At 68.3% G+C, this 54295-nt stretch carries 61 protein-coding genes (1 of these 61 cut by a window edge); 37 read left to right on the top strand and 24 right to left on the bottom strand.

Annotation, left to right across the window (positions count from 1 at the left end):
- The 8 genes from OXR08_RS03620 to OXR08_RS03585 form a co-directional block, all read left to right on the top strand.
- On the top strand, positions 1-1589 hold the 3' portion of the coding sequence (locus tag OXR08_RS03620) for a flagellar hook-length control protein FliK (RefSeq protein WP_267347716.1). It extends 196 nt beyond the left edge of the window; only the last 1589 of its 1785 coding nucleotides appear in the window; its start codon lies off the left edge, out of view; the stop codon is at positions 1587-1589.
- 12 nt (positions 1590-1601) lie between these two features.
- Positions 1602-2273, top strand: a complete 672-nt coding sequence (locus OXR08_RS03615) for a flagellar basal body-associated FliL family protein (RefSeq protein ID WP_267347714.1) — start codon at positions 1602-1604, stop codon at positions 2271-2273.
- Between the two features lie 3 nt (positions 2274-2276).
- Positions 2277-3215, top strand: a complete 939-nt coding sequence (locus tag OXR08_RS03610; RefSeq protein WP_112381672.1) for a flagellar motor switch protein FliM — start codon at positions 2277-2279, stop codon at positions 3213-3215.
- Positions 3212-3502 carry a flagellar motor switch protein FliN gene (fliN, locus tag OXR08_RS03605; RefSeq protein WP_112381671.1) on the top strand — a complete coding sequence of 97 codons (291 nt, stop codon included), beginning with the start codon at positions 3212-3214 and terminating at the stop codon, positions 3500-3502. The genes OXR08_RS03610 and fliN overlap by 4 nt, the downstream gene beginning before the upstream one ends.
- Positions 3503-3515: 13 nt before the next feature.
- A complete protein-coding gene (locus OXR08_RS03600) occupies positions 3516-3824 on the top strand; it encodes a flagellar biosynthetic protein FliO (protein ID WP_112381670.1) in 309 nt (102 codons plus the stop codon).
- Entirely contained in the window at positions 3821-4693 is an 873-nt protein-coding gene (gene fliP / locus OXR08_RS03595; RefSeq protein ID WP_267347710.1) for a flagellar type III secretion system pore protein FliP, read from the top strand. Before OXR08_RS03600 ends, fliP begins: the two co-directional genes overlap by 4 nt.
- Before the next feature lie 71 nt (positions 4694-4764).
- Entirely contained in the window at positions 4765-6192 is a 1428-nt protein-coding gene (locus tag OXR08_RS03590) for a M48 family metalloprotease (protein WP_149681324.1), read from the top strand.
- A gap of 34 nt (positions 6193-6226) precedes the next feature.
- Positions 6227-7249 (top strand): glycosyltransferase family 2 protein, encoded by a 1023-nt coding sequence (locus OXR08_RS03585; protein ID WP_267347706.1) that lies wholly within the window; start codon positions 6227-6229, stop codon positions 7247-7249.
- A gap of 144 nt (positions 7250-7393) precedes the next feature.
- Here OXR08_RS03585 and OXR08_RS03580 read toward each other — a convergent pair whose 3' ends face one another.
- The gene (locus OXR08_RS03580) at positions 7394-8122 is read right to left on the bottom strand and encodes a class I SAM-dependent methyltransferase (protein ID WP_267347704.1); all 729 of its coding nucleotides are present in this window, start codon (positions 8120-8122) and stop codon (positions 7394-7396) included.
- A 3-nt stretch (positions 8123-8125) separates the two neighbouring features.
- Positions 8126-8533 (bottom strand): GtrA family protein, encoded by a 408-nt coding sequence (locus OXR08_RS03575; protein WP_267347702.1) that lies wholly within the window; start codon positions 8531-8533, stop codon positions 8126-8128.
- A gap of 128 nt (positions 8534-8661) precedes the next feature.
- Between OXR08_RS03575 and OXR08_RS03570 the strand changes: the two genes are divergently transcribed.
- Entirely contained in the window at positions 8662-10428 is a 1767-nt protein-coding gene (locus tag OXR08_RS03570) for an AcrB/AcrD/AcrF family protein (protein ID WP_267347700.1), read from the top strand.
- 72 nt (positions 10429-10500) lie between these two features.
- Here OXR08_RS03570 and OXR08_RS03565 read toward each other — a convergent pair whose 3' ends face one another.
- From OXR08_RS03565 to OXR08_RS03530, 8 genes are all read right to left on the bottom strand, one after another.
- Complete coding sequence (locus OXR08_RS03565) at positions 10501-11265, bottom strand: FliA/WhiG family RNA polymerase sigma factor (RefSeq protein ID WP_267347698.1); 765 nt, start codon at positions 11263-11265, stop codon at positions 10501-10503.
- Positions 11262-13298 carry a flagellar biosynthesis protein FlhA gene (gene flhA, locus OXR08_RS03560; RefSeq protein ID WP_267347852.1) on the bottom strand — a complete coding sequence of 679 codons (2037 nt, stop codon included), beginning with the start codon at positions 13296-13298 and terminating at the stop codon, positions 11262-11264. Before flhA ends, OXR08_RS03565 begins: the two co-directional genes overlap by 4 nt.
- A gap of 34 nt (positions 13299-13332) precedes the next feature.
- Positions 13333-14172, bottom strand: coding sequence for a lytic transglycosylase domain-containing protein (locus tag OXR08_RS03555; protein ID WP_149681319.1), 840 nt, complete (start codon positions 14170-14172; stop codon positions 13333-13335).
- A 153-nt stretch (positions 14173-14325) separates the two neighbouring features.
- Positions 14326-14640, bottom strand: coding sequence for a flagellar protein FlgN (locus tag OXR08_RS03550; RefSeq protein ID WP_112381662.1), 315 nt, complete (start codon positions 14638-14640; stop codon positions 14326-14328).
- Positions 14637-14933: a flagellar biosynthesis anti-sigma factor FlgM gene (gene flgM, locus OXR08_RS03545; RefSeq protein ID WP_267347694.1), complete on the bottom strand. Its 297-nt coding sequence runs from the start codon at positions 14931-14933 to the stop codon at positions 14637-14639. The genes OXR08_RS03550 and flgM overlap by 4 nt, the downstream gene beginning before the upstream one ends.
- Positions 14934-14997: 64 nt before the next feature.
- Entirely contained in the window at positions 14998-15501 is a 504-nt protein-coding gene (locus OXR08_RS03540; RefSeq protein ID WP_112381660.1) for a flagella basal body P-ring formation protein FlgA, read from the bottom strand.
- On the bottom strand, positions 15501-16025 hold the full coding sequence (locus tag OXR08_RS03535) for a hypothetical protein (protein WP_267347690.1): 525 nt from the start codon (positions 16023-16025) through the stop codon (positions 15501-15503). The genes OXR08_RS03540 and OXR08_RS03535 overlap by 1 nt, the downstream gene beginning before the upstream one ends.
- The gene (locus tag OXR08_RS03530) at positions 16022-16687 is read right to left on the bottom strand and encodes a MotA/TolQ/ExbB proton channel family protein (protein WP_267347688.1); all 666 of its coding nucleotides are present in this window, start codon (positions 16685-16687) and stop codon (positions 16022-16024) included. Before OXR08_RS03530 ends, OXR08_RS03535 begins: the two co-directional genes overlap by 4 nt.
- A gap of 309 nt (positions 16688-16996) precedes the next feature.
- On the opposite strand from OXR08_RS03530, the gene flgB reads away from it, so the two are divergent.
- From flgB to OXR08_RS03465, 13 genes are all read left to right on the top strand, one after another.
- Positions 16997-17383, top strand: coding sequence for a flagellar basal body rod protein FlgB (gene flgB, locus OXR08_RS03525; protein ID WP_267347686.1), 387 nt, complete (start codon positions 16997-16999; stop codon positions 17381-17383).
- Positions 17384-17386: 3 nt separating this feature from the next.
- The gene (gene flgC / locus OXR08_RS03520) at positions 17387-17797 is read left to right on the top strand and encodes a flagellar basal body rod protein FlgC (RefSeq protein ID WP_267347684.1); all 411 of its coding nucleotides are present in this window, start codon (positions 17387-17389) and stop codon (positions 17795-17797) included.
- A gap of 2 nt (positions 17798-17799) precedes the next feature.
- Positions 17800-18498, top strand: coding sequence for a flagellar hook assembly protein FlgD (locus OXR08_RS03515; protein WP_267347682.1), 699 nt, complete (start codon positions 17800-17802; stop codon positions 18496-18498).
- A gap of 34 nt (positions 18499-18532) precedes the next feature.
- Complete coding sequence (locus OXR08_RS03510; RefSeq protein WP_267347680.1) at positions 18533-19783, top strand: flagellar hook protein FlgE; 1251 nt, start codon at positions 18533-18535, stop codon at positions 19781-19783.
- Between the two features lie 23 nt (positions 19784-19806).
- Positions 19807-20559: a flagellar basal body rod protein FlgF gene (gene flgF, locus OXR08_RS03505; protein WP_267347678.1), complete on the top strand. Its 753-nt coding sequence runs from the start codon at positions 19807-19809 to the stop codon at positions 20557-20559.
- A 13-nt stretch (positions 20560-20572) separates the two neighbouring features.
- Positions 20573-21361 (top strand): flagellar basal-body rod protein FlgG, encoded by a 789-nt coding sequence (gene flgG / locus OXR08_RS03500; protein WP_112381653.1) that lies wholly within the window; start codon positions 20573-20575, stop codon positions 21359-21361.
- A gap of 2 nt (positions 21362-21363) precedes the next feature.
- Positions 21364-22095: a flagellar basal body L-ring protein FlgH gene (locus OXR08_RS03495; RefSeq protein WP_267347675.1), complete on the top strand. Its 732-nt coding sequence runs from the start codon at positions 21364-21366 to the stop codon at positions 22093-22095.
- A gap of 14 nt (positions 22096-22109) precedes the next feature.
- The gene (locus OXR08_RS03490) at positions 22110-23204 is read left to right on the top strand and encodes a flagellar basal body P-ring protein FlgI (protein ID WP_112381651.1); all 1095 of its coding nucleotides are present in this window, start codon (positions 22110-22112) and stop codon (positions 23202-23204) included.
- 5 nt (positions 23205-23209) lie between these two features.
- Positions 23210-23533, top strand: a complete 324-nt coding sequence (locus OXR08_RS03485) for a rod-binding protein (protein ID WP_112381822.1) — start codon at positions 23210-23212, stop codon at positions 23531-23533.
- On the top strand, positions 23530-24873 hold the full coding sequence (gene flgK, locus OXR08_RS03480; protein WP_267347673.1) for a flagellar hook-associated protein FlgK: 1344 nt from the start codon (positions 23530-23532) through the stop codon (positions 24871-24873). Before OXR08_RS03485 ends, flgK begins: the two co-directional genes overlap by 4 nt.
- An 11-nt stretch (positions 24874-24884) precedes the next feature.
- Complete coding sequence (locus tag OXR08_RS03475) at positions 24885-25787, top strand: flagellin (RefSeq protein WP_267347671.1); 903 nt, start codon at positions 24885-24887, stop codon at positions 25785-25787.
- Between the two features lie 154 nt (positions 25788-25941).
- Complete coding sequence (motA, locus tag OXR08_RS03470) at positions 25942-26805, top strand: flagellar motor stator protein MotA (protein ID WP_112381648.1); 864 nt, start codon at positions 25942-25944, stop codon at positions 26803-26805.
- Positions 26806-26809: 4 nt separating this feature from the next.
- Positions 26810-27709, top strand: a complete 900-nt coding sequence (locus OXR08_RS03465; protein WP_112381647.1) for a flagellar motor protein MotB — start codon at positions 26810-26812, stop codon at positions 27707-27709.
- Positions 27710-27818: 109 nt separating this feature from the next.
- On the opposite strand, the gene OXR08_RS03460 is transcribed toward OXR08_RS03465, so the two are convergent.
- Complete coding sequence (locus OXR08_RS03460; protein WP_112381646.1) at positions 27819-28301, bottom strand: MucR family transcriptional regulator; 483 nt, start codon at positions 28299-28301, stop codon at positions 27819-27821.
- Positions 28302-28669: 368 nt separating this feature from the next.
- Positions 28670-29023: a hypothetical protein gene (locus tag OXR08_RS03455; protein WP_267347666.1), complete on the bottom strand. Its 354-nt coding sequence runs from the start codon at positions 29021-29023 to the stop codon at positions 28670-28672.
- Positions 29024-29154: 131 nt separating this feature from the next.
- Between OXR08_RS03455 and OXR08_RS03450 the strand changes: the two genes are divergently transcribed.
- The gene (locus tag OXR08_RS03450) at positions 29155-29331 is read left to right on the top strand and encodes a hypothetical protein (RefSeq protein WP_160146734.1); all 177 of its coding nucleotides are present in this window, start codon (positions 29155-29157) and stop codon (positions 29329-29331) included.
- Between the two features lie 178 nt (positions 29332-29509).
- Here the strand turns inward: OXR08_RS03450 and OXR08_RS18605 are convergent, their stop codons facing one another.
- On the bottom strand, positions 29510-30181 hold the full coding sequence (locus tag OXR08_RS18605) for a cold-shock protein (protein WP_276589316.1): 672 nt from the start codon (positions 30179-30181) through the stop codon (positions 29510-29512).
- Positions 30182-30492: 311 nt separating this feature from the next.
- Here OXR08_RS18605 and OXR08_RS03435 point away from each other — a divergent pair, with 311 nt between their 5' ends.
- The 5 genes from OXR08_RS03435 to rpoN are packed head-to-tail and all read left to right on the top strand — an operon-like array spanning position 30493 to position 34706.
- A complete protein-coding gene (locus OXR08_RS03435) occupies positions 30493-31113 on the top strand; it encodes a ribonuclease D (RefSeq protein ID WP_112381643.1) in 621 nt (206 codons plus the stop codon).
- 14 nt (positions 31114-31127) lie between these two features.
- Positions 31128-31754: an LPS export ABC transporter periplasmic protein LptC gene (lptC, locus tag OXR08_RS03430; protein WP_267347663.1), complete on the top strand. Its 627-nt coding sequence runs from the start codon at positions 31128-31130 to the stop codon at positions 31752-31754.
- 18 nt (positions 31755-31772) lie between these two features.
- Positions 31773-32336 (top strand): LptA/OstA family protein, encoded by a 564-nt coding sequence (locus tag OXR08_RS03425; protein WP_267347661.1) that lies wholly within the window; start codon positions 31773-31775, stop codon positions 32334-32336.
- Between the two features lie 48 nt (positions 32337-32384).
- Entirely contained in the window at positions 32385-33182 is a 798-nt protein-coding gene (gene lptB, locus OXR08_RS03420) for an LPS export ABC transporter ATP-binding protein (protein ID WP_211368563.1), read from the top strand.
- A gap of 45 nt (positions 33183-33227) precedes the next feature.
- Positions 33228-34706, top strand: coding sequence for an RNA polymerase factor sigma-54 (gene rpoN / locus OXR08_RS03415; protein ID WP_267347659.1), 1479 nt, complete (start codon positions 33228-33230; stop codon positions 34704-34706).
- Positions 34707-34806: 100 nt separating this feature from the next.
- Here rpoN and OXR08_RS03410 read toward each other — a convergent pair whose 3' ends face one another.
- The 5 genes from OXR08_RS03410 to lgt all read right to left on the bottom strand — a co-directional run bounded on the left by OXR08_RS03410 (position 34807) and on the right by lgt (position 39786).
- Complete coding sequence (locus OXR08_RS03410) at positions 34807-36108, bottom strand: cystathionine gamma-synthase family protein (RefSeq protein WP_267347657.1); 1302 nt, start codon at positions 36106-36108, stop codon at positions 34807-34809.
- A 304-nt stretch (positions 36109-36412) separates the two neighbouring features.
- On the bottom strand, positions 36413-37177 hold the full coding sequence (gene pgeF, locus OXR08_RS03405; RefSeq protein WP_267347655.1) for a peptidoglycan editing factor PgeF: 765 nt from the start codon (positions 37175-37177) through the stop codon (positions 36413-36415).
- 135 nt (positions 37178-37312) lie between these two features.
- Positions 37313-37822 carry a GNAT family N-acetyltransferase gene (locus OXR08_RS03400; RefSeq protein WP_267347653.1) on the bottom strand — a complete coding sequence of 170 codons (510 nt, stop codon included), beginning with the start codon at positions 37820-37822 and terminating at the stop codon, positions 37313-37315.
- A complete protein-coding gene (locus tag OXR08_RS03395; RefSeq protein WP_267347651.1) occupies positions 37819-38907 on the bottom strand; it encodes an SAM-dependent methyltransferase in 1089 nt (362 codons plus the stop codon). Before OXR08_RS03395 ends, OXR08_RS03400 begins: the two co-directional genes overlap by 4 nt.
- Positions 38908-39786 carry a prolipoprotein diacylglyceryl transferase gene (gene lgt, locus OXR08_RS03390; protein ID WP_112381636.1) on the bottom strand — a complete coding sequence of 293 codons (879 nt, stop codon included), beginning with the start codon at positions 39784-39786 and terminating at the stop codon, positions 38908-38910.
- 75 nt (positions 39787-39861) lie between these two features.
- On the opposite strand from lgt, the gene OXR08_RS03385 reads away from it, so the two are divergent.
- From OXR08_RS03385 to phbB, 4 genes are all read left to right on the top strand, one after another.
- Positions 39862-41556 carry a class I adenylate-forming enzyme family protein gene (locus OXR08_RS03385; protein ID WP_267347648.1) on the top strand — a complete coding sequence of 565 codons (1695 nt, stop codon included), beginning with the start codon at positions 39862-39864 and terminating at the stop codon, positions 41554-41556.
- Positions 41557-41578: 22 nt separating this feature from the next.
- Entirely contained in the window at positions 41579-43774 is a 2196-nt protein-coding gene (locus tag OXR08_RS03380; protein ID WP_267347646.1) for a molybdopterin cofactor-binding domain-containing protein, read from the top strand.
- Positions 43771-44787, top strand: a complete 1017-nt coding sequence (hemH, locus tag OXR08_RS03375) for a ferrochelatase (protein WP_267347644.1) — start codon at positions 43771-43773, stop codon at positions 44785-44787. The genes OXR08_RS03380 and hemH overlap by 4 nt, the downstream gene beginning before the upstream one ends.
- A 77-nt stretch (positions 44788-44864) precedes the next feature.
- Positions 44865-45587 carry an acetoacetyl-CoA reductase gene (gene phbB, locus OXR08_RS03370; RefSeq protein ID WP_112381633.1) on the top strand — a complete coding sequence of 241 codons (723 nt, stop codon included), beginning with the start codon at positions 44865-44867 and terminating at the stop codon, positions 45585-45587.
- Positions 45588-45702: 115 nt separating this feature from the next.
- Here the strand turns inward: phbB and OXR08_RS03365 are convergent, their stop codons facing one another.
- On the bottom strand, positions 45703-46113 hold the full coding sequence (locus tag OXR08_RS03365; RefSeq protein ID WP_112381818.1) for a glycine zipper 2TM domain-containing protein: 411 nt from the start codon (positions 46111-46113) through the stop codon (positions 45703-45705).
- A gap of 163 nt (positions 46114-46276) precedes the next feature.
- On the opposite strand from OXR08_RS03365, the gene OXR08_RS03360 reads away from it, so the two are divergent.
- Complete coding sequence (locus OXR08_RS03360; RefSeq protein WP_267347849.1) at positions 46277-47275, top strand: esterase-like activity of phytase family protein; 999 nt, start codon at positions 46277-46279, stop codon at positions 47273-47275.
- A gap of 102 nt (positions 47276-47377) precedes the next feature.
- Here the strand turns inward: OXR08_RS03360 and rpmB are convergent, their stop codons facing one another.
- On the bottom strand, positions 47378-47683 hold the full coding sequence (gene rpmB, locus OXR08_RS03355) for a 50S ribosomal protein L28 (RefSeq protein WP_112381632.1): 306 nt from the start codon (positions 47681-47683) through the stop codon (positions 47378-47380).
- Positions 47684-47835: 152 nt separating this feature from the next.
- Between rpmB and OXR08_RS03350 the strand changes: the two genes are divergently transcribed.
- Positions 47836-48057, top strand: coding sequence for a hypothetical protein (locus tag OXR08_RS03350; RefSeq protein WP_112381631.1), 222 nt, complete (start codon positions 47836-47838; stop codon positions 48055-48057).
- 57 nt (positions 48058-48114) lie between these two features.
- Positions 48115-48546: a nucleoside deaminase gene (locus tag OXR08_RS03345; RefSeq protein ID WP_267347846.1), complete on the top strand. Its 432-nt coding sequence runs from the start codon at positions 48115-48117 to the stop codon at positions 48544-48546.
- 81 nt (positions 48547-48627) lie between these two features.
- Here the strand turns inward: OXR08_RS03345 and OXR08_RS03340 are convergent, their stop codons facing one another.
- Entirely contained in the window at positions 48628-49305 is a 678-nt protein-coding gene (locus tag OXR08_RS03340; protein WP_112381630.1) for an OmpA family protein, read from the bottom strand.
- A 175-nt stretch (positions 49306-49480) separates the two neighbouring features.
- Here OXR08_RS03340 and OXR08_RS03335 point away from each other — a divergent pair, with 175 nt between their 5' ends.
- The gene (locus tag OXR08_RS03335; protein WP_149681292.1) at positions 49481-50785 is read left to right on the top strand and encodes a hemolysin family protein; all 1305 of its coding nucleotides are present in this window, start codon (positions 49481-49483) and stop codon (positions 50783-50785) included.
- 10 nt (positions 50786-50795) lie between these two features.
- Here OXR08_RS03335 and OXR08_RS03330 read toward each other — a convergent pair whose 3' ends face one another.
- Positions 50796-51392 (bottom strand): peptidylprolyl isomerase, encoded by a 597-nt coding sequence (locus tag OXR08_RS03330; RefSeq protein WP_267347636.1) that lies wholly within the window; start codon positions 51390-51392, stop codon positions 50796-50798.
- A 266-nt stretch (positions 51393-51658) separates the two neighbouring features.
- On the opposite strand from OXR08_RS03330, the gene OXR08_RS03325 reads away from it, so the two are divergent.
- Positions 51659-52006 (top strand): hypothetical protein, encoded by a 348-nt coding sequence (locus OXR08_RS03325; protein WP_267347634.1) that lies wholly within the window; start codon positions 51659-51661, stop codon positions 52004-52006.
- Here the strand turns inward: OXR08_RS03325 and OXR08_RS03320 are convergent.
- Both OXR08_RS03320 and OXR08_RS03315 read right to left on the bottom strand, forming a co-directional pair.
- Positions 52001-52789 carry a hypothetical protein gene (locus tag OXR08_RS03320; RefSeq protein WP_267347632.1) on the bottom strand — a complete coding sequence of 263 codons (789 nt, stop codon included), beginning with the start codon at positions 52787-52789 and terminating at the stop codon, positions 52001-52003. The two genes, OXR08_RS03325 and OXR08_RS03320, sit on opposite strands and share 6 nt — an antisense overlap.
- 39 nt (positions 52790-52828) lie before the next feature.
- On the bottom strand, positions 52829-54289 hold the full coding sequence (locus OXR08_RS03315; protein WP_267347844.1) for a VWA domain-containing protein: 1461 nt from the start codon (positions 54287-54289) through the stop codon (positions 52829-52831).
- Between the last annotated feature and the right edge of the window lie 6 nt (positions 54290-54295).

Below are 54295 nucleotides of genomic sequence, written 5' to 3'. Positions count from 1 at the left end.
TGCCGGAGGGGACGGGGGCGTTGCCGGAAGAGGCGGGGGTCCTGCCGGCGATGGGCATGGTGCCGTTCATGGTGGCGATGCCGGTGGTGCCGGTGGTGCCGGTGGCGATCGATCCGGTTGCGCCGACCTCCACCGGGTCGCCGACGCCGGTGGCCGCCGAGCCGATGATGCCCGGCGTGGCGCAGGGCGGCGGTTCCCCACGGCCGGCGATGCTGGCCGGCACCGGCCTTGCCGTCGTGCAGCTTGCCACGGTCGCCGCCGAGGCGCCGGCGACGTTCGACGTGCCGGCGGCCGTGACGTCGCGGTCCGATGGGGCTCGCGCGTCGATCGATCCGGCGCCGGCAGCGGTCGCGTCCCCATCGACGCAGCCGTTGGCGGTGCCGGGTGGGGCCCCGGGCGGATCGGCACCGGTCGGATTCCCCGCCGGGGGGGACAAGATGGGCCTGCCCGCCGCGATGGCGACCGACAGGGGTCCGGTGGCGGGCGCAGCGCCGATGGCCATACCCGCGCGCTTCGCGAAGGCCGCGGCGGGAAGCGGTCTTCCCACCGGTGTGACGGTGGTCAAGCCCGGCACGGATGCCGTGCCCCGATCGGTGGCCGCAAATCCCGGCGCGCCGCTGGCGGTGCCCGTTCCGGCGCGCTTCGCCCTGCCGGTGACGACGCAGGCTGGTGCCGACAGGGGTGTGGCGCAGGCGCCGGTGGCGAACGATACCGGCGCAGCGGCAGCGCAACCGGCCGGCATAACCGTGCAGATGGAGCCCGGCGCGCCGTCTGCTCCGGCGTCGGTCCGACCGGCGGCGGTTTCGGGTGAGGCAACGCCATCATCCTTCGCGGCCCCGCAACCCGTCGGTGCAAGCCGGACGGGGCAGGGTGCGCCGGCGGCGATCCGGCCTGCGACGGGTTCGGATGGAGCCATGCAGATTTCGCCGGTAATGGATCGTGGCGCGGCGCCGCGATCGGCGACGGCGGATATGCCCCAGCCGATCAAGGCGGGGGATGCCGCCCCGGCGTTTCAGCTGTTCGCCAGCGCACTGCACCGCGATGCCGGGCTGCGGGAGGACAGGGGCGGGGCGATTGAGGCACCCCTGGCACCGGGGTTGGTCGCGCCGGTGGCAACGGTGCCGGCCACCGCCGCGGCGCAGGACGCGCCGCTCGACATGCGGCAGGACCAGTGGCCGCAGGGGATGATCGACCGCATCGAGGCGCTGCGCGATCAGGCGGATGCGAACGATACGCGCATCCGGCTGGTGCCCGACGCGCTGGGCACGATCGACATCGCGATCAGCCGCCGCGACGATCAGGTGCATGTCCGTTTCGAGGCGGAACAGGCGCAAACGCGCGCGATGCTGGCCCAGGCGCAACCGGAACTGACCGCCCTGGCGAGCGCGCGCGGGTTGAAGCTGGGCGAGGCCACGCCGGATGCACGCCAGATGACCGGCGGCGGGCAGGATATGGGACAAAATCCGGGGCAGGACCGGGCCTTTACCCAACAGCAGCATCAGCCGCGTACCCTGCGCAACCGCACATCGGCGGGGAGCCCTGCCGATTCGCTGCCTGACGACAGCGCCGCCGCGACACGAATCGCCTGAGGATAGAATGACATGAGCGACACCAAGGAAGACGCGCCCCCCAAGAAGAAGGGCAAGCTGGGCAAGATGCTGATCATGGGCGTCGGCCTGCTGGCGCTGCTCGGCGGCGGCATGGGCGCCGGGCTGTACGCCGCCAATTCCGGCCTGATCGGCGGCGGCGGGCATGGCGGGGCCGAGGATCATGGCCCCAAGCTGATCCCCAAGGCGGAGCAGAAGCGCAGCGCCGAGGGCGGCGAAGGCGGCGAACATGGCGGCGGCGGCGAGGGCGGTGGCGAATCGGGTGGCGGCCACGGCGAATCGGGCGAGGCCGCGCCGGAGGAGCATGCCGGCCTGCCCTCTCCCACGCCGGGCGTGGGGGGCGAGCGCTATGCCTCCAACTATTTCGCCATGGAAAAGGAGTTCACGTCGAACCTGACCGATTCGGTGCACTTCATCCAGGTCGGGATCGCGGTGTCGACGCCCTATGACGATACCGTCATCAACAACCTGAAAACCAACGACATCGCGGTCCGCTCGGCGATCCTGATGACGCTGGGCGACACGACGGAGGAACAGGTCTTCTCCAGCGCGGGCAAGAAGCAGCTCCAGAAGCGGCTGGCCGATTCAATCAACCAGGTTTTGCGGCAGAAAGAGGGGTTTGGCGGAATCAGTAACGTGTACTTTACCAATTTCGTTGTTCAGTGAGGCATGGTTAACGGCCCGGACATCGCAGAACGACGCGAGCGCGCCCGCCCCGCATCGGCCGATCACGGCCTGTTGGGCGAGGCGAAGCTCAATCCGTTCGGCGACCTCCACACGTTGCAGCACCTGTCCGCGCGCTATGCGCGGTCGCTCAGGAGCCTGTTCGAGCCGTTGTTGCGTCAGGAAGTGCGCAGTTGGGCCGAGCCGCTGGTCGTCCAGCGTTTCGCCGATTACCGGGCGGAGCGCGGCGACGCGCTGACCGCCTGGGTACCGCTGACCATGCCGCCACAGGCCGATCAGGGCCTGTGCGTGCTGGACGGACGGTTCGTGCTGGAATTGCTCGACCTGTTCTTCGGCGGGTCGGGTGCGGCACCGGCGATGCTGCCGAGCGAATTCTCGCCCGCGACTGAGGCGATGGTGGAACGGCTGGGCGCGATGCTGGTCGAGCCGCTGCGCCAGGCCTGGGAGCCGCTGGCCCGGATCGAGTTCGTGCCGGCGCGGCCCGAGGCGAGCGCGGCGATGCTGCCCGGCTTCGACGGTGACGACGCGATGATCGTCACCCGCTTCGGCATCGCGGCGGGCACCGCCCTGCCGGTGTTCATCGACCTGCTTTATCCGGTATCCGCGCTGAAGCCGCATGGCGCCGCGCTGACCGGCAAGGTGGTGTCCAAGCCCGTCGACACCGATCCGGGCTGGCGCAGCGAATTGACCCGCGCGGTGATGGGCGTGCGCTTCACCGTCCGCTCGGTGCTGGCCGAGCCGGTCGTGCCGCTCCAGACGCTGATGACGCTGAAGCCCGGCGACGTCATTCCGATCAGTTTCGGTCCCGAGGTTCCGGTGATGGTCGGCAACGACCTGCTGGGCACCGGCACCGTGGGCGCCGCCAACGGCCATGCCGCCGTGCGCCTGACCTCCCTAGTTCGCACCGAAGGATCGCTGCAATGAACGACATGACCGGCGGTTTTCCGATCGATGGATCGGTGACCGCCAATTTCCGGCTGCTCCAGGACGTGGACGTGAAGCTGACCGTCGAGATCGGATCGACGCAGCTGTCGCTGCGCGAGCTGCTGGCGCTGGGCGAATCGAGCGTGATCGAGCTGGACCGCCGCGCCAACGAACTGCTGGACGTGTTCGTCAACGGCACGCTGATCGGCCGGGGCGAGGTGGTGACGGTGGGCGACCGCTTCGGCGTGCGCATGACCGAGCTCGTCAATCCCGACAAGCGCGCCTGAGGCCCCGACGCCCATGATGTGGTCCTATATCCTGAAGCTGGTCGTGCTGTTGCCGCTCGTCTGCGGCCTGATGATCGGATGCCTTTATGCGTGGCGCAAGCTGGAGACGCGCCTGCCGGGCAAGACGCAGGCGCGCACGATCGCGGTCAAGGAGACGATGATGATCTCGCCCGGCCTGCGGCTGGCGGTGATCGATTTCGAGGGGCGGCGGCTGCTCGTCTCGGTCGGGCGCGGCGGGGTGACGCTGGTCGACAAGATCGACGCGGCGGGTGAGCCGAGCGGCCTCGGCCGCTTCGTGCCGGACAGGAACCACCGGGCATGAGCATCTCGGTCACGCGGCGCGGCACCGGGCCGGCGCTGATCCAGGGGCGCGCGCAGTCGCCGCGTGCGGGCGGCGGATTGCGGCTGATCTGGATCCTCTTGGCGATCGTGGTCGCCTTCTTCGTGGCGATGCCGGCCTTTGCGCAGGCGGCGCCCGCGGCCCCTCCCGCGCCGGGGGTGGGGGATGCGGTGGACCGCGCGCTGGGCCAGCTGGGCGGCGGGGGCACGGGCCAGTCCGGCTCGCTGTCGCTGTCGCTCCAGGTCCTGATCATCATGGGCCTGCTGACGATCCTGCCGGGCATCCTGTTGATGATGACCAGCTTTACCCGGATCGTGATCGTGCTGGCGGTGCTGCGCCAGGCGCTGGGCCTGCAACAGACGCCGCCCAACCAGGTGCTGATCGGCCTGTCGCTGTTCCTGTCGCTGTTCATCATGGCGCCGACGATCAACCAGATGAATAGCCAGGCCATCCAGCCCTATGCGGAAGGACGGCTGGCCGGCACGCAGATGATCCAGGCCGCCGGCGCGCCGCTCCACGCCTTCATGGCCAAGCAGACGCGGGTGAAGGACGTGACGATGTTCGCGCAGATGGCGAAATCGGGCCCCTATGCCTCGCCGAACGACATTCCCTATGCGGTGCTGCTCCCCGCCTTCGTCACCAGCGAACTGAAGACCGCGTTCCAGATCGGGTTCCTGATCTTTCTGCCGTTCATCGTCATCGATCTGGTGGTCGCCACCGTGCTGATGTCGCTGGGCATGATGATGTTGTCGCCCTCGATCATATCGCTGCCGTTCAAGCTGTTGCTGTTCGTGCTGGTCGATGGATGGGCGCTGACCATGGGCAGCCTGGCGAACAGTTTCGCGACATAGCGGGAATGCCGCGGGCCGCATCAGCCGGAACCTAGCCGCATCTTGTGCTTTCCGCAGGGAAAGGGAGCCTTATGCGCCATTTCATCACCGCCGCCGCGCTTGTCGCGCTGACCGCCACGCCCGCCCTTGCCCAGACGCGCGCCATCTCCGCGAGCGAGAAGGCGCAAGGGGCGCGGGCCAATCCCGAACTGCTCGCCGAATTCGGCGGGCCGTATCGGGGGCCGCAGGCGGCCTATGTCGAGCGGGTCGGCAAGCGGGTGGCGGTGCAGTCCGGCCTGTCGAACGCGCAGGGCGATTTCACCGTCACGCTGCTCAACTCGCCGGTGGAGAACGCGTTCGCGATCCCCGGCGGCTATGTCTATGTCACGCGGCAGTTGCTGGCGTTGATGAATTCCGAGGCCGAACTCGCCTCGGTGCTGGGGCACGAGGTCGGTCACGTCGCGGCGCGCCATTCGCAGGGGCGGCAGCGGGCATCGACGATCGGATCGATCCTGGCGGCGGGCGCAGGGCTTCTCACCGGCAGCAACCTGATCGGGCAGGGGGTGAGCAGCGCGGCGCAACTGGGCGTGCTGGGCTATGGCCGCAACCAGGAATATCAGGCGGACGGGCTGGGCGTGCGCTACATCACCGCGGCCGGCTACGACCCCTATGCCGCCGCCGACATGCTGTCGGCGCTGGGTGCGTCCTCGCAACTGGCGCAGCGGACCTCGGGCCGCGACGCGACCGCGGTGCCGAGCTGGTTTTCGACCCACCCCAACAGCGAGGACCGGGTGCGCCGCGCGGTGAAGCTGGCGGCGGAAACGGGCCGGCCGGAGACGAACCCGGCGCAGGATACGGGCTTTCTGCGGATGCTGGACGGGCTGCCCTATGACGACGATCCGTCGCAGGGGGTGATCGACGGGCAGACCTTCCGCCATCCGGACCTGCGGCTGCGCTTCTCCGCTCCCAGCGGATACCAGATCGCCAACGGCACCGATGCGGTGACCGTCGCCGGGCAGGGCGGGCAGGCGCAGTTCCAGATCGGGCGCGGCAACGACCTGGCCGCGGCGATCAACGCGCGTTTCGCGACGCTGGCGGGCAATGCATCTTCGGCCGCCCCGGCGGGCGAGTTGCGGAGCGGAACGGCGAACGGCCTGTCCTATGCCTATCGCACCGCGCGGGCATCGGCCAACAACCGGGCGGTGGATGCGACGGTGGTCGCCTATCGCTTCCCCTCGGCGATCTATACCTTCACGCTGGTGACGCCGGCGGGCAGCGGGGTCGGGCCGTTCGCGCCGCTGCTCGACAGCGTCGCCACGCTGACCCCGGCGGAAGCGGCGGCGATCAAGGGCAAGCGGGTGCGGATCGTGACGGTAAAGGCCGGCGACACCGTCGACAGCCTGGCGCGGCAGATGGCGTACCGGGATTATCAGCGCGAGCGGTTCATCACGCTGAACGGGCTGGACCCCGACGCGCCGCTGACGCCCGGCCATCTGGTGAAGGTGATCGTCAACGGGTGACGCGCGACCCGCGCGCGGCTACACCGCCGCGATCATGAATCGTCCCGCGCTGTCCGTCGTCATCCCCTGCTACAACGAAGCCGCGTGCCTGGCGCTGCTCCATGCCCGCGTGTCGGCGGCGGCACGTGCGGCGGTGGGCGAGGATTACGAGATCGTCCTCATCAACGACGGATCGCGCGACGAGAGCTGGGCGGTGATGCAGCAACTGTCCGCTGCGGACCCCCGGCTGGTGGCGATCAACCTGTCGCGCAACCATGGCCACCAACTGGCACTGACCGCCGGCCTGGACCTGTGCAGCGGTGCGCAGATCCTGATCATCGATGCCGATTTGCAGGACCCGCCCGAACTGCTGGCCGACATGCGGCGCACGATGGTCGAGCAGGATGCCGATGTGGTCTATGCGGTGCGGCGCAAGCGGGCGGGCGAGACGCTGTTCAAGAAGGCGACGGCGGCGATCTTCTACCGGATGCTCGACCGGATGACGGATACCGCGATCCCGCTGGATACCGGCGATTTCCGCCTGATGAGTCGCCGGGCGCTGGACGCGCTGATGTCGCTGCCCGAACAGGCGCGCTTCATCCGCGGCATGGTGGCATGGGTCGGGTTCCGGCAGGTGCCCTTCGCCTATGACCGCGCCGAGCGGCATGCGGGCGAAACCAACTATCCGCTGGGCAAGATGATGCGCCTCGCCTTCGATGCGGTGACGGGGTTTTCCACCGCGCCGCTGCGCTGGGCAAGCCATGTCGGGCTGGCGCTGACCGCGGTGTCGCTGCTGCTGATCGTCTATATCGCGGTGGGCTGGCTATCGGGATCGGCGGTGCAGGGCTGGACCTCGACCATGCTGGTCAACGTGGTGCTGGGCGCGGTGCAGATGTTCGTGCTGGGGATGATCGGCGAATATCTGGGGCGGCTGTATATCGAGTCGAAGCGGCGGCCGCTGTATATCGTGGCCGATGTCGCCGGGCCGGTGCAGGGGCGGGCGACGCTGGGGTTCCGGGTGGAGCCGGTGGGGGTGGTCGAGCCCACGCTTCCTCCTGCACCCGTTCGCCCCGAGTAGTCGTCGAGTAGCGGCAACGCCGCGTATCGAGACGGCGTATCGAGGGGCATGACCCGTAGCGCCGGGTGTCTCGATACGAGCCCTCGATACGGCTCTGCGAGCCTACTCGGTCTCTACTCGACACGAACGGTTTCTTGAAAACCGTTATTTTGGCTCCGCCAGCGTGACGATCGAGACGCCGGGGGTCATCGGCAGGCGGCCGACGAGGTGGCGCTCCAGGCGGAAGATGGTCTCGAACGCGGCGTTGAGCGGTTTGGGCGGGGGCGAATCGTCGCTGTCGTCGCGGCCCGTCATGCGGCCGGCGAGGCGCGCGGCGGCGGCGAGCGGGAAGAGCAGCGAGTTGAAATAGGTCAGCTTCTTCGCGTGCAGGCCGGCCCGCTCGATCGCGGCGGCCAGCGTCGCCTTGGAATAGCGGCGGTGGTGATGGTTCACCACGTCGTGCGCGGACCACATCCATTGATGCGCCGGCACCGCGATCAGGATCTTGCCGCCCGGCTTCAACAGGCCACCCATCGCCTTCAGGGCGGCGACGTCATCCTCGATATGCTCGACCACGTCGAGCACCGCGACGAGGTCGTAGGCGCCGCGCTCGACACCGGGAAGCGCGGGGAGGGGCGCGTCGCCCACCGGGCGGCCGAGGCGTTCGCCGGCGATGGCGCGGGCGGCGGGGTCGATCTCGATCGCCTCGACCCGGCCGAAACCGCTCAGCATCGGCAGGTTGTGGCCGGTGCCGCAGCCGATTTCCAGGATGCGCGCATCGGCCGGCAGCGCGGCGTAGCGGGTGAGGTAATCGGCCAGGATGTCGCGGCGGGCGCGGTACCACCAATGGGTGGAATCATGCGCGGCCATACGGTCGTAAACGATGCGGTCCATGGCTTATCCGAATACCCACTGGCGGTTGATGACGTAGGTGACGAGGGGGGTGACGGTGACGGCGGGCACCAGCGGCAGCCAGACGGGACCGCCCAGCCAGCCGGTGATGACCCAGGTGAAGACCGCGTTCAGCACCATGCCCGATGCCTGCACCGCGACGAACTTCACCTGCTGGCCCGGCCCCTCGCCCCGCGTGCCATGGCCCTTGAAGCTCCAGCGCGAATGGAAGACGAATCCGAAGGCCACCGCCACGGCAAAGGCCGGGAATACCGCCAGCCATGCGCGCCGCGGCGGCAGCGCCCAGGTGGCGAGCGGCAGATAGACCGCGGAGTAGATCACCGCGGACAGGCCGCCGACGATCGCGAAGCGCACGAGCTGGCCGACGATGCAGCTCGCGCGTAGCCGCTCCATCCGTTGCACCAATGCGACCCCGTCTTGTCTCAACGCCCGTCTTGCCCTTTGCGCCGCCGGCTATACACCGGCGCGACTTGCCCGAAAGGCCGGGCCTTAGGGCGGATGGACGCGTGAAGGAAGCATCTTTGGGTCGTCTGGAGGCCGGGTTCGATCGGCATTGGAAGCTGCTGACGCTGATCGCGTGGGCCGCGGTGACCGCCTGGTTCGTGTATGACCGCTGGAACCAGATACGCTGGATGTCGCTGGGCGATACCGACGACAATATGCGGCTGATGCAGGTGCGCGCCTGGCTGGGCGGGCAGGGCTGGTACGATCTGCGCCAGTATCGGCTGAACCCGCCGGTGGGCTTCGACATCCATTGGAGCCGCCTCGTCGACCTGCCGATCGCCGGGCTGATCCTGTTCTTTCGCCTGTTCACCAGCAATAGCTGGGCGGAGCGGCTGGCGGTCGGCATCGCGCCCCTGATCCCGCTGTCGGTCACCATGCTGGCGCTGGGCGCCACGGTCCGCCGGCTGATCGCGCCGGCCGCCTGGCCGCTGGCGATCGCCTTCCTGCTCGGCACGGCGGCGACGATGCTGATGTTCATGCCCGAGCGCATCGACCATCATGGCTGGCAACTGGCGATGCTGAGCGTGACGGTGGCGGGGTTGTGCGATCCGCAAGCACGGCGTGGCGGAATGATGGTGGGGCTGGCGAGCGCGGCCTCGCTGACCATCGGGCTGGAGATGCTGCCCTATGCCGCGATGGCAGGCGCGATCATCGCCCTGCGCTGGGTATGGGACCGGGGGGAGGCGCCGCGGCTGGGCATCTATGCGCTGACGCTGGGCGGGGGAAGTGCGGCGGGCTTCGTCGCCTTCGCCTCCAATGCCAATTACGCGATGCGTTGCGACGCGCTGACCCCGGTATGGTTGTCGGTGACGATGGCGGCGGGGGCGCTGCTGTTCGTGCTGGCGCGGGTGAACCCGGCATCCAGGGGCGCACGCCTGTCACTGGCGCTGGTGGCGGGCGGGGGGATCGCGATCGGCTTTGCGATGCTGTTTCCGCAATGCCTGACGCGGCCCGAACAGGTCTCGCCCGAGTTGCAGCGCAACTGGCTGAACAATGTGCGCGAGGCCAAGCCGATCTACAAACATCCGTTGCGCATGGCGTTGCCGATCGTCGTGCTGCCGCTGATCGGGCTGTTCGGCGCGATCTGGGCGACATGGGCGGCGCGGGCGACGCGGGTGGCGGGATCCTGGGCGGCGGTGACGCTGTTCACCGCCTTTGCATGCATGATGCTGTTGTGGCAGGCGCGCGCCGGGCCGGCGGCGCAGTTGCTGGCGGTGCCCGGTGCCGCCGCGCTCGGCTGGCTGATCCTGCCCTGGTTCCTGAACCACCGGCTGCTGATCGTGCGGGTCGGCGGCACGGTGGCGGGGTTCCTGCTCGTCTCGGGCCTGTTCGCCGGGCTGGCGATCAAGTGGTTCCCGATCGACCGGCCCAAGGCCTATGCCAAGCGCGTCAACGCGGCGACCGGCAATTGCATGCGCACCACCGTGCTGTCGCGGCTGAACCGCTATCCGGCGCAGACGGTGTTCACCTTTGTCGATTTGGGGCCGCGATTGATCGTGACGACGCATCACAGCGCGATCGCGGGGCCCTATCACCGCAACGGTGACGCGATCCTGGACGTGCAGCATGCGTTTCAGGGATCGGAGGCGCAGGCGCGGGGCATCATGAAGCGGCACGGCGCGACGCTGCTGCTGCTGTGCCCCAACATGTCCGAATCGACCAACTACCGGGCGCGGGCGCCGGGCGGCTTCTACGACCGGATGGCCAGCGGCTGGGTGCCGGGCTGGCTGGTGCCGCTGCCGATCGCCAAGGGCTCGCCGCTCAGGCTGTACCGGATCGAGTGATCCGGTTGGTCGCCCTCACCCTTCCGCGGCTGCGCCGCTCCCTCCCTCTCCCGGTGGGAGAGGGAAAGGACGCTAACGCTGTGCGGCGAGGGCCTTTTTCAGGCGGGCGTGCGCCGCGCCCTTGATCTGGCAGACGCGCGCGGCGCCGACGCCGATCACCTGGCCGATCTCCTCCAGGTTCAGTTCCTCGACATAATAAAGCTGGATGACCAGCGCCTCGCGCTCGGGCAGTGCGCCGATCGCCTGGATCAGCGCGTCGCGGAGCGCCCCGTCGGCGAGTTGTTCGAAGGCGTCGGGGGTGTCGTCGGCGAACCAGGGAAGGTCGTCGGCATAGAGTTCGTCGATCGGCTCGAACCGCACCGCCTCGGCCGTCGTATAATCGGCGCGCAGGCGCTCGACGGTGACACCCAGCTTGGCCGCGACGGCGGCATCGGTCGGGGCCTGGCCGCCCGGGGTGGTGAGTGCGCCCACCGCCTCGTGATATTGCCGCCGGCGACGCATCGCGCCGCGCGTGGTGGTCGCCTGACGGCGGAGTTCGTCGATCATCGCGCCGCGCAGGCGGGTGGCGAGATACTGGCGGAAGGCGACGCCGCGTTCCTCGAAGGTGGCGGCGGCCTCGACCAATGCGACGAGGCCGACCTGGACCAGATCCTCCACCTCCACCAAGCTCGACATGCTGCCATGCACATGCCACGCAATGCGGCGGACGAGTTGGAGATGCTGGCGGATCAGCGCATCGGCATCGCCCCCGGCGCGCTTCAGCGGCTTGTAGGTCAGGGGTGCGCCGTCAAGGGCGGGGGCGTCGTGGAACGCCTGCTGCATGGGGAGCGCGCTCATGCCGCCAGCGCCTGCGGAGCGCCGATGACGGCGACGACTTCGACGGCCTTTTCTTCGGGCACCTCGAAGAAGGACAGGACGGGCGTATCGGGCAGCACGGTGCGCAACAGCTTGCGCATCGCGATGCGGACGCTGGGCTGCACGACGAGGGCGAAGGGACGCGCCTCGGCGATCAGCGGCTGCGCGGCGTGGGACAGCGAATCGGTGATGCGGCGGCCGAGATCGGGGTCGATCACATGGCGGCGGCTGGCGTCGCCGCGCACCGCCTGACCGAGCAGCGCCTCCAGATGACCGTCGAGCGTCATCACGCGCAACGGTTCGCGCGGGCCGCACAGCTTCTGGATGATCAGCGAACCGAGGCGCGGCCGGATCAGCTCGACGATTTCCTCGGCATCCAGCGTCTTTTGCGCCGCGACGGCGATCGCGCTGGCGATACGGCGGAACTCCTTCAAGGCGATGTTCTCCGAAAGCAGGCCCTTGAGCACTTGCGTGAGGGTGGTGAGGGGGAGGGGGTTGGGGCTGAGCGAGCCGGCGAGCTGGGCGGCGGTTTCCTTCAGCCCGTCGAGCAGCGCCTGGACCTCGTCGGGGCCGAGCAGCTCGGCGGCGTTGGAGCCCAGCACATGGTTGAGGTGCGTCGCCATCACGGTGCCGGGGTCGACCACCAGATAGCCCATGCCCGTCGCGGCATCGGCGTCGCCCTTGGCGATCCAGGTCGCGTCCAGGCCGAAGGTGGGGTCCTTGGCGGTCTTGCCGTTGAGGTGGCCGACGCCCTGGCCGGTGTTGAGGGCCAGCATCTCGTCGGGCGAGACCTGGTCCTCGCCGACGATGACGCCGTTGATGATCAGGCGGTAGGTGTAGGGCGCCAGGTTGATGTCGTCGCGCACGCGTGCCTGCGGCACGACGAAGCCCAGTTCCTTGGAGAGCTGACGACGGACGCCGGTGATGCGGGCCATCAGGGGGGAGCCGCGGCGCTGGTCGACGAGGGGGACGAGGCCGTAGCCGATGTCGATGTTGACCTGCATGGTCTCCGTCACTTCGTCCCAGCCGATGCGGCTCTGGTCGACGGGTTCGGCAACCGGAGCGGCGGGGGGCGGTACCGGGCGGCGTTCGATCTGGCGCAGCTTCCAGGCGGCGAAGCCCGCGATGGCGGCGGCGGGCAGGATCACGAGGTGCGGCATGCCGGGGAGGATGCCCAGCAGCCCGAGGATGCCGGCGACCGGCGTCCAGGTGCGCGACGCGGCGAACTGCGAGCCGATCTGGCCGGCGAGATCCTTGTCGGAGGACACGCGGGTGACGATCGCGGCGGCGGCGATGGAGAGCATGAGCGAGGGCAGCTGCGCGACGAGCGCGTCGCCGATCGCGAGCAGGATATAGGTGCGCGCGGCGTCGCCGATCCCCATGCCGTGGCTGACCGGACCCAGGATCAGGCCGCCGATGATGTTGGCGGCCAGGATCAGCATCGCGGCAACCGCGTCGCCCTTCACGAACTTGGACGAACCGTCCATCGAGCCGTAGAAATCGGCCTCGGTGGACACCTCGACGCGGCGCGCCTTGGCTTCGTCCGGGGTGATCAGGCCGGCGTTCAGGTCGGCGTCGATCGCCATCTGCTTGCCGGGCAGCGCATCGAGGGTGAAGCGCGCCGACACCTCGGACACGCGGCCCGCACCCTTGGTCACGACGATCAGGTTGATGATCATCAGGATCGCGAAGACGAACAGACCGACGACATAGTCGCCGCCGATCAGAAAGGTGCCGAACGCCTCGATCACATGGCCGGCCGCACTCTCGCCCTCATGCCCGTGGACGAGGACGATGCGGGTGGAGGCGACGTTCAGGCCGAGGCGGAACAGCGTCGCAAAGAGGAGAACGGTTGGAAAGGCCGAGAAGTCGAGCGGCTTTTGCGCATTGAGCGCGACCATCAGCACGAGCAGGCTGATCGCGATGTTGGCGACAAAGAAGATGTCCAGCAGCGCCGGCGGGATCGGCACCATCATCACGATGACGAGGAGCAGGATCGCGGCGGGCAGCGCCATGGTGCGGCCGGAGGAGAGCAGCTTGTTCACGGCCTCAGCCCCCCATCCGTGCGAGCATCATATAGGCGAGGCGGGCATGATCGGGGCTGGGGCGCAGAACGCTGTCGCCTGCCGTCTTGCCCGCGCCCAGCTTCGTCATCGCCTGGTTCGCCCAGTTCATCGCGTCGGTGGCGCTTTCGTTGTTGCCGGTGACGACGGTGGCGTCCCCCATCGACAGCGCCTGCGCGGCGAACTGGAGGTTGGCGGCGCGGGTCGCCTGCGTGTCGGCGCCGGCCGCGGCCAGCTTGTCGGCGAAGCGGTCGTAGATCTGCGCCACGGTGCGCGGCTGACCGTTCGAGGCGTAGAAGATGCCGCGGTTCGCGCGCGCGGCGGCGGGGAACAGCGCGGCACCGCTCGCCTGCGGGCTGGTGGCCATCGTCTTCAGGAACTTGGTGGCGCCGCCGAGGCCCAGGAAATGGGCCATGTAGAGGTCGGTGCTGTTGGCCGGACGGTTCAGCGACGCTTCCAGTGCGTCCTTGTTGTCCGAGGCGAACTCGGCGGCCATCAACGAGGAGGCGGTGGGGTCGGTGCGCAGGTTCAGGATCGCCTGGCGTGCGCCGGGCGCGACGGTGAAGCGCCCGCCCGACTGGCCGATCGCATCGGCGGCCCAGCCGAGGCCGTGTTCGGAGCCGTGCTTCTTCACCACGGCCAGCCAGCTTTGTTCAAGGAACTGGTAGAGGCCGGTCGCCGACGAGGTGCCCGCGCGCGCGCTGGCGTTGAGCCCGGATTCGAGCTTCGCCTGCCCCAGCAGATAGTCGAAATCGACGCCCGTGCGGCTGGATGCCAGCGCGATCGCCGATTGGACCTTGGACGTGGAAACGGGTTGAACGGTCATGCCGGATGCGAGAAGCCCCTGTTGTCAGCGGGGATCTAGCAAGGGGCGTGCCAAGTTGGGTTTGTGGACTTCCCTCTCCCCGGAGGGGCGAGGGCGAGGAGATAGGCGGCAAGGGGTTGCCGGTGTTGCCGGCCGGGATTGCCGTGCTGCCGGTCAGGCGTAGGCGCGCATTCCTTGCGCGGCGTAGGAATTGCCAAACTGGCCGGTCAGGGTCTGGAGGCGGCGGCGGACATTGGCGGCCATCAGGTTGACGTAGATCCGGCACGTCTCGTTCAGGCGATCGGCCTCGTCGGCCAGCTCGCGCAGATCGGGACCAGCCGGGCCGGTGCCCAGCGCCGACAGTTCCTCGATCGCGACCAGCTTCGTCTGGGTGGCGCGTTCCAGCCCCGCGACGTCGTTGGCGCGCAGCGCGGCGATTTCCTGATGAAGCGCCTCGATCACCCGGATCAGCGCGTCGCGTCGTGTCACTGGCCGTTCCAGTTCAGCTTCAGGGCGATCATCTGGTCGGCGATGGTCGCCGGCAGGATCGGGAATTCACCCTTTTCGATGGCCCGCTTGATCGTGGCCACGCGGTCGGTATCGACCGGGGGAGACTTGGCGAGGTCGGCGGCGAGGCCGCTCAGGGCCGCGGTGTCGGCGCCGCCCTTGCGGGTCGCGCCGGCATTTGCCGCCTGGGTGGCGGGCGCGGTGGCCGCAACCGTGCCGACGCGAATGATCTTCGCATCTCCCGATATCGGCCTTGAGCTTACTGCGTCCACCATGTCACCCCCGTTGAGGTCTCCTTTGCATAGGGAGAAACGACCGGGAGTGACGAACCTTTAGGATTTATTCGTAACCGGCCAGGGTCGCGTGACCGGCGGCGAGGGCGACCACCTGGACCGGCTGCTTTGCGGTGTCGATCCGCACCATGAAGCGGGCGCCGGGGGCCGCATCGCCCATCGCGACGCCTTCGCGCGAGATGGAGAAGCCGTTCGATCCCGCCTCGATCATCACGGGGTCGCCGCGGCGGATGACCGGCGGCTCCCTGGTGGTCGCGGGTGCCATGGCCGGGCGCAGCGCGGCGGGCGCGGCCACCGCGGCGGCGGGACGGTTCACGGGCACGAAGATGCGCCAGTCCGGTCCGGCACAGGCGATCACTACCGCATCCTGCGCGGGCGTGCGCCACGAAATGGCGACGGTGGGACATTGCGCGAGGCGCAGGCGCGGATCGACCGCGGTACGCGCGCCCCCCACCTCTCCAACGGCGTGGCCGGTGAAGGCGGCAACCGCGCGGTCCAGGCCGGCCGTATCCTGAAAGGCGACGGCGGCGAGCAGGGAAAGCAGGATCATCAGGGTCTCCGGACAGGTTCGCCGGCAAAGGCGAGCGTGACCATGGCGGTGCGCCGTCCGGGCGCATCGGCGATGGCGATGGAAAGGCGGGGGGCGGCCGGCGCGATCAGCGCGGCGACGGCGCGGGCGCGGTCGGCGGCGAGCACGGCGCGGCTGCCGGTGGCGGGGTCGACATCGGCGGCGCTGCCGTCGACCGAACCGGTGACGGTAAGCATGACGCGCGGGTCGGCGGCGGCGCTGCGCGCCCAGGCGAGGAGGTCGCCGGATGCGCCATCGGGACGGGCCGATCCGGTGGGGAAACTCACCATTGCGGCGGCCAGCGGCATCGGCGGTTCCCGCGGGGTGGCACGGGGAATTTCAGGGGCGCCGCCAAAGCCCTGGCGAAGCCCGGCAACGAGCGCGGCGCGATCCTGATGCCGGGTCGCCTCGATCAGCGCGAAGCAGCCGACGAGCAGCAGCGCGAGATCGGCAAGCGTGACCAGCCAGATCGGGCGGTTCGGGCGCGGTTCGGGAAAGGCGATCATGCGACGCTGGCCAGCGTCACCGCGCGGCGCGGCGCCTCGCGCGCGGCAAGCGCGGCGAGCGGCGCTTCGAGGCGGGCGCGTTCGGTGGCTTCGGTGCGGGCATTGGTGCGCAGGCGGTGGGCGATGGGCAGGGCGAATAGGTTGCCGAACAGCGCGCCGTACAAGGTGGCGAGGAGGGCAATCGCCATCGCGCTGCCGATCGCGGCGGGATCGCGCAGCGTGGCGAACATCGAGGCGAGGCCGATGAGCGTGCCGATCAGCCCCATGGCGGGCGCCGCCTCCGCCATGCCGGCCCAGACATCGGCGGCGGCGACGTGGCGCTCGATCCGCAAGCTCTGGGCGCGGTTCAGCCCCTCGACGATCGCGGCGGGCGGCTGGCCATCGACGATCGCGGTGACCGCGTCCGCCAGATCGGCATCGGCGACCACGGTGCGGTCGAGCGCGACCACGCCCTGGCGCCGGGCGATCCGGTCGAGCGCGGCGAGCTGGCCGAGCAGCGCGTCGCCGTCGAAGCGGCGGCGGGGCAGCGTGCGCAGCGCCGCCAGCGCGCGGCCGATATCGGCGAGCGGATGGCGCAGCAAGGTGGCGAGCATCGTACCGCCCGCGACGATGGCGAGCGCGACGGGATCGAGGAACTGGTCCAGGGGCGGGAACGCGGTCATGCGCGGGTATCTGCAAGGGTTGGGCCAGTTTGGGGTGGGGCGTGTTTCCCTCGCCTCCGGGGAGAGGGAGGGGACCCGCGGCGCAGCCGTGGGGAGGGTGAGGGGTTGCCAAGCAGTGCTGACGTTTGGGGCAGCCCCTCACCCTCCCACCGCTTCGCGGCGGGCCCCTCCCTCTCCCCGGCGGGGAGAGGGGTAGAGGCGGCAAGGGGGTTGCCGGGTGGCGGCAAAGGGTTGCCGGTTTTGCCGCCGATATGGGGCCGGAGAAGCGATTCCGGCCGGAACGGGCAATTGGCACGGCCATTGCTTTGGATGGCGCGTGCGCAATGGGGCGCCAGGAGAAACCGGCCGGTGGCCAGTGAATCGCTATTCGGGGTGCATGGGGCCGCGCTGGAGGTCCGTTCGCAGCGCATGGGCCTGCTGGCATCCAATATCGCCAATGCCTCCACGCCCGGTTTCAAGGCGCGCGACCTGGATTTCGGCGCCGCGCTGAAGGCGGTCGAGGCGGGGAACACCGGCGCCGACCTTTCGGGGGCGATCGGCTACCGCGTGCCGACCCAGACCTCGTTCGACGGAAACACGGTCGAGCTGAACGAGGAGCAGACCGCGTTCGCCGAGAATGCGGTGCAGTACCAGTCGACGCTGTCGTTCCTGAACGGCCGCATCTCCACCATCACCCGCGCGCTGAAGGGGGAATAAGCCATGTCGGGCCAGCCGCTCTCCATCTTCCAGGTCGCCGGCCGTGCGATGTCGGCAGAGCTGGTGCGGATGAACACGACCGCATCGAACCTGGCCAATGCCGGCGGCATCGCCGGATCGGAGGCCGCCGCGTACAAGACGATGAAGCCGGTGTTCCGCACCAGCTTCGACGCCGCCAGCGGCATGTCCACCGTCGACGTGGAAAAGGTCGTCACCGCCGGGGAGGCGCCGACCAAGCGCTATGACCCGGACAATCCCATGGCGGACAAGGACGGCAACATCTTCGAGGCGGCCGTGGATGAAACGCGCGAGCTGGTCGACATGATGGAGACCGCGCGCACCTACCAGAACAATGTCGAGGTGATGCAGACCGCCAAGTCGCTGATCGTCGACACCCTCAAGCTGGGTCGCTGATCATGGCCGCATCCACCACCTTCGATTCCACCCTGTCGCAACTGGGCATCGCCCGGTCCGGCGGCACCACGGGCACGAGCGCGACCACCGCGACCAAGAACAAGTCGACGATGGACCAGTCCGACTTCCTGAAGCTGATGACCACGCAGCTGAAGAACCAGGACCCGTTCAGCCCGGTCGACAACACCCAGATGGTCGCGCAGATGGCGCAGTTCTCCAGCGTCGCCGGCATTTCGGAGATGAACAAGACGCTGTCGTCGATCATGACGAAGCTGAACGGCACGACGACCAGCGACGCGCTGAGCTATGTCGGCAAGACCGTGCTGACCGAGGGCGGCACCGCATTCCCGCGCACCGGCGGCGGCATTGCCGGTGCCGTCGAACTGGGCGCGGCGGCCAGCGACGTGACCGTGACGATCGCCGACAAGAACGGCGCGGTGCTGAAGACGCTGACCATGGCCAACAAGCCGGCGGGCACCTCCACCTTCGACTGGGACGGCATCACCGATGACGGCCAGACCGCCGGCGCCGGGCCGTACAAGGTGACGCTGTCGGCGCTGAACAACGGCGTGGCGGTGAGCGCCAAGCCGCTGGTCTGGGCGCCGGTCGAATCCGTGTCGCTGCCATCGGGCGGCACCCCCGTCTTGTCGGTGACCGGGCTGGGCCAGGTCGCACTCAGCGCCGTCCGCTCGGTCGGCTGATCCCCTTTCCCATTTCCAGAACAGGAATCCGTCCATGTCCTTCTACACTTCGCTCAGCGGCCTCAAGGCTTCGCAGACCGACATGTCGGTCATCTCGCACAACATCGCCAATTCGGCGACCAACGGCTTCAAGAAGAGCAAGGCGACCTTTTCGGACGTGATGGCGTCCAGCCTGTCGACCGATCCCACCAAGCAGGTCGGGTCGGGCACCGTGGTCCAGCAGAACCGCCAGAACTTCAAGGAAGGCAATTACAACAGCACCGCCTCCGCGCTGGACCTCGCCATCTCGGGCGACGGCTTCTTCGCGGTCAACAATGGCGGCAACCTGTCCTACACCCGCAACGGCGCGTTCCAGGTGGACACGAACGGCATGGTGACCGACGCGCAGGGAAGCAACCTGCAGGTCTATCCGGTCGACCAGAACGGCAATGTGACGGCGACCGGCACCGACGGCTTGATCGGCCTGAAGCTGCCCGAAACGAGCGGCGCACCGGTGGCGACGGGCAAGGTTACGCTGGACGTGAACCTGTCTTCGTCCGCGACCGTCCCGAAGGGGCCGTTCAACCGCACCAACGCGACGACCTACAACAACTCGACCACCACCACGATCTACGACGCGGCGGGTAACGCACAGTCGGTGGTCAACTATTATGTCCGCAACGAGATGCCGGCAAATTCCACCACGACGAGCTGGTCGGTGTACAGCTTCGTCGGCGAGCAGCCGCTGCGCTCCGGCGGGACCAGCCCGCAGACGATGACCTTTGATGCGTCGGGCACGATGACCGCGCCGCAAAAGCCGGTCGAGTTCGACGCCTTTTTGCCGAAGGGTCAGGCGACGCAGCAGTCGTTCACGCTGGACTATACCGGCTCCACCGAGATCTCGTCGGTCTTCTCGGTCGACGGGCGCAGCCAGGACGGCGTGGCGCCGGGTACGCTGTCGGGCGTGTCGGTGGACAAGTACGGCCTGATCACCGCCAGCTTCTCGAACGGCGACACCCAGGCGCTGGGCAAGGTGGCGGTCGCCAACTTCAACAACCCCGAAGGGCTGCGCCAGGACGGCAACAGCTACTGGTCGGCGACCGGCCAGTCGGGCAAGGTGAAGCTGGGCGAGGCCAACACGTCGAGCAACGGCGCGGTCATGTCGAGCACGCTGGAGGGATCCAACGTCGACATCACCGAGGAACTGGTCGGCCTGATCGCGGCGCAGCGCAATTTCCAGGCGAATGCCAAGGCGCTGGATACCGCCAGCCAGATCTCGCAGACCATCTTCAACATCCGCGCATAAGCGGCGACTGACGGGAGCCCCCGGTGGACAAGCTGGTCTATACCGCGGCGACGGGCCTGCGCGCGCACATGTCGGCGCAGGCGGCGATCGCCAACAACATGGCGAACGCCTCCACCACGGGCTTCCGGGCCGATCGGGTCGTGTTCGACCGGATCGAGTTGAAGGGGGACGGCACGCAGTTCGAGGCGCGGATGCCGGCGTCGGAGGAAGTGACGGATGCAGACCGGGCCGCAGGGGCGGTGCAGTCGACGGGCCGCGCGCTGGACGTGGCGGTGAACGGCACGGCGGCGTGGCTGGCGGTGCAGGCGGCCGACGGATCGGAAGCCTATACGCGGCGCGGTGACCTGACGGTGGCACCGACCGGCGTGCTGCAGACCGGCGACGGCTTTCCGGTGATGGGCCAGAGCGGGCCGATCACGCTGCCGCCGTACGATTCGCTGACCATCGCGCCCGACGGATCGATCTCGATCATGGCGCAGGGCGATGCCACCGGCCAGCCGCAGATCATCGACCGGCTGAAGCTCGCCTCCACCACCGGATCGAACACGGTGAAGGGACTCGATAACCTTCTGCGGGTAAAAGGCGGAGGCGCGCTGCCCGCGGACATGGACGCCACCGTCCAGGCGGGGGCGCTCGAGGGCTCCAACGTCAATCTGACGCAGGCGCTGGTCGACATGATCGAGAACCAGCGCAGCTACGAGGTGCAGGCCAACCTGATGAAAGAGGCCAAGTCGATGGACGAAAGCAGCGCGCAGCTCCTGCGCATGCCCAGCTGAGGATTAGGGACCGATGTCTTCCGCCGCCATGCATATCGCGCGCACCGGGCTCGACGCCCAGGACATGCGCATGCGCGTCATTTCGAACAACCTCGCCAACGTGAACACCACCGGGTTCAAGAAGGACCGGGCGGCGTTCGAGACGCTGGCCTATCAGGTCGTCACCGCGCCGGGCGCGGCGAGCTCCACCGAGAGCCGCTACGCGACCGGCCTGAACCTCGGCACCGGCGTGCGCATCCAGGGCACTGCGCGGATCGAGAACCAGGGTTCGATGAACACCACGGGCAATTCGCTCGACCTGGCGCTGGACGGCGACGGATATTTCCAGGTGCAGTTGCCGGGCGGGCAGCTCGGCTACACCCGCGCGGGCAATTTCTCGCGCTCGGCCGAGGGGCTGCTGGTCACGGCCGAGGGCTATCAGGTGATGCCGGGCATCACCGTGCCCGAGGGCGCGACCAACATCACGATCGGCACCGACGGCACCGTCTCCGCGAGTGTCGCAGGCCAGACGCAGCCGACCGAACTGGGCCAGATCCAGGTCGCCAGCTTCCCCAACTCCGCCGGGCTCCAGTCCAAGGGCGACAACTACATGCTGGAAACCGCGGCGAGCGGCGCGGCCAATCTGGGTGTCGCGGGCCAGGACGGCCGCGGCAATGTCCGCCAGGGCATGCTGGAGGGCTCCAACGTCAACGTCGTCGAGGAACTGGTCGACATGATCGAGACGCAGCGCGCCTATGAGGTGAATTCCAAGATGATCTCGGCGACCGACGAGATGCTGAAATACGCGAACCAGAATCTCTGATCATGGCGTCACGTATCCCCACCCCCCGTTTCGGCTATTGGATCGAATGCGCGCTGGCGGCCGCCGCCGGCGCCATGGTCATCGCCGCCTTCGCCCCCGTGCCCGCCGATGCCGGCATCTTCGGCAAGAAGGCGCCGAAAGAGGATTTCTCCGCCGCGCATCCGCCGGTTGCGGTGCAGCCGCTGCCCCCGGCGCAGCCGACGGGATCGATCTTCCAGGTCGCCGACGGTTACGGCGCATTGCATGAAGGCTGGCGCGCGCGGCGCGTCGGCGATCCGCTGACCATCGTGCTGGTCGAGCGGACCGCGGCGTCCAAGTCGGCAAGCTCCAAGCTCGACTCGACCGGCGGCTTCGGCATCACCCCGCCCGCTACGGGTCCGCTGTCGCTGTTCAACCCGACCGATATCGGCACCAGCGGCCGGCGCAATTTCGACGGCGCGGGTGCGACGGGTCAGTCCAACTCGCTGTCGGGCGAGATCAGCGTGACCGTGGCGGAGGTCTTCGCCAACGGCACGATGCTGGTGCAGGGGCAGAAGCGCGTCACGCTGAACCGCGGTGACGAGTTCATCCAGATCAAGGGGATCGTGCGCACCGCCGATGTCGGGCTGGACAACCGCGTGCCCTCTACCCGCGTCGCCGATGCGCAGATCGCCTATACCGGCAAGGGCGATGTCGCCCGCGCCAGCCGCCAGGGCTGGCTGAGCCGCTTCTTCCAGACCATCAGCCCGTTCTGAGGACCATCCATTCCATGATCCGCATGCTGCTTGCCTGTCTTGCCGCGCTTCTGGTCGCCGCGCCCGCCCATGCGGACCGCGTCAAGGATCTGGGCGGGTTCCAGGGCATCCGTTCCAACCAGCTGACCGGCTACGGCGTCGTCGTCGGCCTGCCGGGCACGGGCGACGACAATCTGGAATATACGGTGCAGAGCCTGAAGGCCGTCGCCTCGCGCTTCGGCCTGCAACTGCCGCCCAACATGAACCCGGGGATGAAAAACGCGGCGGTGGTGATGGTCACGGCCGAGTTGCCGCCCTTCGCCAAGCCGGGGCAGCGGCTGGACATCACCGTCGCCTCCATGGGCAAGGCGAAGTCGCTGCGCGGCGGCAGCCTGATCCTGACCCCGCTGCTGGGTGCGGACGGGCAGATCTATGCGATGGCGCAGGGCAATCTGGCGGTCGGCGGGCTGGGCGCGGAAGGCGCGGACGGATCGAAGATCGTCGTCAACGTGCCCTCCACGGGCCGCATCCCCGAGGGTGCGACCGTCGAGCGTGCCGTGGCGACCGGGTTCGACACCGCGCCGACGCTGACCTTCAACCTGGCGCGTGCCGATTTCACCACCGCGCAGAACGTCGCCTCGGCGATCAACCAGCGACTGGGCGGCGGCGTGGCGCAGGCGATCGATGCGGTGTCGGTGGCGGTGCGCGCACCCGCTGGCGCGCAGGTGCGCACCGCGCTGATGAGCGAGATCGAGAATCTCGACGTCAACTCGGCCGAGCCGTCCGCGAAAGTTATTGTTAATGCTCGCACCGGAACGGTCGTTATCAATAGCGCGGTCCGGGTCGGGCCGGCGGCGGTGACGCATGGCAAGCTGACGGTGCGGATCGACGAGAACCAGCGGATCAGCCAGCCGGCGCCGTTCAGTCAGGGCCAGACCGCGGTCGAGCAGCGATCGGGCGTGGCGATCGACGAGGAGAAGAAGCCGATGTTCCTCATCAATCCCGGTCCCAAGCTGGCCGATGTGGTAAAGGCGGTGAACGCGATCGGCGCCAGCCCGGCCGACCTGGTCGCGATCCTGGAGGCGCTGAAGGAAGCCGGCAGCCTGAAGGCGGAGCTGATCGTCCTGTGAGCGTGATGCTTCCCCCCGCAGCGACTACGGCCACCGGCGGCATCTCCAGCGATACCCGGCGGCTGTCGTCCAAGAACAATCTGGACAAGGCGGGCGAACAGTTCGAGGCGGTGTTCACCGGCATGATGCTGAAGGCGATGCGCCAGACCAAGCTGGGCGACACGCTGTTCGAATCAAAGGCGCTGGATACGTTTCGCGACATGCAGGACACGCAGGTCGCGCAGACCATGGCGACCGCGGCGCCGATCGGCATCGGCAAGGCGGTGACCGCCTTCCTCGCCAAATCGCAACCGGATCTTAACCAGAGTTCGCCTAACCCGGCGTCATGAGCGACCTGCTCTCCATCGGCGCGACCGGCGTCCGCGCGTATCAGACCGCGCTCACCGCGGTTGGCGAGAATATCGCCAACTCGGGGGTGTCGGGCTATGCGCGCCGCACGGTGGGGCTGAGGGAAGTCGGCATCGCCACCGGGGTCACCGCCTCCAAGTCGAGCGCGGGCGGCGGCGTGATGGTGTCGGGCATCGTGCGCGCCACCGATGTCTATGCCAGCGCCGCGGTGCGCGGGGCGACCACCGAGCTGGCCGCGACCAAGACCACCGGCACCTGGCTGGACCGCATCGAATCGACGATGACCGGGTCCGAGGTGAGCGCACGCATCACCGCATTCTTCGAATCGGCCCGCAGCCTGTCGGCCGAACCGGCATCGAACGCCCTGCGCGCGACGATGCTGGAAACCGCCGGCACCGCCGCGGCCGCGATCACCGCCACCGGACAGGCCTTTGCCCAGGCGCGCGCCGATCTGGACGATAGCGGGCATGCGGCAGCGCGCGACCTGACCTCGCTCGCCCAGTCGCTGGCGCGGGTGAATGACGGGCTCCAGCGCACCGCGACGGGAACGGCGGCATCGGCGCAGCTGGCCGATCAGCGCGACACCATCCTGTCGCAGATGAGCGAGCTGACCGATATCGGTGTGAAGGTGGACCAGATGGGCCGCGCCACGGTGACGCTGGGCAATGCGCCGGGCACACCGTTCGTCACGCTCGATCAGGTCGGATCGGTCAGCTATAATCCCAATGAAAAGAACGGCGCGACGTTCGCGCTGGCGATCAACGGGCAGGTCGGCAACATCACGCCGACCGGTGGCAAGACCGCGGGCATATTGGACAGCGCGACGCGGGTGGCGACCGCCGAGGCCGATTTCGCCGCGATCGTCACCGATTTCGTCAAAGGCGTAAACGGCAACCAGACGGAAGGGGTAGATGCCAAGGGCAATCCTGGTCGCGCCTTGTTCGCCGTCGGCACCAAGCCGACCGAGATCAGCCTGACCACGGGCGACGGCAATCTGATCGCGGCGTCGCGTGGCACCGGTGGCGCGCGCGACGCATCGAACCTGACCGCGTTGCAGAATCTGCGGATCGGCAAGGGCTGGGAATCGCAGGTCACCGGCCTGATCACCAACAATGCAACCGTGGCGCGGCAGAAGGCGACGATCGCCGATGCGCAGACCGCGATCCTGGGCGGGGCCAATACCGCCCTGTCCACGGCGACGGGCGTCAGCCTGGACAATGAGGCGGTGGAGCTGATGCGGTTCCAGCAGGCCTATTCCGCATCCAGCCGCGTGATCCAGGCCGCGCGCGACACCTTCCAGTCCATCCTGGGCATCAACTGATCGGGCGCGCGATGCAGATCTCCTCAAACCTCTTCTACAGCCAGGCGTCATCGCGGATGAACGCGCTGTCGGACCGCGCGACGACGCTCCAGACGCAGATCGCGACCGGCAAGCGCGTGCTGAGCCCGACCGACGACGCGGTCGCCACGCAGAAGATCGCGCAGTTCGACCGGCAGGATGCCGCGGACGGCGTGTACAAGACCAACCTGTCGCTGGCCGGATCGCTGATCGGGCAGGCGGACAGCGCGCTGTCGTCGATGGCGACGCAGGTACAGCGCGCCATCGAACTGACGACCAAGGCGGGCAACGGCACGCTGACCGACGCCAACCGCAAGACGATCGCCGAAGAGCTCGACTCGGTGCTCGGCACGCTGGTGACGCTCGCCAATTCGAACGATGCCCGCGGCCAGCCGCTGTTCGGCACGGCAGCGGGAATGGCGGCGGTGGAGAAGGGCGCGGCGGGCTATACCTTTCCGCCGACCGTGGTGTCGGAAATTCCGATCGCCGATGGCCAGACGATCCAGGCGACCGAGAGCGCCAAGCGTGTGTTCCAGATCGGCGATCCGGTCACCGGCACGAACACGCTGGCCGTCCTCGCCAAGCTGACCGCCGCGTTGCGGGACGGCGGCAACGTGACGGGCGCGGTGGGCGAGGCGCTCGACAAGCTGAAGACCGGCAACGAGCAGATCGCGACCGTGCAGGCGTCGCTGGGCGTACGTGCGACGCGAATCGAGATGCAGCAGGCGTTGCAGACGACCGCGGCGAACGACCGTGCCTCGCTGCGCTCCGACATCGAGGATGTCGACATCACCAGCGCGATCACCGAGATGCAGCAGATCATGACCGTGTTGCAGGCGACCCAGGCCAGCTTCACCAAATTGTCGGGCCTGTCGCTGTTCGATTACCTGAAGTAGTCGGCGCGCGCCCCCCGGGTGGGGGTGGCGGCGCCTTAAGCCGCGGTTTTCGGCGGGTTCCCCAAAAATGTCCTTGGTAACCGGATAGCTACCAAATGCGGTTAACCGTCAGGGTGAACGGCCGCAGCGGCCGACTCTGGGGAAAACCGCCACCATGTTTCCGGCAATCGGCCTCGTCATTCTGTTCGCCATGGTGTTCGGCGGTTTTGCCATCACCGGCGGCTCGCTCGGCCCCGTCTTCCACGCCATCCCGCACGAAATGCTCATTATCGGCGGCGCCGCGGTGGGTGCGCTGGTCATCGGCAATTCGGGCAAGGAGCTGAAGGCGGTTGGCGGCGGCTTGGGCAAGGTGTTCAAGGGGCCGAAGTACAAGAAGCAGGATTATCTGGACGTCATCTTCCTCGTCTCCAAGCTGATGAAGATGCTCCGCACCGAAGGGCCGATCGCGCTGGAGCCGCATGTCGAGGACCCCAAGTCCTCCAGCGTCTTTGCCGAATATCCGCGCCTGCTCTCCGACCATACGCTGACCAACCTGATCGCCGACACGCTGCGCCTCGTCGTCGTCTCCTCGGGCACGCTCGACGTGCATGCGGTGGAGGAGGTGATGGACAACTCGATCAAGACCCATCACCACGAGGTGGAGGGACCGCACACCACGCTGCAGAGCCTGGCGGACGCGTTGCCCGCGCTGGGCATCGTCGCGGCGGTGCTGGGCATCGTGAAGACGATGGGTTCGATCGACAAGCCGCCATCGGTGCTGGGCGCGATGATCGGTTCGGCGCTGGTCGGCACCTTCATGGGCGTGTTGCTGGCGTACGGCATCGTCAATCCGCTCGCCGGGCGGCTGAAGCAGATCATCGATGCGGACGCGGCGATCTATCACGTCGTCAAGCAGATCATCATCGCATCGCTGCACGGCCATCCGCAGCCGTTGGTGATCGAGGCGGCACGCTCCGGCATCGCCCACAAGAACCAGCCGGGCTTTGCCGAGGTGTTCGACGGCCTGCGGGGCCGCTGATCCCATGGCCAGAGCCCCCCACGGCAAGAACGAGCCGCCCAAGATCATCATCGTCAAGAAGATCATCGCCGATGGCCATGGCGGCCATCATGGCGGTGCGTGGAAGGTCGCCTATGCCGATTTCGTGACCGCGATGATGGCGTTCTTCCTGCTGCTCTGGCTGCTCGGTGCGACCACCGAGAAGCAGCGCAAGGGCATTGCCGATTATTTCGCGCCGACGCTGCTCGACACCAAGTCGCTGGGCGTCGGCGGCGGGGTGATGAACGGCGGCGGCGGTGCGGGCGCAGGCCGGCCGCCACCCTCGATCAGCCATATCCAGCAGGTGATCACGCCGGGCCAGGCCAGCAATGGCGGCCCGCTATACGGCACCGGCGAGAAGGGTTCGCTGCGCAATCCCGAAGCGGTGGCGCAGGAGGATCGCGAGGCGTTCAAGCGCGTGCGCTTCCAGGTGGCGCAGACGATGGAGCGCAGCAAGGCCATGGAGAAGCTGGCCAAGCAGGTGCGGTTCGTGCCCACGCAGCAGGGCCTGCGCATCGATCTGGTCGACAATGCCGATTATTCGATGTTCGCGCTGGGCACCACGACGTTGCAGCCCGAGGCATCGGCGCTGATCGGGGCGATCGCCGACGCGACCAAGGGGGTGCCCAACACGATCATGATCCGCGGGCATACCGACAGCCTGCCTTACGGCGATCCGCGCGCGATGAACAACTGGATGCTGTCGTCGGGCCGGGCAGAGGCGACGCGGCGGCGCCTGTTCGCCGGCGGTATCCCCGAGGCACGATTCGAACGGATCGAGGGCGTCGCGGACCGCGAGCCGATCATCACCGCCAATCCCGGCGACCCGCGCAACCGCCGCGTGGCGATCACCCTGCTGTACCGCAAGGGCAGTTTCGGGCGCTGACCGGACCGCCGATCGCAGCATCGGGCAGCGATCGGCAGGCGTGAAAAAGCCCGCCCGGTGGGAGACCGGGCGGGCTTTTTTCGTCACGCAAAGCTGGTCGCGGCAGCGATCAGGCCTCGGCGTCGGCCTCGGCACCCTTGCGCTTGCGGGCAGGCGCCTCGGTCTTGCCGCCGGGCTTGCGACCCAGGCCGATCTTCTTGGCCATGGCCCGGCGCGATTCCGAGTAGTTCTCGGCAACCATCGGATAGTCCGGCTTCAGGCCGTAGCGATCGCGATACTCGGCCGGCGTCAGGCCATGGGTGGCGAGGTGACGGCGCAAGGTCTTGTACGGCTTGCCGTCGATCATCGAGATGATGTGATCCTTGGACGCCAAGGACTTGCGCACCGAAACCGCGGGCGTGTGGTCGCTGGGTGCTTCCTCCGGCTGCGGCTCCGCAGTACCACCGAGCAGCGATTGCACCGTCTCGTGCATCTTGCCAAGAAACGAGGGAACTTCCTCGGCCGACGTGCGAGTATTGGGATTGCCGAGCCAAGCGATGGTCAGTTCGGTTGCAAGCTCAACAGCATTAACGTCGATTGAGTCGTCGGCCATGACACGCTCCTTGGATTGATCTGGCCGTGACGTAGCGTGCCATCGGGTGGCGTCAACCGGGCAAATAGGAGATCGGCTCGAAAAACGGCAATTTGCTCAGAAATGGGTAGCTAGTCGGACGGTGAAACTGGCCTTGCCATGATATTGCAAGTCCGATGATCGGGCAGGTGGCCGGAGCCAATGCTGTGGATCATCTGACCGAGCTTGCCAAAAGCTGATCCGTATCAGTATCGCTGAAACCTTCTTCAATCCCTGCGCTTGCGGCGATGATCCGGATCGCCCCGATATCAGTTGATCAGGATCACCTGATGGACCTACGTCGGTCGGCATCCCGCCGGGCCATGATGTCATCATCGCGAAGCATAGGCTCAACTGCGCGTCTTGTGCGCCAGCCAGTTGTCGAACGCATTCAGGGCGACGCCTGCGATCTTGGTCATTTCGGGAGGAAAGGGCGGCGGCGCCGGAGGTTCCGGCATATCGCGTTTTTCGTCATCCCCGGTTGAGGATTCGGAGCCCGAAGATGCGGCCGGCCCGGCGCGACTGATGGCGCCGGCAGCGGCGATCAGGGCGGCGGCGATCACCTGGCGACCAAGGGGACTGCGAAGCTGATCGAGCAAGGCGCTGCCAAGGCTTTGCAGAGCCGTGAGTGGGGTGCCGCCGCCTGTTTCGGTCTGCCGTGCCGCCTCGGCTGCTTTCCGCTTCCGGTTCTTCTTCTTGCCCATGACGATGCTCCGTTGGTGTGTCGATTATGTAAGACACCACAGGCGATGCGCAAGCGGAGGGGCGGGCGGCGCCGCCGGCACCGATCCGTCATTCAAAGCGTTGGTTTTGCGGAATTTATCGACCCGAGAGGATGATGATGGTGGAAAAAGGCAGCAAGACGGGCAATCGCGCCAGTCGCAGATTGGCGATCGGTCTCGGCATCGGCGCGATCCTCGCGCTGATACTGGTCGCGGTGTTCAGCATGCGTGTGGCCGAACCGGCGGGCGAGCAACGCGCGCCGCCGTCGCAGACGCGCGGCTTGGGCTGACGCCGGAGGGGCCGGGCAGAAACGACATAGGGTGTGTGGCCCTGCGGGCGGTGCTCGCGGGGCCGGGGGGTGGCGTCCCGCATCGTCATGCGTGCACGCCACCACGCGCATCAACCGGGAACGAAAAAGCCCGGCCCCGTCGGTGACGGAGCCGGGCCTGATCGTCAGGAGTCTGAGCTTAGGAAGACTGCTGCAAATTCACCGCTGCGTACTTGCCGCGGCGATCAACCTCGATCTCGAACGACAGGCGATCGCCCTCGTTGAGCGAGCTCATTCCCGCACGCTCGACCGCCGAGATGTGCACAAAGGCATCGGGCTGGCCGTCATCGCGCTGAATGAAGCCGAAGCCCTTCATCGCGTTGAAGAACTTGACGGTGCCCGTCGCCTTCTCACCGGTCAGCTGACGCTGCGGTCCACCGGCGCCACCGGCACCGCCGCGAGGCGCACCGAAGCCACCTTCGCGCGGCTCGCGGGGTTCGCGCGGCGCGCGATCCTGCACCGGCATCGGCTCGCCCTCGATCTTCAGCTCGGTGGCCGAGATGCGGCCGCCGCGATCGACAAGCGTGAAGCCCAGCGGCTGACCTTCGGCCAGACCGGTCAGGCCGGCCTGTTCGACTGCTGAGATGTGCACAAACACGTCCTCGCCGCCGTCATCGCGAACGACGAAGCCGAAGCCCTTCTGGCCGTTGAAGAACTTTACGACGCCGGTGCCTTCGCCGACAACCTGGGGAGGCATGCCGCGACCGCCGCCGAAGCCGCCGCCGAAATCGTCGCCGCCGCCGCCGAAGCTGTCGCGCTTGTCACGCCCACGTCCGCCACGATGCCCGCGGCTGCCTTTGTCGAAACTCATAAGCCCTATTCGTCTTCCCGGTTCGCCCGCAAATCCAATCCTGAAAAACCGAGCGCCGGACGATAGCGCGGTTTTTCGGCGCCGAATCTTTTGCGCCTTATCTCCAGCCATAGCGCACAACGCCACGTCTCGCGAATAAATTCGTGCGCGTTCCTGTCATTTCGCTGAATAAACGATGCTTTGTTGCTCTCACGGCACAATGTGCATTGATGTTTTTCCTAAATTTTCGATTGCAACGCACCGATTGCTGTCGGTCGTGGAGGTACAGAGCGGCATTGAGCCGGCGCCGTCGCGGCGCTAGGGCAGAATGCATGACCGTTCACCTGCACGAAGAAGACATCCCCGCCGACCTGTTCGCACCCGGCGCCGCCATTGCGGTGGATACCGAGACGATGGGCCTGATCACGCCGCGCGACCGGTTGTGCGTGGTGCAACTGTCCGACGGCGGCGCGGACGAGCATCTGGTGCGCTTCGGACCGGGTAGCGACTATGCCGCGCCCAACCTGCGCGCGCTGTTGTCCGACCCCGACCGGCTGAAGCTGTATCATTTCGGGCGGTTCGATATCGCGGCGATCCGGCATTATCTGGGCGTGGTCGCCGGGCCGGTTTACTGCACCAAGATCGCCTCGCGGCTGGTGCGGACCTATACCGATCGGCACGGGCTGAAGGAGCTGGTGCGCGAACTGCTGGGGCAGGAACTGTCCAAGGCACAGCAATCGTCCGATTGGGGGGCGCCCGAATTGTCCGAGGCGCAAAAGGAATATGCCGCCTCCGACGTGCGTTACCTGCACCGGTTGAAGGCGGAACTGGACCGGCGGCTGGTGCGTGAAGGACGGATGGAGATCGCACAAGCGTGCTTCGACTTCCTGCCGGCGCGTGCGGAACTGGACCTGGCCGGCTGGCCCGAGATCGACATCTTCGCCCACGCCTGAGGGAGCGCGCATCCATGTCCGCCATCGCCGAGCGCGAACGATCGCAGCGTCAGATCTGGGCGGCGCCGGGCAGCCGGCACGACCGGGTGATCGCGGTCGCGCGCTGGCTGTTGCCGGCGTCGATCGGGGTGCTGGCGGCATTTCTGGTGATGGCGCCGGTCTATTCGTCGGGCGATGTGTCGTTCGTGCTGGACAAGAACAAGGTCGAGGTGGCGAAGGAGCGCTTGAAGATCCAGGCGGCGCAGTATCGCGGGCAGGATACGAAGGGGCAGCCGTTCGAGCTGACCGCGGGATCGGCGTTGCAGCGCAGTTCGGCCGAACCGGTGGTGCAACTGCGTCAGTTGGCAGCGGAAATCCGGCTGAGCGACGGCCCCGCCAGCATTCGCGCGAACACCGGGCGCTATGACATGCGCACCGAGCAGGTGCGGCTGGACGGACCGCTGAACGTGCAGTCCGAGGGCGGCTATTCGCTGCAAACGCGCGATGCGACGGTGGACCTGCACCAGCGCACGCTGGAAAGCGGCAGCGCGGTGACGGGACGGACCAAGCAGGGCACGTTCAGCGCCAACAAATTGCGCGCCAACCTGGAGGACAGAACGGTGACGCTGGACGGCAATGCACGCTTGCGGATCGTGCCGTAAAAGCCGAGATAGCGCGCCATGCAGACGCACCTCGCATCCGTTCTTCTGGCTCCCGCCCTTTTGACGGTGACCGTCGCGCTGGCGGGGCCCGCCGTCGCGCAGCAGCGGCACAACAGCCGCGCACCGATCGATTTCGGGGCGGATCACATCGAGTTGCAGGACAAGGCGAACCGCGCCGTGCTGGTCGGCAACGTATCGGTGCGCCAGGCGGAGATGACGCTGAACGCGGCGCGGATGACGGTGGCCTATACCGGCCAGGTGATCGGGGGTAATCCGCAGGTGTCGCGACTGGATGCATCGGGCAGCGTCGTCGTGCGCCGACCGGACCAGACCGCGCGCAGCCAATATGCGATCTACGATCTCAATCGCCGGGTGATCACCATGCTGGGCGGCGTGTCGCTGACCCAGGGCGGGAATACGGTGAATGGCGGGCGGCTGACGATCAACATGGATACCGGCCGCGCGGTGATCGACGGTTCGGCGGTGGCCGGTGGCGGTAACAACGGTGCGGCGGCGCCGAACGGCACGACGCGCACGAACGGCCGGGTGACCGGCACCTTCTCGGTGCCCGACCGCAACTGATCGTCAAATTTGCAGGCGTGCGCCGCCGGTCGTAAAGGACGCGATGTGATGGACCAGACAGACGCTCCCGATACGATCCAGCAGGCGCGGCCCACGCCCGAGCCGATCGCCGAGCCGCCGGTGTCGCGCGGCCTGCAGGTGGTGTCGATCGCCAAGAGCTACGACAAGCGCGTGGTGCTGACCGACGTTTCGGTGTCGGTCGGGCGCGGCGAGGTGATCGGTCTGCTGGGCCCGAACGGGGCGGGCAAGACGACCTGCTTCTATTCGGTGATGGGACTGGTGAAGCCCGATTCGGGGCGCATCATGCTGGACGGCGACGATATCACCGGCCTGCCCATGTATCGCCGTGCGGTGCTGGGGCTGGGCTATCTGCCGCAGGAAACCAGCATCTTTCGCGGGCTTTCCATCGAAAAGAACATCCTGACGGTGCTGGAGCTGTCCGAACCCGATCCGAAGGCGCGGGCGGAAAAGCTGGACCGGCTGCTGGAGGAGTTCGGGCTGACCCGGCTGCGCGCTGCGCCCGCCATGGCATTGTCGGGCGGCGAGCGGCGCCGAGCGGAGATTGCGCGCGCGCTGGCCGCCGATCCGTCGATCATGCTGCTCGACGAGCCATTCGCCGGCATCGACCCGATCTCGATCGCCGACATCCGCGATCTGGTGAAGGACCTGAAGCGCCGCGACATCGGCGTGCTGATCACCGACCATAATGTCCGCGAAACGCTGGACATCGTCGACCGCGCCTACATCATCTACGACGGGCGCGTGCTGTTTACCGGATCGCCCGCCGAACTGGTCGCCGATGCCAATGTGCGGCGGCTGTATCTGGGCGAGGGCTTCTCGCTGTAGCGCGATGGCGGCAGGCGGCGTCCTTCCCCTGCCATGGCGGCGCGGATGAGCCTCGCGCCCCGCCTCGATATTCGTCAAAGCCAGTCGCTGGTGATGACGCCGCAGTTGCAGCAGGCGATCAAGCTGCTGACGCTGTCCAACCTGGAGATCGAGGCGTTCATCGCCGACGAGGTGGAGCGCAACCCGTTGCTGGAGGCGCCCGCCACCGACGAGGTGGTGCGGCCCGAACGGGTCGAGCGCGATGCGCCGGCGGGGGCGGACGAGCTGGTGGCGGGCACGGCTCCGGCGGAGGATCGTGCGCTGGACCTCGACTATGCCACCGAAAGCCATCAGCAGGACAGCGTGAGCGACGGCGGGGCGGCGCTGGACGGCGCCCTGGGCCTGACCGGTGGCGGCGGCGGGGCGATGGGGGCCGAGGCGCCCGACCTGGATACGCTGTCCGAGGGCGAGGTGAGTCTGGGCGAGCATCTGGCGGCGCAGGCGGCGGTGGCGGTCGGCGGGGCGGATGCGTTCATCGCGGCGCACCTGATCGACCAGATCGACGAGGCGGGGTATCTGACCGTGGCCACCGCGGAGATCGCCGCGCGGTTGGGCGTGGAGGCCGAGCGGGTGGAGGCGGTGCTGGCCATCGTCCAGACCTTCGACCCTACCGGCGTCGGCGCGCGCGACCTGGGCGAATGCCTGGCGATCCAGGCGCGCGAGGCGGACCGCTACGACCCGTGCATGGCGCGGCTGCTGGATCATCTGGACCTGCTGGCGCGCGGTGATCTCGGCCGGTTGAAGCGCATCTGCGGCGTCGATGACGAGGACATGGCGGACATGATCCGCGAGCTGCGCGGCTACGACCCCAAGCCGGGATGCCGTTATGGCGGCGAGGCGATGCAGGCGGTGGTGCCCGACCTGTTCGTCGCGCGCACCAGAAATGGCTGGGGGATCGAGCTGAACGTCGCGACCCTGCCGCGGGTGCTGGTCAACCGGCGCTATTATCATGAGCTGTCGCATGGGCCGCAGGACAAGGCATCCAAGGCGTGGCTGAACGATTGCCTGGCGAGCGCCAACTGGCTGATCAAGGCGCTGGACCAGCGGCAGCGCACGATCATCCGGGTCGCGACCGAGATCGTGAAGCAGCAGGAGGCGTTTTTCCTGCACGGCGTGGCGCATCTGAAGCCGCTGACGCTGGCAAAGGTGGCCGAGGCGATCGAGATGCACGAATCGACGGTCAGCCGGGTGACGAGCAACAAATATCTGAGCTGTGCGCGCGGGCTGTTCGAGCTGAAATACTTCTTCACCTCGGCGATTCAGGCGGCGGACGGGGGCGACGCGGTATCGGCGGAGGCGGTGAAGAGCGCGATCCGCGCGCTGATCGCGGGCGAGGGGGCCAAGATCCTGTCGGACGATACGCTGGTCGAGCTGTTGCAGGCCAAGGGCTTCGACATCGCGCGGCGCACGGTGGCCAAGTACCGGGAGGCCATGGGAATCGGCAGTTCCGTGCAGCGGCGGCGGGCCCGGGCGCTGGCGGGGTAGGGGTTGCCAAGCAGCGCAGCACTGCTGGGCGCCCCCTCACCCTTCCCACTGCCTGGCGGCAGCGGGCCCCTTCCCTCTCCACCAAACGGGAGAGGGTGTTTTAGATCGCGGCCAGGGCCTGTTCGAAGTCGGCGATGAGGTCGTCGGCGTCCTCCACGCCGATCGAGATGCGCACCAGATTGTCGGTGATGGCGAGCGCGGCCTTGCGTTCGTCGGGGACGGACAGGTGCGTCATCGCCGCCGGATGGCTGGCAAGCGTCTCGGTGCCGCCCAGGCTGACCGCCAGCTTGGCGATGCGCAGCGCGTCGAGGAAGCGGAACGCCTCCGCCTCGCCGCCTTTCAGGTAGAGCGAGAAGGTGGAGCCGGCGCCGGTGCAGTGGCGGTCGTAGATATCCTGCTGGCGCGGGTCGGTGATGAAGCCGAGATAGCCCATCCGCTCCACCTTCGGGTGATCGCGCAGATAGGCGCAGACCCTGGCGGCGTTCTCGCCGGCGCGGCTCATGCGGAGTTCCAGCGTCTCCAGGCTGCGGAGCAGCATCCAGGCGGTGTTGGGGTCGCAGATCGTGCCGATCGTGTTGCGCATCGAGCGGACGGTGTTGATCAGCGCCTTCGACCCCAGCACGCCGCCCGCGACCAGATCGGAATGGCCGCCGGCATATTTGGTGAGGCTGTAGACGACGAGATCGGCGCCGTGGCGCAGCGGCTGTTGCCAGAGCGGCCCCAGAAAGGTGTTGTCGATCGCGATCGGCGGCCGGTTCTCGCCGGGGAAGCGGGCGTCGCGGGCGGCGACCACCGCCTCGATATCGACCAGCACATTGGTGGGGTTCGCCGGGCTTTCCAGATAGATGAGCGCGATGCGGCCGTCGCCGGCGCGTTCCAGCACGCCCTCTATCTCCTCACGGGTGGCGCCGGCGGGGAAGTCGAGCCACTTGACCCCGAAACGGCCGAGCACGCGGCCGATCAGCGTTTCGGTGGCGGCATAGAGCGGGCCGGAATGAACGATGGTGTCGCCGGGCTGGACCAGCGACAGGAACAGCGTGGCGATCGCGGCCATGCCGCTGGAAAAGGCCAGCGCGTCCTCCGCCTCCTCCCAGATGGCGAGGCGATCCTCGAGTATTTCCTGATTGGGGCCGTTGAAGCGGGAATAGACCAGACCCTCCGCGCCGCCGGGCCGCTTGCCGGTCACGCCCTCGAAATGGCGTTTGCCGGCGGCGGCGTTGGGGAAGACGAAGGTCGAGGTGAGAAAGATCGGCGGTTTCAGCGAGCCTTCCGACAGGGTCGGGTCATAGCCATGGCCCATCATCATCGTGGCGGGTTTCAGCTTGCGGGCGCCGAGCGTACGGGGCTCGGCCTTGGGCGCATTGGGCTGGGGCGTGCCGGTGAGATCGGATTCGTCGGGCATGCGCTGGTCTCCTGCGAAGGGGGCCGCCTCTGTCGGGCGGGATGGGGGCAGGGGAGCGGCGGCGATGGGGGAAGGGAAAGGGCGTGATTCGCGGCACTTGCTCGGTTCACCCGCGGAAGTGGACACTACGTCCCCCCTTGCGTGTCCACTTACCTTTTTTGCAATCGTGCTGGTTGGAAGAAGGTGGAGGGAGCGAGCCTGACCCATGACCGGAACATAGCGGAAACGGGGTGTGTAGGACAGCGCCTCCTTCCGCGCCGCGTGCCGGGGGGCTTGGCCCGTACGATCGCGATCGTGTCCGGTTCTAGTCGGGCAGGCCGATCAGGCTGATCTGGCGGCCGTAGGAGGGTTCGGCGCGGTGGGTGGCGCGGCGGTAGCTGAAGTAGCGGTCGGCCTGCGCGTAGGTATCCTGGCCGAGTGCGGCGACGCGGGTGATGCCGGCGGCGGCGAGGCGGTGGGCGACATAGGCTTCGAGATCGAAGCGGTGGTGGTCGGCACGCGCCGGCTGGAAGAAGCGCTCGTTGGCGGGGTCGGCGGCGGTAAAGCGGGCCAGGAAGGCGGCGTCGATCTCGTAGCTGGTGCGGGCGATGCAGGGGCCGATCGCGGCGACGATGCGGGCACGGTCGGCGCCGAGCGCCTCCATCGCGGCGAGGGTGGCGTCGGTCACGCCGGCAAGCGCGCCCTTCCATCCGGCATGGGCGGCGCCGATGACGCCCGCATGGGCATCGGCGAAGAGGACGGGGGCGCAGTCGGCGGTGAGGATGCCGAGAAGGAGGCCGGGGCGGTCGGTGACGAGGGCGTCCCCTTCGGGTCGGACATCGTCCTCGGGCGCGGTGCGCAGGGTGACGGCCTCGGCGGAGTGGATCTGGTAGAGGGTGACGAGGCGGGCGCCGGGGAGGACCGCGTCGCGGGCGCGGGTGCGGTTTTCCTGCACGGCGTCGCGATCGTCCTCCGAACCGAGGCCGACGTTCAGGCCGTTGTGGAGGCCCGTGGAGACGCCGCCGGCTCGGCCGAGGAAGCCGTGGGGGATAGGGGTGAGGAGCGGGGTGGTTAGGGGGGTTATGGTCATGTTTGGGGTTCCGGCATTATTTCCCTCTCCCCGGTGGAGAGAGGAGTGTTGGGTCGGTCATGCCCCCGGCATGACCTGAACAGCGCGGGGCGCTGTTCACCTGATGCTCCCCGGAGGGGAGAGGGCTTTTTCTTGTTATAGGGGCAGGCGCATTATGCGGTCTTCGTCGATCGTGTCGCCGACCGCGAAGTCGTAGCGGCCGACATCCTGGAAGCCGTAGCGGGCGTAGAAGCGCTTGGCGCGGTGGTTGTCGACAAAGACCGAGAGCAGCATTTCGGACGCGCCATGCGCGGTGGCGTGGGCGAGTGCCCAGTCCATCAGGGCGGGGCCGATGCCGGCGCCGAGCCATGGCTGGCGCACGTAAAGCTGGTGGAGTTCGATCGCGTTCGCCGACCACTCGCCGGGAAAGGCGACGGGGCCGAGCTTGGCGAAACCGGCAATGCGGTCGCCGTCCAGCGCCACCTGAATGTGCCAGCCGGGGCGGCCGATCTGGGCGGGGAGGCCGGCGGGGCCGAACGCTTCGTCGAGGAAGGTGGCGAGGTCGCCGGCGCCGTAGAGGGTGCCGAAGGTTTCGGTAAAGGCGGCGCGCGCGCAGGCGGCGAGCGCGTCGGCATCCTCCGCGCGGGCGGGGCGGTAGCGGATCATTCGCCGTATCCGGCCGGCACCGGCCAGTCGGGCCGGGTGATGGCAAGCGCGCGGAACAGCGTGCCCATCGCGTCCATCAGCCGGGTCCGGTCGGCGAGCAGCGCGTCCGCCCTGTCGGGCGTGCGGCGCGCGAGCGCGGCGGTGCGCTGGTCGATGCCGAGCTGGCCGAGCAGGTCGCGCTGGGTGACGGGGCCGAAGGCGGTGGCGCCGGCGCTCTGCGCGGCGGCGGCGAGCGTGGTGAAATCGACATGCGCGGACAGGTCGTGTTCGCCCGGCGCCTCATAGGGGTTGGCGAAGGCGTGGCCGCGCACCGCCTGCAACGTGTCGGCGAGTGCGGGGCCCTCATAGCCATAGTCGATGGCGAGCATCGCGCCGCCCTGCGCGACGATCCGGGCGGCGAGGCTGCGCATGATCGCGACCGAATGGGGCGACACCTCGATGATCGAGCCGGGGGCGGCATCGCGTAAAGGCTCGGGGATGACCGCGATCGGCACGGCCGGGCCGGCGATGGGGAGGAACAGCGTATCCTGCGCCGCGATCAGGCGTTCGTGCCACCCCTCGCCGCGCCGGACCAGCTGGCGGATGGGAAGCGCGTCGAAAAATTCGTTGGCGACGACGATCAGCGCAGGCTCGGTGGGCAGCGTGTCCACCGTGTCGTGCCAGGTCGCGTGCGGCACGCGCGCCCTTTGGGCGTCGCGCAGTGCAGGGCTGGTCTCGACGAAATGGACGGGGGGCGCGAGCCCGGCCCTGTTCATCGCCCGCAGCGCATCGGCGGCAAGCGTGCCGCGGCCGGGGCCGAGTTCGACCCAGGCGACCTCCGGACGGCCGGCGCGGTCCCATAGGTCGGCGCACCACAGGCCGATCAGTTCGCCGAACATCTGGCTGATCTCGGGACTGGTGGTGAAGTCGCCGCCGGTGCCCAGCGGATCGCGGCTGGCGTAATAGTGCGCGTTGGCCGCGGCCATGTACTGCGACAGCGGGATCGGGCCAGCGAGCGCGATGGCGCGGGCCATGCGCTCGGGCAGAGCCTCCTCGGCGGTGCGGACGAAATTGGCCGGGGGGATCAGGGGGGAGTCGGACGACATTCAGGCGACGCTGTTCGGGCCGGCGATCGGCTCTACCCGCTGGCGGCGCTTCGGCGCGGTGAGGACGAGGTACAGGCCGCCGGCGATCATCGGCACGCACAGCCACTGGCCCATATGGAGGCCGGTCTGTTCGGCAAATGCCCGCAACTGGCTGTCGGGTTCGCGGAAAAATTCGACGGTGAAGCGAGCCAGGCCATAGCCGAGCACGAACAGGCCGACGAGCCGGCCCGGCTCGTAGCGTGCCTTTGTGCGCCAGAAGGCGAACCACAGGACGGCAAAGAGCAGGAGGCCCTCAAGCCCCGCCTCGTAGAGCTGGCTGGGATGGCGGGCGGGATCGGGGATGCCGAAGGGCACGGTGCGCGGAAAGACGATCGCCCAGGGCACGTCGGTCGGTTTGCCCCAGAGTTCGCCGTTCACGAAATTCGCCAGCCGGCCGAAGAACAGGCCGAAGGGAACGCAGCAGGCGATATAGTCATGGACGCGCAGCCAATCGAGCTTGTGCTTGCGCGCGAACAGGATGAGGCCGAGCGAGGTGCCGATCACCCCGCCATGGAAGCTCATGCCGCCGTCCCACAGCCGCAGGATGCGCAGCGGGTGGAGGATCATTTCCGGCGCGTAGAACAGCACATAGCCGATACGGCCGCCCAGGATGATGCCGAGCGTGGCGTAGAACACCAGATCGTCGGCATGGCGCCGCGCCATCGGGGCACCCGGTTGGGCCAGCAGCTTCAACAGATACCACCAGCCGATGAGAATGCCGGCGATATAGGCCAGGCTGTACCAGCGCAGCGTGAAGAAGCCGATCGAGAAGACATCCGGGTGCAATCCCAGATCCTCGAAGCGGATATGGCCGGTGGCGGCCGCGAGCAGTTCGATCAAGGCTTTTCCCTCATGGTCCGCGTCTGCATAGTGGCGGGCAACGGCAAGACCAAGAGCCCGATAAAGGAGAGAGCGATGCGGACCGAGCTGGACGGGCGGATGGACGCGGCGGTGGCGGCGCTGACCGGCGCGGGCGGGCCGCTGGCGCTGGGCTCGATCACCAGACAAGGGCTCGACCTGCCGGTGATCGCGGCGGCACCGCCCAGCCTGCCCGCCTATTTCGCGCATTTTTGTGCGCAGCATGGTGCGGCGACCTTTCTGGTATCGGGCGAGGAGCGGCTGAGCTTTACCGAGACCTATGATGCCGCGGTGCTGGTGGCGAACGGGCTGGCGGCGCGCGGGGTGAGGAAGGGCGACCGGGTGGGCATCGCGATGCGCAACTCGCCGGCGTGGATCGTGACCTATATGGGCGTGCTGATCGCGGGCGGGGTCGCGACGCTGTTGAACGGATGGTGGCAGGCGGACGAGCTGGGGCAGGCGACGCGCGACGTGGCATGCGCGCTGATCGTGGCCGACCTGCCACGGGCCAAGCGGTTGGAGGGGGTGGCCGATCTGGCCGCGCCGGTGCTGGTGCTGGACGACCATCTGCCGCTGGGACAGGCACTGGGCCCGCTGATGGCGCCGGAGGAAGGCGATGCGGTGCCGCTGCCCGCGGTGGGGCCGGACGATCACGCCACGATCCTGTTCACCAGCGGATCGACCGGGCGGTGCAGGGGGGCGCTGTCCGACCACCGGGCGGTGGTGCAGGGGACGTTCAACTTCCTGACCCAGGCGATGACGATGCTGAGCATCGCCACCGCCGACGGCAACCCGCCGCAAGGGCAGCCGGCCACGCTGCTGAGCCTGCCGCTGTTCCACGTCACCGCCGAGGTGCCAGTGATGCTGCAAAGCTTCGCCATGGGGCGCAAGCTGGTCCTGATGCCGAAATGGGATGCGCAGGAGGCGATGCGGCTGATCGCGGCGGAGCGCGTGACCTATTTCGTGGGCGTGCCGCTGATGGGGCTGGAGATGCTGAACCATCCGAGCCGTGGTCAGTACGACCTGTCGTGCCTGGTCGACCTGGCGGCGGGCGGCGCGCCGCGGCCGGTGGAGCATGTGCGGCGCATCGCGGCCGAGATGGGCGGGACGGCGCCGCTGATCGGTTATGGCCTGACCGAGACCAACGCGACGGGATCGGGCAACTGGCGCTCCAACTATCTGGCGAAGCCCGATTCGGCGGGGCGCGCCTCGCCGCCGCTCGTGGAGCTGAGAATCGTCGACGATGACGGGCGGCCGGTCGCCCAGGGGGCGCGCGGCGAGGTGGCGATCCGGTCGGTCGCGAACTTCCGGGAATATTGGGGGCAGCCGGAGGCCACCGCGGCGGCCTTTACCGCGGACGGCTTCTTCCGGACGGGCGATATCGGCCTGCTGGATGCGGACGGCTATCTGTTCATCGTCGATCGCAAGAAGGACATCATCATCCGCGGCGGCGAGAACATCAGCTGTCAGGAGGTGGAGGCGGCGCTCTATGCGCATGCCGGGGTGGCCGAGGCGGCGGTGTTCGGGCTGGAGGATGCGCGCATGGGCGAGGTGCCGGGCGCGGTCGTCCACCTGCACGACGGTGCGGACGTGGATGCGGCCGGGCTGGAGGCGTTTCTGGGCGAGCATCTGGCGGCGTTCAAGGTGCCGCGCCGCATCTGGATCGTCGACGAGGCGCTGCCCCGGCTGGGCACCGAGAAGATCGACAAGGTGACGCTGAAGGCGCGGTACCGGGCGCTGGTGGCGGTCTGATTGGGTCGCTAAGGCGCCGGCCATGACGATGATCGGCAGGCGGACAGTGCTGGTGGGGGGCGGGGCCGGACTGGGGCTGGTCGTGGCCTGGGGGCTGTGGCCACGCGACTATGCGCCGGGGCTGACCGTGGGGCCGGACGAGCGGGCGTTCGGCGCATGGCTGAAGATCGGGCGAGACGGGCATGTCACGGTCGCGGTGCCGCAGGCCGAGCATGGGCAGGGCGTCTACACCACCTTGCCGCAGATCGTGGCGGACGAACTGGGCGCGGACTGGCGCACCGTGGCGGTGACGCCGGCGCCGGTGCATCCGCTTTATGCCAATCCGCTCGGGCTGGACGAATTGTTCGAGCATGGGTTCGACGCGGTGCCGGCATCCTGGCGGGGCGAGTGGGCGACGCGGAATGCGGCGATGGTGACGGCGGCGTCCTCGTCCGTGCGGGTGTTCGAGGGGCCGGCGCGGGAGGCGGCGGCGGCGGCGCGCGCGCTGTTGATCCAGGCGGCGGCGCGGCGCTGGGACGCGGACTGGGCGGATTGTTCGACCGAGGCGGGGTTCGTCACCCATGCGGGCAAGCGGCTGCGCTTTGCCGAGCTGGTGGACGATGCCGTGCGCGAGACGGTGCCCGACCCCCTGCCGATCGGGGTGCAGGGCGCGGGCGCGCTGATGGGCAAGGCGGTGCCGCGACTGGATGCGCCGTCGAAGGTGGACGGGTCGGCCAACTTCACCGCGGACATCCGCCTGCCCGACATGGTGCATGTCGCGGTGCGCCAGGGACCGATCGGCAGCCGGCTGGTCGGCATCGACCGGGCGGCGGCGCGTCGAGTGCCGGGTGTGGTCGAGGTGATCGAGACGGACGACTGGGTCGCGGTGGCGGCGGCGACGTGGTGGACCGCGACGCGCGCGCTGGATGCCAGCCATCCGCGCTTCGCCGGCGAAGGGCCGGCGCCCTCCACCGCGTCGATCGCAGCGGCGCTGGACGCGGCGTTGAAGGACGATGGCCGATCGGTGGCGGCGGTCGGCGATATCGAGGCGGGGCTGTCGGCGGGGCAGGCGGTGCGTGCCACCTACCGCGTGGCGCCGATGGTGCATGGCGGGATCGAGACGCCGGGCGCGGTGGCCGCGTACCGGGACGACCGGCTGGAGATATGGGCGCAGACCCAGGCGCCGGCGCGGGCGCGCGCGGTGGCGGCCGCGGCGGCGGACCTGCCCGAATCGCGCGTGACGGTGCATGCGATGATGATCGGCGGATCGTTCGGCGCGGCGCTGGAGCATGATGCAGTGGCGCAGGCGGCGCGGATCGCGATGCAGCTGAAGCGCCCGGTGAACCTGATGTGGTCGCGCGGCGAGGCGTTGTTGCATGATTATTACCGCGCGCCGGCGGTGGCCGCGATGAGCGCGCGGCTGGGGGCGAACGGCGCGGTGCTGGGCTGGCAGGCCAAGATCGCGGCGCCGGCGACGGGCGGGGCGCTGGCGGAACGGCTGGTGCCGGGCCTGCCGCGGCGGATGCTGCGCGAAACCTATGCGACGGGCGGGGCGGTGCCGCCCTACCGGGTGGCGGCGCTGGCGGTCGACCACCACCGCGCCAATATCGGCGTGCCGACCGGGCATGTGCGGGGCGGGGCGCATGGGGCCAATTGTTTCTTCAACGAATGCTTCGTCGACGAACTGGCGCGGGCGGCGGGGGTGGAGCCACTGTCCTTTCGCATCGGGATGCTGGGGGGCGAGCCGCGGCTGGCGCGCTGCCTGTCCACCGCGGCGTCGCTGGGCGGATGGGAAGGCGGCGTGCCGGACAGCGGGCAAGGCATTGCCGCCCATGGCTTTCGCGGCAGCTATATCGCGGTGATGGCCGAGGCGCGGATGGGGCCGGGCGGGCGGCCAGTGGTGGAGCGGCTGGTCGCGGCGGTGGATTGCGGGCGGATGGTCAATCCGGACGTTGTGCGCCAGCAGATCGAGGGCGGGCTGATCTTCGGACTGGCGAGCGCGATCGGCGCGGCGACGGGCTTTGCCGGCGGGCTGGCGACGGCGCGCGGGTTCGACCGGCTGGTGCTGCCCCGCCTTGCCGACACGCCCGACATCACCGTCGAGTTCGTCGCATCGGACGAGCCGCCGGGCGGGGTGGGCGAGCTGGCGGTGCCGCCGGTCGCGCCCGCCATCGCCAACGCATTGTACGCATCGGGCGGCTTCCGCATTCGCACATTGCCATTACATGGGGCGCCATGAACCTTCCCGCCGGGCACCCCGCCATTCCTTCGCCCAAGATCGGCGTGCTGCTGATCAACCTGGGCACGCCCGATGCGGCGGACCCACCGGCGGTGAAACGCTATCTGGGCGAGTTCCTGTCGGACAAGCGCGTGGTGGAGCTGCCGGCGATCGCGTGGCAGCCGATCCTGCGCGGCATCATCCTGACCACGCGACCGAAAAAATCCGCCCATGCCTATCAACAGGTATGGCGCGAGGACGGGTCGCCGCTGGCGGCGATCACCAGGGCGCAGTCCAAAGGCTTGCAGGGTGCGTTCGGCGAGGGCGTGATGGTCGACTGGGCGATGCGCTATGGCCGGCCGGCGATCGGCGACCGGATCCAGGCGATGAAGGAGGCGGGGGTGGAGCGCATCCTGCTGGCGCCGCTCTATCCGCAATATTGCGCAGCGACCACCGCCACCGCCAACGACAAGGCGTTCGCGCATTTGGCGAAGATGCGCTGGCAACCGGCGATACGCACGCTGCCGCCCTATTATGACGATCCCCTTTATATCGATGCGCTGAAGACCAGTCTGGAGGCCGGGCTGGCGGCGCTGGATTTCGCGCCGGATGCGATCCTGGCGAGCTTTCACGGCATGCCGCAGCGGACGCTGGAGCTGGGCGACCCCTATCATTGCCATTGCCGCAAGACGGCGCGGTTGCTGAGCGAAGCGATGCAGGAAACCCTGGGGGGACGCGAGCTGATCGTGACCTTCCAGTCGCGCTTCGGGCGGGCCAAGTGGCTGGAGCCGGCGACCGACACGGTGCTGGAGGCGTTGCCGGCCAAGGGCGTGAGGAAGGTCGCGATCCTGGCGCCGGGATTCTCCGCCGACTGCCTGGAAACGCTGGAAGAACTGGCGATCCGCGGGCGCGAGAGTTTCGAGGGCGCAGGGGGCAAGCACTTCGCCTATCTGCCCTGCCTGAACGATAGCGAGACGGGGCTGGCGATGCTGCGCGCGCTGCTGTCGCGCGAGTTGCAAGGCTGGGTTCCGTAAGGGAAAACCCGAAAGCCCCATTGCGGTGCGATCTTCGCACCCGTAGCATCGATCACGTCAAACCAAGGGAGAGGCTGATGGCACGAGTAGCGATCGTAACCGGTGGAACGCGCGGAATCGGCGAGGCGATCAGCCTTGCCCTGAAGGATGCCGGCATCACCGTTGCCGCCAATTATGCCGGCAATGACGAGCGGGCCCAGGCCTTTACCGAGCGGACGGGGATCAAGGCGTACAAGTGGGACGTCGCCGATTATGACGCATGCCAGGCGGGTGTCGCCAAGGTGGCCGAGGAACTGGGGCCGGTGGACATCATCGTCAACAATGCCGGCATCACCCGCGACGGCACCATCCTGAAGATGACCTACCAGATGTGGAAGGAGGTCATGGACACCAATCTCGGCGGTTGCTTCAACATGGCCAAGGCGGCGTTTCCGGGCATGCGCGAGCGCAAATGGGGCCGCATCGTCAACATCGGTTCGATCAACGGGCAGGCGGGCCAATATGGCCAGGTGAACTATGCCGCCGCCAAGTCGGGCATCCACGGCTTCACCAAGGCGCTGGCACAGGAAGGTGCGCGCGCGGGCGTGACGGTGAACGCGATCGCGCCGGGCTATATCGACACCGACATGGTGGCGGCGGTGCCCGCCGACGTGCTGGACAAGATCGTCGCCAAGATTCCCGTCGGCCGGCTGGGCCAGGCGAGCGAGATCGCGCGCGGTGTGGCGTTCCTGTGTTCGGACGAGGCCGGCTTCGTGACGGGATCGACGCTGTCGATCAACGGCGGGCAGCATATGTATTGATTTAGAACCCTCTCCCCCGCGGGGGAGAGGGTTCTAAGAACAGGAAAGCCGGCCCCTGGTACATGGGGGCCGGCTTTCATCCTCGATACACTACGCGAGGAATTCGTGCTGCCGATCAGCGGCAGAAATTGGGGCGGTCGGACCGGTCGATCGCGCGGCCGGCAAGAGCGCCGGCACCTGCACCCAGGATCGTGCCGAGAGCACGGTCGCCGCGGGTGTCGACGGTGCGGCCGAGCAGGCCACCGGCGATCGCGCCGATGATGGTGCCGCCGTCGCCGTCCTTGCAGGGGTTGCGACCACGATCCCGATAGCCGCGATCGTCGCGCCAGCCGCGATCGTTGCGGTAGCCACGATCGTAGCGGCCGCGATCCCGATAGCCGTCGCGATTGTAGCCGCGGTCGTAGCGGTCGCCATAATAGCCGTAGCGCTGTGCCTCTGCGGGGGCGGCGGCGACCAGCGAGCCGGCGGTCATCGCCAGTGCGGCACCAGCAAGCGACAGGCTCTTGATAAGCGGAACCTTGAACATCGTCTTCACTCCCGTTTCGTCTTCGCGGCGGCGGGATTTCCGTCGTCGTTGTCACGCTTATGGGTGATTCGCATTGAGCGATCCCTGAATGCGGTCGTTATCCTTCATTCAGGATGAAGCTGGCGGTATCGCAGCGCAGCACAGCCGTTATGACGCGGAGGTGATGCGTATTTTCCTGGCCCTGCTGCTCGTCCTCATCGTCGTTCCCGGCTGGTCGGGGGAGGAGCGGCTGGCGCTGCTGAACGACCGCGCGCAGATGACGGCGACGCCCGTGGCGCTCGATCCGCGCGATCCGGGGGTGAGGCGGGTCGGCGCGCTGACCTATCTGGGCGGGATCCGCCTCAGCAGTCGCGATCCGGCCTTTGGCGGCTTTTCGGCGATGACGCTGGTGGGGGACCGCTTCACGCTGCTCAGCGATGGCGGCAACGTCGTGCGGTTCCGGATGGGGGCGGACTGGCGGCCCTATGGCCTGCACTTCTCCTATCTGCCGGCCGGGCCCGGCACCGGATGGGAGAAGCGCGACCGCGACAGCGAATCGATGGCGATGGATCCGGCGACGGGCCGGATCTGGGTGGGATTCGAGCGGGCGAACCAGTTCTGGCGCTATGCCCCGGACTTCAAGGCGGCAGAGGGGCGGGTCGCGCCGGCGGCGATGAAGCGCTGGCCGGAGAATGGCGGACCCGAATCGCTGGCGCGGATGCCCGATGGCCGCTTCGTGACGATCAGCGAGGAGGCCAAGGTGCCCAAGCCCCATTGGCGGGGACCGGAGGCACTGCGCCTGCATTCGCGCATCGGGCTGATCTTTGCCGGCGATCCGCTGGCGGGGCGGGCGCGGCGCTTCGGCTATATGGTGGCACCGCACTATGACGTGGCGGATGCGGTCGCGCTGCCCGATGGCGACCTGCTGGTGCTGGAACGGTCGTTCGCGCTGCCGTTCCGATTCGGCAACCGGATCGTGCGGGTGGCGGCGCGCGACGTGGCGCCTGGCCGGGTGGCGCGGGGGCGGCTGCTGGCGACGCTGGCGGCCCCGCTGATCCACGACAATTTCGAGGGGATGGCGGTGGCCCGGGAGGGCGGGCGGACGATCCTGTGGCTGGTGTCCGACGACAACCAGTTTCCGCTGCAACGCTCGCTGTTGCTGAAATTCGCGTTGGATGGGTAGGCGCTTGGCCTGGACGACTAGCCTGGGCGACCCTGCGCAAACGCCGAAAGCCCGCCGCTCGGGGTGAGCGGCGGGCCTTTGGACGCGATCGTCGCGAAGCGTTTAGGCTGCTTCGGTCTCGGCCGGGACGGCGCGCTTCTTCACCACGTCGCGCTTCAGGCGACGGGCGCGCAGGCTCAGCTTGTCGTCCGAGGTCTTGACGAGCCAGTTGTCGAGGCCGCCATTATGCTCGACCGAACGCAGGCCGTGCGTGGACACGCGCAGACGCACGCTCTTTTCGAGCGAGTCGGAAATCAACGTGACGTTCTGCAGGTTGGGCAGAAAGGTACGCTTGGTCTTGTTATTGGCGTGGGAAACGTTGTTGCCCACCTGCCGGCCCTTGCCGGTCAGCTCGCAAATGCGCGACATGATCGTTATCCTGGTTTCAGGCAATTGCCCGGAAAGGCCGCGCGGATAGCCTGTATGTCGGAGGTCGTCAACCGATTCACCGGTTGCCGGGTGCAACTCGCAGAGCGGCGCGGCGTTAGTTACGCTGCCGCACCATTCGGAGCCAGGACCTCATGCGTACGCTTCTTGCCCTTATCGCCATCGTCGTTCTTCTTGTCGCGGTGGCGATGAGCCTGGGTTGGGTCAGCATCGACCAGACGCGCCCCGGCGTGGTGCAGGCGCCGCAGTTCCGGGCCGAGGGGCCGAAGGTTTCGGTCGGCACGCAGACCAAGACGGTGGAAGTGCCGACTTTGTCGGTTGAAAAGCCGAGCGAGCAGCCCGCCAACGCGCAATAAGTTGCGGGCGCGCGGCCACGCGGGCAGGGGGCAGGTATGTTCGCCACCCCCGATCCGATGCGCGCGGCGCTGGAGGCCGCAGGCGCCGCGGCCGCAGCCGGCGAAGTGCCGGTGGGTGCCGCGCTGGTCCATCAGGGGCGGGTGATCGCGGTCGCGGGCAATGCGCCGCGACGATTGTGCGACCCGACCGCCCATGCCGAGATGCGGGTGATTCGCGAGGGCGCGACGCTGCTCGGGCGCGAGCGGCTGGAGGATTGCGACCTGTGGGTGACGCTGGAGCCGTGCGCGATGTGCGCGGGCGCGATCGCCCATGCGCGGATCGCGCGGCTCTATTATGCGGCGGCGGACCCCAAGGGCGGGGCGGTGGAGCATGGTGCGCGGGTGTTCGCGCAGGCAACCTGCCATCACCGGCCGGACATATATGCGGGGATCGCCGAGCGCGAGGCGGGGGCGATGTTGCGGGAATTCTTTCTGGCGCGGCGGGGATGATCGCCATCGGGGTGCGCCTGGGGTAGCCCGTTGATCCGAAACGCCTCTCCCCCGAGGGGGAGAGGGCTGTTTCGTGAGCAATTAGCGCAGGTCGCCTTCGCGGATGGGTACGATCTTGATCTCGACGCGGCGGTTGGCGGCGCGGCCGGCATCGGTGTCGTTCGATTCGATCGGCTGCGTCTTGCCGAAGCCGCGGGTGCCGATGCGGGCGCGCTGCACGCCGCGGCTGGCGAGGTAATCGGCGACGGAGACGGCGCGGCGCTCCGACAGCGTCTGGTTGTACGCATCGCTGCCGGTCGAATCGGTGTGGCCGTACACGTCAATATAGGTCTGGTTATATTGCGACAGCGTGCTGGCGACCTGGTCCAGCGTGCGCTGGAACTGCGGCTGCACATTGGCCGAATCATAGGCGAAGGTGATGCCCGAGGGGATGTTGAGCAGCAGATCGTCGCCCTGGCGGACGACCTGCACGTCGGTGCCCGCGGTCCGCTCGCGCAGCTCGCGCTCCTGCTTGTCCATATAGGCGCCGATGCCGGCCCCCGCGAGGCCGCCGATGCCGGCGCCCAGGATCTTTTCGGTGCGGTCGCGGCGGCCGCCGACGAGATCGCCGAGCAGATAGCCGCCGACCGCGCCGCCCAGGCCGCCGATCGCAGCCTTGGAAATGCGACGTTCGCCGGTGACGGGATCGGTGGTGCAGCCGGCGGTGGCGACGAGTGCGGCCAGCGCGGCGGCGGTGGCGAACCTGGCGGATTTCAGCATGACGATTGTCCCTTTTTGCTGTCCCGATAACTCGGGCTGCTGATCCTTGTTCCGGATGCGAACTGAACGGTTGGTGACGGTTTGGCGACGAGGGCGCCATTTCGGCGATGCGCGCGAAGCCCAACAAGAAGCATTGTGGAAGGGGCGGCGTTGCGGTTAAGGACGATGCATTCCAATGGCACCGCTGCCCCCCTTCCCCTGGATCGACGTCGTCATCATCCTGCTGCTCGTGGGACTGAACGGCGTGTTCGCGATGAGCGAGCTGGCGATCGTCTCGGCGCGCAAGGCGCGGCTGGAGGCGATGGCGCGTACCGGGCGTAAAGGTGCGCAGGCGGCGATGCTGCTCGCCGCCGATCCGGGCAAGTTCCTGTCCACCGTACAGATCGGCATCACGCTGATCGGGATCGTCGCGGGCGCCTATTCGGGGTCGAGCCTGGGCGGGCCGGTGGGCGCGCGGCTGCAATTGCTGGGCCTGTCGGCGTCGACCGCGGCGTCGGTCGGCTTCGCATTGGTGATCGGGTTGACCACCTATGCCTCGCTGATCGTGGGCGAACTGGTGCCCAAGCAGTTCGCGCTGCGCAAGCCCGAGCCGATCGCGGCGCTGGTCGCGCTGCCGATGCGCTGGCTGGCGGTCGTCACGGCGCCGATCGTCTGGCTGCTCGATTCGACCAGCGGCGTCGTCTTTCGCCTGCTGGGCCTGAACCGCGAGGCGGAGGACCAGGTGACGGCGGAGGAACTGCACCTGATCGTCGCCGAGGCGTCCAAGTCCGGCGTGATCGAGGAGCATGAACGCTCGATCATCTCGGGCGTGGTGCGGCTGGCGGACCGGCCGGTGCGCGAGGTGATGACCCCCCGGACCGAGATCGACTGGCTGGACTGCACGCTGGATGCCGAGGGGATTCGCGCCAAGCTGCTCGATACGCCGCGCACGCGCCTGCCGGTGGGCGAAGGATCGATCGATTCGGTGATCGGCGTGGTGCAGGCGCGCGACATCGCGATGGCGCTGTTCCGCGGCGAGGCGCTCGACCTGAAGCGGCTGATGCGCAAGGCGCCGGTCGTGATCGACCGGATCGACGCGATGGATGCGCTGATCGCGCTGCGCCAGGCCGAGGTGCCGATGGCGCTGATCCATGACGAATACGGGCATTTCGAGGGGATCGTGACCCCGGCCGACCTGCTGGCGGCGATCGCGGGCGAGTTCGCCTCGGACGCGGAGCCGGGCGAGGCGCCCTCGGTCGTGGTGCGCGACGACGGGTCGCTGCTGGTGGCGGGCACGATGGCGGCGGATGCGCTGGCCGACCGGCTGGGCATCGACCTGCCCGACGACCGGGACTATGCCACCGTGGCGGGGCTGGCGCTGGCCGCGTTCCGCCACCTGCCGGGCGAAGGCGAAAGCTTCGTCGAGCAGGGATGGCGGTTCGAGGTGGTCGATCTGGACGGACGCCGGATCGACAAGCTGCTGGTCAGCGAGGAAGGCTGAAGCGACCGCGCTATTTCACGCGGGCGGCGCTGGTGATCTGCACCGGCTTGGCGAGCATCTCGCCCTTGAAGGGGCCGGCATTGGGATCGGTCGCGGTGTCGAGGATGCGGGCGATCACCTCCTTGCCCTCCACCACCTGGCCGAAGGCGGCATAGCCGAGATTGTCGCCGGGCTTCGTCGGATCGGCATCGAGCGAAGGCTGGTCGCCGACCATGATGGTGAAATCGCCACGCGCCGAGCCGGGGGCGAGACGGGCGATCGAGATGGTGCCGTCGAGATGCTTCAAGCCCGTCTGGGTGGTGGGTTCGTGCTTGATCGGCGGGAGGATGCGCTTGGGCTCGTTGCGGATGCCGAACTGGACGAAGCCGAAACCGGGGGCGACCTTGACCGAGCGGTAGAAGTTGGTGCCGTTCAGCCGCTTTCCATCGACATAGCGCAGGAAATTGGCGGTGGTGATCGGCGCCTGGGCGCGGGCGAGTTCGATGACGATGCGCCCGGCGGTGGTTTCGATCGCGACGCGGGTGGGCGCGGGCGCGGGTGCGGCGGCAGGTGTCGATGCCCCCTGGGGAACACCGGCGAGCAGCAGCGCGAAAAGGGGGGAAAGCATCGGAACGGTCCTTCGAGGCAGACAGGGATCGGCGCCAGTGTCTCACCGGAAGGGGCGGGGCGCCATCCCCAATGGGCTTCACCCGGCCGAGGGGTGATTATCATATCGGATCAGATATTTGGGCCGAAGGAGGCATAGTCGGATGCCGCCCTGTTCGACGCCGCCGCCGGGCGGCATCGTGGCGGCCGTCCCTTGCCACCAGCGCCCGAGGTAGGATGCGGCTGTTTCCCACGCGTGCCCCTCGCCTGCATCCGCAACGCCATACGGTGCGCAACACGCAGTCGGCTCCGCTGGAGGTACTCGTCGAGTATCTGCCCGACCGCTATGTGCTGCATCCCGGCGACGAAATGGTGATCGAGGCGCAGTCGCCGGACCGCGATGGCGGGTTCCTGGTGGTGGCCTATCCCGGCGGGCTGCAGGTGCATCCCGATTGGGGACTGGCAACCGGGGTCTGGATCAACGGGCGAATCGGGGTGACCGATTGGACGACGCCGGGGCCGAACGCCGTGGTGCGGCGGCACGAGCCGGTGGTGCGCCCGAGGATCCAGCGTGCGCGCGCGGCGGAAAAGCCGCGGCGCCCTTATTCGATCACGGTGCGCATCCGGGGATCATAGCCGGCCGAACGCGGCCTCGAACCCGGCACGGTCGCCCGCGGCGAGAAGGCGCGCCTGTTCGCGCCAGCGGTCGCGCTGCATGCGGCCGGCAAAGGGGCCGAGCTGCGCGTCGAGGGCAGCGGCCTGTGCGTCGTCCAGCGCGGCGATCTGGCCGACGGTGGTGATGCCCAGTTCGCCCAGACGCTGCTGGATCTTGGGACCAAGCCCCTTGAGCAGGCCGATCGGCTGATCCTGGGGCGCGGTGGCCGGGGGCGGGGTGGGGGCATCCGCCGCGATCGAGGCGGGGGTGGCGTCCATCGGCGCGGCGGCGGCCACCGGCTCGTCGGCGAGCGGGCGTTCGGGAAGCGGCTCGTCGACGGTGGGGGTGGGGGCGGGTGCGGCCGGAGGCGGGACAGGAACCGGCCTTGGCGCCGCGACAGGAGCGGGTGCCGGAACAGGAGCCGGAGCCGGAGCCGGAGCCGGAGCCGGGCTTGCAGCCGCAACAGGAGTTGGGGCTGCAACGGGAGCCGGAGCCGGAGCCGGAGCCGGAGCCGGTGCGGAAGCCGTCGGCTCCTCCGGCGGGGCCGTATCGGGCTCGATCATCGGCACGCCGGCCTGCTCGGCATTGCGCTCGACGGTGCGTTCCGCGTGCTTGCGGATGCGCTTGCGGCGGACGCCGATCAGGATGATCGCGATGGCAAAGGCGGCAACGAGTGCGATGAACACGAAGTGCATCGTCGTGATCGTGGCGACGCCGTCCGGGATCAGGCTGGCGCCGGGTGCGGCGGCGGTGGTTTCGTTCATGCGACCCGTTCTAGCTGGGGGGTGGATACACCGCGAGCGTTATTCGCCCGCGGCCGACCCAGCGTCATGAAGCCCCGCCGCGCGCGTGAGTTCCACGAATTCCTGCCGCCACGGCCCCCGGGCGTCGCCGGCGAGGCGGCGGATATCGCTCCAGGTGAAGCGGGCAAGCAGGGGATCGCCGCGCAGCTTCTGCCCAAAGGCGGCGACCGCGGTGACGAACGCCATGTCGCCGCGAGGCGCGGTGGCGGTACGCAGCTGTGCGGCGGGAATGGCGCGCGCGATTTCACGCGAGGTGGTACCATCCGGCAGCTTGTAGCGCAGCTTCACATAGGCGCATTCGGTGCCGCCGGTGGTCTTCGCCAGCGGGCGATTGGCGGGGTAGCGGCGTGCATCGCTCCACCCCTTGGCGTCCACCGGTACGACCTCGTACAGGGCGGTGACCTGATGGCCGGCGCCGATATCGCCGGCATCGACCGCGTCGTTGGTGAAATCCGCCTCAGCCAGCGCGCGATTCTCATAGCCGATCAGGCGGTACTGGCGAACCGCGGCGGGGTTGAACTCGACCTGGACCTTTACGTCCTTGGCAATGGTGACGAGGGTGGCGGACAGCTCGTCGTCCAGTACTTTGCGGGCCTCCATCGCGCTGTCGATATAGGCATAGTTGCCGTTGCCGATATCGGCGATGCGCTCCATCATCGCCTCGTTGTAGTTGCCGCGGCCGAAGCCCAGCGTGGTGAGGGTGATGCCGTCGTCGCGGTTGCGTTTGACCAGTTGTTCCAGCGCCGTGTTGTCGCTGATGCCGACGTTGAAGTCGCCGTCGGTCGCCAGCAGGATGCGGTTGATGCCGCCCTTCACGAAATGCTGGCGCGCGGTGGCATAGGCCAGCGCGATGCCCTCGCCACCCGCGGTCGAGCCGCCGGCGTCGAGGCAGGTAAGGGCGGCCCTAATCGCGTTCGGATCGGCGGTGGGGTCGAGGACGATGCCGGCGGCGCCCGCATAGACGACGATCGAGACGCGGTCGCGCGGGGTCAGCCGACCGGCGAGCATGGTCAGTGCCGATTTCACCAGGGGCAGCTTGTCCGGCTGGCCCATCGAGCCCGATACATCGACCAGAAAGACGAGGTTGGCCGGCGGGCGCCGGTCGGTTGCGACGTCATAGCCGCGCAGGCCGATGCGGATCAGGCGGGTGTCGGGGTTCCACGGCGTGACCGCGACATCGGTGGAGACGCCGAACGGTTCGGCAGCGCTGCGCGGACGGGGATAGTCGTAGCGGAAATAGTTGATCATCTCCTCGGTCCGGACCGCCTCTGCGGGGACCGGCTGGCCTTCGCGCAGGAAGCGGCGGACATTGGCATAGCTGCCGGTGTCGACATCGACCGAGAAGGTGGAAACGGGGTTGGTGGTGACGTCCTGTACCGCGGCGACCGGCTGGCCGGCATAGCGTTCGGTGTTTTCGGGGGTGCCGTAGGGCGAGATTGCCGTACCCGGCACACCGGCGATCGCCTG

The sequence above is a fragment of the Sphingomonas sp. GM_Shp_2 genome (assembly GCF_026540875.1).
GTDB lineage: Bacteria > Pseudomonadota > Alphaproteobacteria > Sphingomonadales > Sphingomonadaceae > Sphingomonas > Sphingomonas carotinifaciens.
Note: the sequence above shows the minus strand (reverse complement) of the source record. Positions and strands in the feature narration are given on the sequence as shown.

Coding starts and splice junctions, on each gene's coding strand:
- OXR08_RS03615 (WP_267347714.1), top strand. CDS start 1,602: ATGAGCGACACCAAGGAAGACGCGCCCCCCAAGAAGAAGGGCAAGCTG.
- OXR08_RS03610 (WP_112381672.1), top strand. CDS start 2,277: ATGGTTAACGGCCCGGACATCGCAGAACGACGCGAGCGCGCCCGCCCC.
- fliN (WP_112381671.1), top strand. CDS start 3,212: ATGAACGACATGACCGGCGGTTTTCCGATCGATGGATCGGTGACCGCC.
- OXR08_RS03600 (WP_112381670.1), top strand. CDS start 3,516: ATGATGTGGTCCTATATCCTGAAGCTGGTCGTGCTGTTGCCGCTCGTC.
- fliP (WP_267347710.1), top strand. CDS start 3,821: ATGAGCATCTCGGTCACGCGGCGCGGCACCGGGCCGGCGCTGATCCAG.
- OXR08_RS03590 (WP_149681324.1), top strand. CDS start 4,765: ATGCGCCATTTCATCACCGCCGCCGCGCTTGTCGCGCTGACCGCCACG.
- OXR08_RS03585 (WP_267347706.1), top strand. CDS start 6,227: ATGAATCGTCCCGCGCTGTCCGTCGTCATCCCCTGCTACAACGAAGCC.
- OXR08_RS03580 (WP_267347704.1), bottom strand. CDS start 8,122: ATGGACCGCATCGTTTACGACCGTATGGCCGCGCATGATTCCACCCAT.
- OXR08_RS03575 (WP_267347702.1), bottom strand. CDS start 8,533: ATGGAGCGGCTACGCGCGAGCTGCATCGTCGGCCAGCTCGTGCGCTTC.
- OXR08_RS03565 (WP_267347698.1), bottom strand. CDS start 11,265: ATGAGCGCGCTCCCCATGCAGCAGGCGTTCCACGACGCCCCCGCCCTT.
- flhA (WP_267347852.1), bottom strand. CDS start 13,298: ATGGCGCTGCCCGCCGCGATCCTGCTCCTCGTCATCGTGATGATGGTG.
- OXR08_RS03555 (WP_149681319.1), bottom strand. CDS start 14,172: ATGACCGTTCAACCCGTTTCCACGTCCAAGGTCCAATCGGCGATCGCG.
- flgM (WP_267347694.1), bottom strand. CDS start 14,933: ATGGTGGACGCAGTAAGCTCAAGGCCGATATCGGGAGATGCGAAGATC.
- OXR08_RS03540 (WP_112381660.1), bottom strand. CDS start 15,501: ATGATCCTGCTTTCCCTGCTCGCCGCCGTCGCCTTTCAGGATACGGCC.
- OXR08_RS03535 (WP_267347690.1), bottom strand. CDS start 16,025: ATGATCGCCTTTCCCGAACCGCGCCCGAACCGCCCGATCTGGCTGGTC.
- OXR08_RS03530 (WP_267347688.1), bottom strand. CDS start 16,687: ATGACCGCGTTCCCGCCCCTGGACCAGTTCCTCGATCCCGTCGCGCTC.
- flgB (WP_267347686.1), top strand. CDS start 16,997: ATGGCGCGTGCGCAATGGGGCGCCAGGAGAAACCGGCCGGTGGCCAGT.
- flgC (WP_267347684.1), top strand. CDS start 17,387: ATGTCGGGCCAGCCGCTCTCCATCTTCCAGGTCGCCGGCCGTGCGATG.
- OXR08_RS03515 (WP_267347682.1), top strand. CDS start 17,800: ATGGCCGCATCCACCACCTTCGATTCCACCCTGTCGCAACTGGGCATC.
- OXR08_RS03510 (WP_267347680.1), top strand. CDS start 18,533: ATGTCCTTCTACACTTCGCTCAGCGGCCTCAAGGCTTCGCAGACCGAC.
- flgG (WP_112381653.1), top strand. CDS start 20,573: ATGTCTTCCGCCGCCATGCATATCGCGCGCACCGGGCTCGACGCCCAG.
- OXR08_RS03495 (WP_267347675.1), top strand. CDS start 21,364: ATGGCGTCACGTATCCCCACCCCCCGTTTCGGCTATTGGATCGAATGC.
- OXR08_RS03490 (WP_112381651.1), top strand. CDS start 22,110: ATGATCCGCATGCTGCTTGCCTGTCTTGCCGCGCTTCTGGTCGCCGCG.
- OXR08_RS03485 (WP_112381822.1), top strand. CDS start 23,210: ATGCTTCCCCCCGCAGCGACTACGGCCACCGGCGGCATCTCCAGCGAT.
- flgK (WP_267347673.1), top strand. CDS start 23,530: ATGAGCGACCTGCTCTCCATCGGCGCGACCGGCGTCCGCGCGTATCAG.
- OXR08_RS03475 (WP_267347671.1), top strand. CDS start 24,885: ATGCAGATCTCCTCAAACCTCTTCTACAGCCAGGCGTCATCGCGGATG.
- motA (WP_112381648.1), top strand. CDS start 25,942: ATGTTTCCGGCAATCGGCCTCGTCATTCTGTTCGCCATGGTGTTCGGC.
- OXR08_RS03465 (WP_112381647.1), top strand. CDS start 26,810: ATGGCCAGAGCCCCCCACGGCAAGAACGAGCCGCCCAAGATCATCATC.
- OXR08_RS03460 (WP_112381646.1), bottom strand. CDS start 28,301: ATGGCCGACGACTCAATCGACGTTAATGCTGTTGAGCTTGCAACCGAA.
- OXR08_RS03455 (WP_267347666.1), bottom strand. CDS start 29,023: ATGGGCAAGAAGAAGAACCGGAAGCGGAAAGCAGCCGAGGCGGCACGG.
- OXR08_RS03450 (WP_160146734.1), top strand. CDS start 29,155: ATGATGATGGTGGAAAAAGGCAGCAAGACGGGCAATCGCGCCAGTCGC.
- OXR08_RS18605 (WP_276589316.1), bottom strand. CDS start 30,181: ATGAGTTTCGACAAAGGCAGCCGCGGGCATCGTGGCGGACGTGGGCGT.
- OXR08_RS03435 (WP_112381643.1), top strand. CDS start 30,493: ATGACCGTTCACCTGCACGAAGAAGACATCCCCGCCGACCTGTTCGCA.
- lptC (WP_267347663.1), top strand. CDS start 31,128: ATGTCCGCCATCGCCGAGCGCGAACGATCGCAGCGTCAGATCTGGGCG.
- OXR08_RS03425 (WP_267347661.1), top strand. CDS start 31,773: ATGCAGACGCACCTCGCATCCGTTCTTCTGGCTCCCGCCCTTTTGACG.
- lptB (WP_211368563.1), top strand. CDS start 32,385: ATGGACCAGACAGACGCTCCCGATACGATCCAGCAGGCGCGGCCCACG.
- rpoN (WP_267347659.1), top strand. CDS start 33,228: ATGAGCCTCGCGCCCCGCCTCGATATTCGTCAAAGCCAGTCGCTGGTG.
- OXR08_RS03410 (WP_267347657.1), bottom strand. CDS start 36,108: ATGCCCGACGAATCCGATCTCACCGGCACGCCCCAGCCCAATGCGCCC.
- pgeF (WP_267347655.1), bottom strand. CDS start 37,177: ATGACCATAACCCCCCTAACCACCCCGCTCCTCACCCCTATCCCCCAC.
- OXR08_RS03400 (WP_267347653.1), bottom strand. CDS start 37,822: ATGATCCGCTACCGCCCCGCCCGCGCGGAGGATGCCGACGCGCTCGCC.
- OXR08_RS03395 (WP_267347651.1), bottom strand. CDS start 38,907: ATGTCGTCCGACTCCCCCCTGATCCCCCCGGCCAATTTCGTCCGCACC.
- OXR08_RS03385 (WP_267347648.1), top strand. CDS start 39,862: ATGCGGACCGAGCTGGACGGGCGGATGGACGCGGCGGTGGCGGCGCTG.
- OXR08_RS03380 (WP_267347646.1), top strand. CDS start 41,579: ATGACGATGATCGGCAGGCGGACAGTGCTGGTGGGGGGCGGGGCCGGA.
- hemH (WP_267347644.1), top strand. CDS start 43,771: ATGAACCTTCCCGCCGGGCACCCCGCCATTCCTTCGCCCAAGATCGGC.
- phbB (WP_112381633.1), top strand. CDS start 44,865: ATGGCACGAGTAGCGATCGTAACCGGTGGAACGCGCGGAATCGGCGAG.
- OXR08_RS03365 (WP_112381818.1), bottom strand. CDS start 46,113: ATGTTCAAGGTTCCGCTTATCAAGAGCCTGTCGCTTGCTGGTGCCGCA.
- OXR08_RS03360 (WP_267347849.1), top strand. CDS start 46,277: ATGCGTATTTTCCTGGCCCTGCTGCTCGTCCTCATCGTCGTTCCCGGC.
- rpmB (WP_112381632.1), bottom strand. CDS start 47,683: ATGTCGCGCATTTGCGAGCTGACCGGCAAGGGCCGGCAGGTGGGCAAC.
- OXR08_RS03350 (WP_112381631.1), top strand. CDS start 47,836: ATGCGTACGCTTCTTGCCCTTATCGCCATCGTCGTTCTTCTTGTCGCG.
- OXR08_RS03345 (WP_267347846.1), top strand. CDS start 48,115: ATGCGCGCGGCGCTGGAGGCCGCAGGCGCCGCGGCCGCAGCCGGCGAA.
- OXR08_RS03340 (WP_112381630.1), bottom strand. CDS start 49,305: ATGCTGAAATCCGCCAGGTTCGCCACCGCCGCCGCGCTGGCCGCACTC.
- OXR08_RS03335 (WP_149681292.1), top strand. CDS start 49,481: ATGGCACCGCTGCCCCCCTTCCCCTGGATCGACGTCGTCATCATCCTG.
- OXR08_RS03330 (WP_267347636.1), bottom strand. CDS start 51,392: ATGCTTTCCCCCCTTTTCGCGCTGCTGCTCGCCGGTGTTCCCCAGGGG.
- OXR08_RS03320 (WP_267347632.1), bottom strand. CDS start 52,789: ATGAACGAAACCACCGCCGCCGCACCCGGCGCCAGCCTGATCCCGGAC.